Source organism: Citrobacter sp. wls613 (assembly GCF_005281195.1).
Classification (GTDB): Bacteria; Pseudomonadota; Gammaproteobacteria; order Enterobacterales; family Enterobacteriaceae; genus Citrobacter; species Citrobacter gillenii.
The window spans coordinates 24,908-82,578 of sequence record NZ_SZXN01000001.1 but is presented as its reverse complement, the minus strand read 5'-3'; the positions used below and the strand labels follow the sequence as shown (position 1 = coordinate 82,578).

Annotated in this window: 53 protein-coding genes, 1 tRNA gene, 1 other RNA gene and 1 pseudogene; 22 read left to right on the top strand and 34 right to left on the bottom strand. The window is 53.6% G+C overall.

Annotation, left to right across the window (positions count from 1 at the left end; translation table 11 throughout):
• The first annotated feature begins 53 nt into the window (after positions 1-53).
• Positions 54-1,174, top strand: a protein-coding gene (locus FDX01_RS00430; protein WP_085950818.1) for an IS3-like element ISSen4 family transposase whose coding sequence is annotated in 2 segments (ribosomal slippage) — positions 54-312 and positions 312-1,174 — 1,122 coding nt in all. Because the reading frame shifts where the segments join, the coding sequence is not laid out codon by codon here.
• 26 nt (positions 1,175-1,200) lie between these two features.
• Here the strand turns inward: FDX01_RS00430 and FDX01_RS00425 are convergent.
• From FDX01_RS00425 to actS, 3 genes are all read right to left on the bottom strand, one after another.
• Entirely contained in the window at positions 1,201-2,391 is a 1,191-nt protein-coding gene (locus tag FDX01_RS00425) for a tyrosine-type recombinase/integrase (RefSeq protein ID WP_048998164.1), read from the bottom strand.
• Positions 2,392-2,555: 164 nt separating this feature from the next.
• A tRNA-Gly gene (locus FDX01_RS00420) sits at positions 2,556-2,629 on the bottom strand.
• Between the two features lie 79 nt (positions 2,630-2,708).
• Positions 2,709-3,467 carry an amidase activator ActS gene (gene actS, locus FDX01_RS00415; protein ID WP_168246980.1) on the bottom strand — a complete coding sequence of 253 codons (759 nt, stop codon included), beginning with the start codon at positions 3,465-3,467 and terminating at the stop codon, positions 2,709-2,711.
• Between the two features lie 160 nt (positions 3,468-3,627).
• Here actS and idi point away from each other — a divergent pair, with 160 nt between their 5' ends.
• Entirely contained in the window at positions 3,628-4,176 is a 549-nt protein-coding gene (idi, locus tag FDX01_RS00410) for an isopentenyl-diphosphate Delta-isomerase (RefSeq protein WP_117342622.1), read from the top strand.
• A 93-nt stretch (positions 4,177-4,269) separates the two neighbouring features.
• Here the strand turns inward: idi and lysS are convergent, their stop codons facing one another.
• The 5 genes from lysS to xerD form a co-directional block, all read right to left on the bottom strand.
• Positions 4,270-5,787 carry a lysine--tRNA ligase gene (gene lysS, locus FDX01_RS00405; RefSeq protein ID WP_096755805.1) on the bottom strand — a complete coding sequence of 506 codons (1,518 nt, stop codon included), beginning with the start codon at positions 5,785-5,787 and terminating at the stop codon, positions 4,270-4,272.
• A gap of 9 nt (positions 5,788-5,796) precedes the next feature.
• Positions 5,797-6,895, bottom strand: a protein-coding gene (gene prfB / locus FDX01_RS00400; RefSeq protein ID WP_115257544.1) for a peptide chain release factor 2 whose coding sequence is annotated in 2 segments (ribosomal slippage) — positions 5,797-6,819 and positions 6,821-6,895 — 1,098 coding nt in all. Because the reading frame shifts where the segments join, the coding sequence is not laid out codon by codon here.
• A gap of 90 nt (positions 6,896-6,985) precedes the next feature.
• The gene (gene recJ / locus FDX01_RS00395) at positions 6,986-8,719 is read right to left on the bottom strand and encodes a single-stranded-DNA-specific exonuclease RecJ (RefSeq protein ID WP_137399032.1); all 1,734 of its coding nucleotides are present in this window, start codon (positions 8,717-8,719) and stop codon (positions 6,986-6,988) included.
• 5 nt (positions 8,720-8,724) lie between these two features.
• Positions 8,725-9,438, bottom strand: coding sequence for a bifunctional protein-disulfide isomerase/oxidoreductase DsbC (gene dsbC / locus FDX01_RS00390; RefSeq protein WP_096755802.1), 714 nt, complete (start codon positions 9,436-9,438; stop codon positions 8,725-8,727).
• Positions 9,439-9,461: 23 nt separating this feature from the next.
• Positions 9,462-10,358 carry a site-specific tyrosine recombinase XerD gene (xerD, locus tag FDX01_RS00385; protein WP_096755801.1) on the bottom strand — a complete coding sequence of 299 codons (897 nt, stop codon included), beginning with the start codon at positions 10,356-10,358 and terminating at the stop codon, positions 9,462-9,464.
• 112 nt (positions 10,359-10,470) lie between these two features.
• On the opposite strand from xerD, the gene fldB reads away from it, so the two are divergent.
• Positions 10,471-10,992 carry a flavodoxin FldB gene (gene fldB, locus FDX01_RS00380; protein ID WP_096755800.1) on the top strand — a complete coding sequence of 174 codons (522 nt, stop codon included), beginning with the start codon at positions 10,471-10,473 and terminating at the stop codon, positions 10,990-10,992.
• A gap of 45 nt (positions 10,993-11,037) precedes the next feature.
• Here the strand turns inward: fldB and FDX01_RS00375 are convergent, their stop codons facing one another.
• Together FDX01_RS00375 and sdhE are read right to left on the bottom strand one after the other, a co-directional pair.
• The gene (locus tag FDX01_RS00375; RefSeq protein WP_096755799.1) at positions 11,038-11,445 is read right to left on the bottom strand and encodes a protein YgfX; all 408 of its coding nucleotides are present in this window, start codon (positions 11,443-11,445) and stop codon (positions 11,038-11,040) included.
• Positions 11,426-11,692, bottom strand: coding sequence for an FAD assembly factor SdhE (gene sdhE / locus FDX01_RS00370; RefSeq protein ID WP_096755798.1), 267 nt, complete (start codon positions 11,690-11,692; stop codon positions 11,426-11,428). The genes FDX01_RS00375 and sdhE overlap by 20 nt, the downstream gene beginning before the upstream one ends.
• 256 nt (positions 11,693-11,948) lie before the next feature.
• On the opposite strand from sdhE, the gene ygfZ reads away from it, so the two are divergent.
• Positions 11,949-12,929, top strand: coding sequence for a tRNA-modifying protein YgfZ (ygfZ, locus tag FDX01_RS00360; RefSeq protein ID WP_115257540.1), 981 nt, complete (start codon positions 11,949-11,951; stop codon positions 12,927-12,929).
• A 79-nt stretch (positions 12,930-13,008) separates the two neighbouring features.
• On the opposite strand, the gene FDX01_RS00355 is transcribed toward ygfZ, so the two are convergent.
• Both FDX01_RS00355 and yqfB read right to left on the bottom strand, forming a co-directional pair.
• Positions 13,009-13,668 (bottom strand): hemolysin III family protein, encoded by a 660-nt coding sequence (locus FDX01_RS00355; RefSeq protein ID WP_096755796.1) that lies wholly within the window; start codon positions 13,666-13,668, stop codon positions 13,009-13,011.
• 163 nt (positions 13,669-13,831) lie between these two features.
• Entirely contained in the window at positions 13,832-14,143 is a 312-nt protein-coding gene (gene yqfB, locus FDX01_RS00350) for a N(4)-acetylcytidine aminohydrolase (protein WP_096755795.1), read from the bottom strand.
• Positions 14,144-14,195: 52 nt separating this feature from the next.
• Here yqfB and FDX01_RS00345 point away from each other — a divergent pair, with 52 nt between their 5' ends.
• Together FDX01_RS00345 and bglA are read left to right on the top strand one after the other, a co-directional pair.
• Positions 14,196-14,924 (top strand): MurR/RpiR family transcriptional regulator, encoded by a 729-nt coding sequence (locus FDX01_RS00345; RefSeq protein WP_115259901.1) that lies wholly within the window; start codon positions 14,196-14,198, stop codon positions 14,922-14,924.
• A 120-nt stretch (positions 14,925-15,044) separates the two neighbouring features.
• Positions 15,045-16,478 (top strand): 6-phospho-beta-glucosidase BglA, encoded by a 1,434-nt coding sequence (gene bglA / locus FDX01_RS00340; RefSeq protein ID WP_115257538.1) that lies wholly within the window; start codon positions 15,045-15,047, stop codon positions 16,476-16,478.
• Positions 16,479-16,570: 92 nt separating this feature from the next.
• Here bglA and FDX01_RS00335 read toward each other — a convergent pair whose 3' ends face one another.
• From FDX01_RS00335 to FDX01_RS00300, 8 genes are all read right to left on the bottom strand, one after another.
• Complete coding sequence (locus FDX01_RS00335) at positions 16,571-17,314, bottom strand: SDR family oxidoreductase (protein ID WP_117342627.1); 744 nt, start codon at positions 17,312-17,314, stop codon at positions 16,571-16,573.
• Positions 17,315-17,392: 78 nt separating this feature from the next.
• Positions 17,393-20,266: an aminomethyl-transferring glycine dehydrogenase gene (gene gcvP, locus FDX01_RS00330; protein WP_137399031.1), complete on the bottom strand. Its 2,874-nt coding sequence runs from the start codon at positions 20,264-20,266 to the stop codon at positions 17,393-17,395.
• Positions 20,267-20,393: 127 nt separating this feature from the next.
• The gene (gene gcvH, locus FDX01_RS00325) at positions 20,394-20,783 is read right to left on the bottom strand and encodes a glycine cleavage system protein GcvH (protein WP_045447282.1); all 390 of its coding nucleotides are present in this window, start codon (positions 20,781-20,783) and stop codon (positions 20,394-20,396) included.
• Between the two features lie 24 nt (positions 20,784-20,807).
• Positions 20,808-21,902, bottom strand: a complete 1,095-nt coding sequence (gene gcvT / locus FDX01_RS00320; RefSeq protein WP_115257536.1) for a glycine cleavage system aminomethyltransferase GcvT — start codon at positions 21,900-21,902, stop codon at positions 20,808-20,810.
• Positions 21,903-22,353: 451 nt separating this feature from the next.
• Positions 22,354-23,556: an FAD-dependent 2-octaprenylphenol hydroxylase gene (ubiI, locus tag FDX01_RS00315; protein ID WP_096755789.1), complete on the bottom strand. Its 1,203-nt coding sequence runs from the start codon at positions 23,554-23,556 to the stop codon at positions 22,354-22,356.
• Positions 23,557-23,678: 122 nt separating this feature from the next.
• On the bottom strand, positions 23,679-24,857 hold the full coding sequence (gene ubiH, locus FDX01_RS00310; protein ID WP_135911446.1) for a 2-octaprenyl-6-methoxyphenyl hydroxylase: 1,179 nt from the start codon (positions 24,855-24,857) through the stop codon (positions 23,679-23,681).
• Positions 24,854-26,170, bottom strand: coding sequence for a Xaa-Pro aminopeptidase (pepP, locus tag FDX01_RS00305; protein ID WP_117342629.1), 1,317 nt, complete (start codon positions 26,168-26,170; stop codon positions 24,854-24,856). The genes ubiH and pepP overlap by 4 nt, the downstream gene beginning before the upstream one ends.
• Positions 26,171-26,196: 26 nt before the next feature.
• Positions 26,197-26,775, bottom strand: a complete 579-nt coding sequence (locus FDX01_RS00300) for a YecA family protein (protein WP_135911444.1) — start codon at positions 26,773-26,775, stop codon at positions 26,197-26,199.
• 166 nt (positions 26,776-26,941) lie between these two features.
• Here FDX01_RS00300 and zapA point away from each other — a divergent pair, with 166 nt between their 5' ends.
• The 3 genes from zapA to FDX01_RS00285 all read left to right on the top strand — a co-directional run bounded on the left by zapA (position 26,942) and on the right by FDX01_RS00285 (position 28,112).
• Positions 26,942-27,271, top strand: a complete 330-nt coding sequence (gene zapA / locus FDX01_RS00295; protein WP_096755784.1) for a cell division protein ZapA — start codon at positions 26,942-26,944, stop codon at positions 27,269-27,271.
• 41 nt (positions 27,272-27,312) lie between these two features.
• Positions 27,313-27,496: non-coding RNA, 6S RNA (gene ssrS / locus FDX01_RS00290), on the top strand.
• Positions 27,497-27,515: 19 nt separating this feature from the next.
• Complete coding sequence (locus tag FDX01_RS00285) at positions 27,516-28,112, top strand: 5-formyltetrahydrofolate cyclo-ligase (RefSeq protein ID WP_117342630.1); 597 nt, start codon at positions 27,516-27,518, stop codon at positions 28,110-28,112.
• A gap of 96 nt (positions 28,113-28,208) precedes the next feature.
• Here the strand turns inward: FDX01_RS00285 and serA are convergent, their stop codons facing one another.
• Positions 28,209-29,441 carry a phosphoglycerate dehydrogenase gene (gene serA / locus FDX01_RS00280; protein ID WP_096755782.1) on the bottom strand — a complete coding sequence of 411 codons (1,233 nt, stop codon included), beginning with the start codon at positions 29,439-29,441 and terminating at the stop codon, positions 28,209-28,211.
• Between the two features lie 273 nt (positions 29,442-29,714).
• Entirely contained in the window at positions 29,715-30,374 is a 660-nt protein-coding gene (rpiA, locus tag FDX01_RS00275; protein ID WP_136345248.1) for a ribose-5-phosphate isomerase RpiA, read from the bottom strand.
• A 170-nt stretch (positions 30,375-30,544) separates the two neighbouring features.
• Between rpiA and argP the strand changes: the two genes are divergently transcribed.
• From argP to FDX01_RS00250, 5 genes are all read left to right on the top strand, one after another.
• Positions 30,545-31,438, top strand: a complete 894-nt coding sequence (gene argP / locus FDX01_RS00270; protein ID WP_003825477.1) for a DNA-binding transcriptional regulator ArgP — start codon at positions 30,545-30,547, stop codon at positions 31,436-31,438.
• A 232-nt stretch (positions 31,439-31,670) separates the two neighbouring features.
• Positions 31,671-33,815, top strand: coding sequence for a methylmalonyl-CoA mutase (gene scpA / locus FDX01_RS00265; protein WP_137399030.1), 2,145 nt, complete (start codon positions 31,671-31,673; stop codon positions 33,813-33,815).
• Complete coding sequence (meaB, locus tag FDX01_RS00260; RefSeq protein WP_137399029.1) at positions 33,808-34,803, top strand: methylmalonyl Co-A mutase-associated GTPase MeaB; 996 nt, start codon at positions 33,808-33,810, stop codon at positions 34,801-34,803. The genes scpA and meaB overlap by 8 nt, the downstream gene beginning before the upstream one ends.
• Before the next feature lie 10 nt (positions 34,804-34,813).
• Positions 34,814-35,599, top strand: a complete 786-nt coding sequence (gene scpB, locus FDX01_RS00255; protein WP_096755778.1) for a methylmalonyl-CoA decarboxylase — start codon at positions 34,814-34,816, stop codon at positions 35,597-35,599.
• A 24-nt stretch (positions 35,600-35,623) separates the two neighbouring features.
• A complete protein-coding gene (locus tag FDX01_RS00250) occupies positions 35,624-37,090 on the top strand; it encodes an acetyl-CoA hydrolase/transferase family protein (protein WP_117342632.1) in 1,467 nt (488 codons plus the stop codon).
• On the opposite strand, the gene FDX01_RS00245 is transcribed toward FDX01_RS00250, so the two are convergent.
• The 7 genes from FDX01_RS00245 to epd all read right to left on the bottom strand — a co-directional run bounded on the left by FDX01_RS00245 (position 37,087) and on the right by epd (position 44,232).
• Positions 37,087-37,983, bottom strand: a complete 897-nt coding sequence (locus tag FDX01_RS00245; RefSeq protein ID WP_137399028.1) for a LysR family transcriptional regulator — start codon at positions 37,981-37,983, stop codon at positions 37,087-37,089. The two genes, FDX01_RS00250 and FDX01_RS00245, sit on opposite strands and share 4 nt — an antisense overlap.
• 122 nt (positions 37,984-38,105) lie before the next feature.
• A complete protein-coding gene (locus FDX01_RS00240) occupies positions 38,106-38,852 on the bottom strand; it encodes an oxidative stress defense protein (protein WP_137399027.1) in 747 nt (248 codons plus the stop codon).
• A 93-nt stretch (positions 38,853-38,945) separates the two neighbouring features.
• Positions 38,946-39,581, bottom strand: coding sequence for an arginine exporter ArgO (gene argO, locus FDX01_RS00235; RefSeq protein ID WP_096755774.1), 636 nt, complete (start codon positions 39,579-39,581; stop codon positions 38,946-38,948).
• A 190-nt stretch (positions 39,582-39,771) separates the two neighbouring features.
• Positions 39,772-40,632, bottom strand: a complete 861-nt coding sequence (locus FDX01_RS00230) for a small-conductance mechanosensitive channel MscS (RefSeq protein WP_096755773.1) — start codon at positions 40,630-40,632, stop codon at positions 39,772-39,774.
• 191 nt (positions 40,633-40,823) lie between these two features.
• The gene (fbaA, locus tag FDX01_RS00225) at positions 40,824-41,903 is read right to left on the bottom strand and encodes a class II fructose-bisphosphate aldolase (protein ID WP_096755772.1); all 1,080 of its coding nucleotides are present in this window, start codon (positions 41,901-41,903) and stop codon (positions 40,824-40,826) included.
• A gap of 97 nt (positions 41,904-42,000) precedes the next feature.
• Positions 42,001-43,164, bottom strand: a complete 1,164-nt coding sequence (gene pgk / locus FDX01_RS00220; protein WP_096755771.1) for a phosphoglycerate kinase — start codon at positions 43,162-43,164, stop codon at positions 42,001-42,003.
• Between the two features lie 48 nt (positions 43,165-43,212).
• A complete protein-coding gene (epd, locus tag FDX01_RS00215; RefSeq protein ID WP_137399026.1) occupies positions 43,213-44,232 on the bottom strand; it encodes an erythrose-4-phosphate dehydrogenase in 1,020 nt (339 codons plus the stop codon).
• Positions 44,233-44,607: 375 nt separating this feature from the next.
• Here epd and FDX01_RS00210 point away from each other — a divergent pair, with 375 nt between their 5' ends.
• From FDX01_RS00210 to FDX01_RS00190, 5 genes are read left to right on the top strand one after another with little or no spacing between them, the layout of a single operon-like run.
• Positions 44,608-45,033: a PPC domain-containing DNA-binding protein gene (locus FDX01_RS00210; protein WP_115257526.1), complete on the top strand. Its 426-nt coding sequence runs from the start codon at positions 44,608-44,610 to the stop codon at positions 45,031-45,033.
• Positions 45,034-45,057: 24 nt separating this feature from the next.
• The gene (locus tag FDX01_RS00205) at positions 45,058-45,636 is read left to right on the top strand and encodes an ECF transporter S component (RefSeq protein ID WP_135911441.1); all 579 of its coding nucleotides are present in this window, start codon (positions 45,058-45,060) and stop codon (positions 45,634-45,636) included.
• A complete protein-coding gene (locus tag FDX01_RS00200) occupies positions 45,637-46,344 on the top strand; it encodes an energy-coupling factor transporter transmembrane component T (RefSeq protein WP_137399025.1) in 708 nt (235 codons plus the stop codon). It abuts the gene before it with no gap.
• Positions 46,332-47,009, top strand: a complete 678-nt coding sequence (locus FDX01_RS00195) for an energy-coupling factor ABC transporter ATP-binding protein (RefSeq protein ID WP_135911439.1) — start codon at positions 46,332-46,334, stop codon at positions 47,007-47,009. The genes FDX01_RS00200 and FDX01_RS00195 overlap by 13 nt, the downstream gene beginning before the upstream one ends.
• Positions 47,003-47,662 (top strand): ATP-binding cassette domain-containing protein, encoded by a 660-nt coding sequence (locus FDX01_RS00190; RefSeq protein ID WP_137399024.1) that lies wholly within the window; start codon positions 47,003-47,005, stop codon positions 47,660-47,662. The genes FDX01_RS00195 and FDX01_RS00190 overlap by 7 nt, the downstream gene beginning before the upstream one ends.
• Before the next feature lie 53 nt (positions 47,663-47,715).
• Here FDX01_RS00190 and tkt read toward each other — a convergent pair whose 3' ends face one another.
• A complete protein-coding gene (gene tkt, locus FDX01_RS00185; RefSeq protein WP_096755758.1) occupies positions 47,716-49,707 on the bottom strand; it encodes a transketolase in 1,992 nt (663 codons plus the stop codon).
• 279 nt (positions 49,708-49,986) lie between these two features.
• Here tkt and FDX01_RS00180 point away from each other — a divergent pair, with 279 nt between their 5' ends.
• Positions 49,987-50,745 carry a M48 family metallopeptidase gene (locus FDX01_RS00180; RefSeq protein WP_137399023.1) on the top strand — a complete coding sequence of 253 codons (759 nt, stop codon included), beginning with the start codon at positions 49,987-49,989 and terminating at the stop codon, positions 50,743-50,745.
• 110 nt (positions 50,746-50,855) lie between these two features.
• Here the strand turns inward: FDX01_RS00180 and speB are convergent, their stop codons facing one another.
• The 4 genes and pseudogenes from speB to FDX01_RS24080 form a co-directional block, all read right to left on the bottom strand.
• Positions 50,856-51,776 carry an agmatinase gene (speB, locus tag FDX01_RS00175; protein ID WP_096755756.1) on the bottom strand — a complete coding sequence of 307 codons (921 nt, stop codon included), beginning with the start codon at positions 51,774-51,776 and terminating at the stop codon, positions 50,856-50,858.
• Between the two features lie 142 nt (positions 51,777-51,918).
• Positions 51,919-53,895 carry a biosynthetic arginine decarboxylase gene (speA, locus tag FDX01_RS00170; protein WP_096755755.1) on the bottom strand — a complete coding sequence of 659 codons (1,977 nt, stop codon included), beginning with the start codon at positions 53,893-53,895 and terminating at the stop codon, positions 51,919-51,921.
• A gap of 8 nt (positions 53,896-53,903) precedes the next feature.
• Positions 53,904-54,035 carry an acid stress response protein YqgB gene (gene yqgB / locus FDX01_RS00165; RefSeq protein WP_115257520.1) on the bottom strand — a complete coding sequence of 44 codons (132 nt, stop codon included), beginning with the start codon at positions 54,033-54,035 and terminating at the stop codon, positions 53,904-53,906.
• 194 nt (positions 54,036-54,229) lie between these two features.
• Positions 54,230-54,322: pseudogene (locus tag FDX01_RS24080) on the bottom strand (hypothetical protein); the annotation flags it as partial.
• A gap of 419 nt (positions 54,323-54,741) precedes the next feature.
• Here FDX01_RS24080 and metK point away from each other — a divergent pair.
• Together metK and galP are read left to right on the top strand one after the other, a co-directional pair.
• Positions 54,742-55,896: a methionine adenosyltransferase gene (gene metK / locus FDX01_RS00160; RefSeq protein ID WP_115257519.1), complete on the top strand. Its 1,155-nt coding sequence runs from the start codon at positions 54,742-54,744 to the stop codon at positions 55,894-55,896.
• 380 nt (positions 55,897-56,276) lie between these two features.
• The gene (gene galP / locus FDX01_RS00155) at positions 56,277-57,671 is read left to right on the top strand and encodes a galactose/proton symporter (RefSeq protein WP_096755752.1); all 1,395 of its coding nucleotides are present in this window, start codon (positions 56,277-56,279) and stop codon (positions 57,669-57,671) included.

Sequence of the window (57,671 nt, the reverse complement as noted above, 5' to 3'; positions counted from 1 at the left end):
TTAGTACACCCCGATGTTAGTAATGTCTTCATAAGCCACATGAGGACATCCCCATGAAGAAGCGTTTTTCCGACGAACAGATCATCAGTATTCTCCGCGAAGCCGAAGCTGGGGTACCCGCCCGTGAACTCTGCCGCAAGCATGCCATTTCCGATGCCACGTTTTACACCTGGCGTAAGAAGTATGGCGGTATGGAGGTGCCTGAAGTTAAGCGCCTGAAGTCGCTTGAGGAAGAGAACACCAGACTCAAGAAGCTGCTTGCCGAAGCCATGCTGGATAAAGAGGCGCTTCAGGTGGCTCTTGGGCGAAAGTACTGACGACAGACCAGAAGCGGGAAGCCGTGATGTTGATGTGTGATGCGACCGGTCTGTCGCAACGTCGTGCCTGCAGGCTTACAGGTTTATCCCTGTCGACCTGCCGCTATGAGGCTCACCGTCCGGCTGCTGATGCGCATTTATCAGGGCGCATCACTGAGCTGGCACTGGAGCGCAGGCGTTTTGGCTACCGTCGTATTTGGCAGTTGCTGCGCCGTGAAGGGCTTCATGTTAATCATAAGCGCGTGTACCGGCTTTATCACCTCAGTGGCCTGGGCGTAAAACGCAGAAGACGTCGTAAAGGGCTGGCAACAGAACGTCTGCCGCTGCTCCGTCCGGCGGCGCCCAATCTGACCTGGTCGATGGATTTCGTCATGGACGCACTTTCCACCGGTCGCAGGATCAAGTGTCTTACCTGCGTCGATGATTTCACAAAGGAATGCCTGACGGTCACTGTTGCCTTTGGGATTTCAGGCGTTCAGGTCACGCGTATTCTGGACAGCATTGCACTGTTTCGAGGCTATCCGGCGACGATAAGAACTGACCAGGGGCCGGAGTTCACTTGCCGTGCACTGGATCAATGGGCCTTTGAGCATGGTGTTGAGTTGCGCTTAATCCAGCCGGGCAAGCCAACGCAGAACGGATTTATTGAGAGCTTTAACGGACGATTTCGCGATGAATGTTTGAATGAGCACTGGTTCAGCGATATCGTTCATGCCAGGAAAATTATTAATGACTGGCGGCAGGATTATAACGAATGCCGCCCGCACTCCACGCTGAATTATCAGACACCGTCTGAATTTGCAGCGGGCTGGAGAAAGGGTCATTCTGAGAATGAAGATTCCGACGTTACTAACTGAGTGTTGTATCTAATCGTGGGGGCAGGTCAGCCTGACCGTACTGCTGAATTCAAATCAATGATTAGATTGCCATACCACTGCATCATCTCCCTCCTTCCCTCTAGATACTGAGCATGGTTATACGTTCCACGAATTGAGTTCTTATCGACGTGAGCCAGTTGTAGCTCGATCCAAGCTGAGTTAAATCCCTGCTCATGCAAAATAGTACTCATCGTGTGGCGGAATCCATGCCCCGTAACACGCCCGGCATAGCCGATACGCCTGACCAGCACAGTCAATGCCATATCACTCATCGGTTTCTTTGGATTATTACGTCCTGGGAACAGCAACGTTCCCGCTCCCGTCATGGGTTTAAGCTGATTAAGCAAGTCAATTACCTGGCTTGATAACGGAACCAGATGAGGGCGGCGCATTTTCATGCGCTCTGCTGGCACGTTCCAAACCTTCCGCTCAAAATCAAACTCCTGCCACTCCGCTTGCCTCAATTCCCCAGGCCTTACTCCAGTCAAAATAAGTAATTGCATCGCTATTTTAACAAGTACACTACCTGCGTAGGTGTTCAGAGTTTGAAGAAACTCTGGCAATTCATCCTGGGTCAAAAAAGCATAGTGCTCTTTCTCATGGGGAGCTACTGCGCTGGCTAGATCAGGAGCTGGATTGTACTCAGCCCTGCCAGTCACAACGGCATACTTCCAGACCTCTCCACAACGCTGGCGAACCTTACGGACCTTCTCAGTTGCTCCTCGAACTTCTATCTTTGAAAGAACAGCAAGCAACTCCATCGGTTTGATATCTTTGATTGGCCGGTGACCGATATAAGGGAACACATCCTTTTCAAAGGTTCTCAACATTTCTTCGCGGTAGGAGACAGACCAGCGGTCATAGCGACGCTGATACCACTCCCGCGTGATAGCCTCAAAAGAGTTTTCTGCATCTTGTTGACGACTAAGTTTCTCAATTTTCCGTTCAAGAGAAGGATCGTTGCCAGCCGCTAATGTCCTTTTTGCATCCTCACGCTTATTTCTGGCTTCAGCTAAAGAAACATCGGGGTAAACGCCAATAGCGAGCAGCTTCTCTTTACCTAGCGAACGGTATTTGAGACGCCAGTATCTTTTACCGTTGGGATTAACCAGCAGGTAAAGACCACCACCATCAGCGAGTTTGTAGGGCTTATCTTTAGGTTTTGCAGTTTCAACCTGACGAGCTGTCAGCTTCATTGGGGGTACCTCTCAGCAGGGGGTACAATTATACCCCCATCCATACCCCCACATTGAGCTTGACCCTGGGGGAGTACAATTGAGTTCAATAGACTAATAGAATGCTATAACTGCTGATTTATCAAGGGAAAATTGAGTTTGGTAGACTTCAGAAGACTTGAGTTTGGAGCGGGCGAAGGGAATCGAACCCTCGTATAGAGCTTGGGAAGCTCTCGTTCTACCATTGAACTACGCCCGCATTGAAGTGCGTAAGGGATTATAAACCTTACACACTTCCTGGCAAGGGGCTGTTCGACTGACTGGCGATTAATTCACCGTCAGCATTTTGGCTTGCTGCCCTGCGGCGGCAAATAGCGCTGCGGATCGATAGCCGTAGCGCGATAACGGATCTGGAAATGCAGGCGCACCGAAGCCGCATCAGAGCTGCCCATGGTGGCAATTTTCTGCCCGGCTTTCACTGTTTGCCCGTTGTTAACCAACAGCGTATCGTTATGGGCGTAGGCGGTAATGTAATCTTCGCCATGTTTTATCATCACGAGGTTGCCGTAGCCACGCAGCTGATTGCCGACATAGACCACCTTCCCGGCTCCAGCCGCATAAACAGGCGTGCCGCGCGCGGCAGAGATATCAATCCCCTTGTTGCCACCTTCAGCCGTGGAGTATGGCAATATCACCTTCCCACTCGCTGGCCACTGCCAACAGCGTTGCCCTACCGGTGGCCAGGATGACTGTGGCACAGAAGAAGACGGTCTGACTGCTGCCGTTTTGGTGGAGGATTTCGATTTAGATTTTGTTTTCGCCGATGCCGTGCTGGTTTTCGCGCCACCGCTGACCTTAAGCTTTTGCCCAACTTCTATGGTATAGGGGGGAGAAATGTTGTTCAGGCGCGCGATCTCTTTGACGCTGGTCCCTGTCGCACGTGAAATACCATACAGCGTGTCTCCCCGCTTAACGGTATAGGTAGAACCAGAACCGGAATCAGATGAGCTTGAACATCCCGCGACGATCAGGCTGCTCAGCAACATTATTGTGATAACAAAGCGTTTTCTCATCAGGCGTCCCGCACTCAAAACAATTCCTCGCAACATTTTAAGACGCTTTATCATAGCAGTCCGATGCCGGATGCCAAATCATATCGCGGCACGAATCGTCCGTTCAGGCATTTCACACCGACGGATAATCAATCGGCCACAATTAGGCATATAATAGTGATGCTCAAGATTAATGGTGGATGCGATGCGACAGGAACATGTCATTTTGTTGAATGAGCAGGACCAGCCCTGCGGAACACTGGAAAAGTATGCGGCGCATACCGCTACAACTCCCCTACACTCAGCCTTCTCCTGCTGGCTCTTTAACGACCAGGGCCAACTGTTGGTGACCCGGCGTTCGCTACACAAAAAAGCCTGGCCAGGCGTCTGGACTAACTCGGTCTGCGGCCATCCGCAGTCCGGTGAAACTACTGCAGACGCCATCATCCGTCGCGCTCGTTTCGAACTGGGTGTGGAGGTAGCCGAACTCACGCCCGTGTATCCTGATTTTCGTTACCGCGCTGCAGACCCCAGTGGGATTGTGGAAAACGAAGTTTGCCCGGTCTATGCCGCACGAGTTATCAGTGCGCGACGGCCAAACACGGATGAAGTAATGGATGAGCAGTGGAGTGAACTTGAGGATGTCTTACGTGCGCTGGATGCCACACCGTGGGCCTTCAGCCCGTGGATGGTAATGCAGGCCTCTAACGATAAAGCGCGCGAATTATTACGCGAGTTTGCTAACCGTAATTGATTGCCGGATGGCAACACGAAAGCGTTTTATCCGGCCTACAAATCATGCTTATCGTAGGCCGGAAAAGCGTGGCGCGATCCGGCATTTCACATCTTATTTAACCGGACGCATCGCCGGGAACAGGATCACGTCACGGATGGTATGGCTGTTGGTGAACAGCATAACCATACGGTCGATACCAATCCCCAGACCGGCTGTCGGCGGCAGACCGTGTTCCAGAGCGGTAACGTAGTCTTCGTCGTAGAACATCGCTTCGTCATCGCCCGCATCTTTGGCGTTAACCTGATCCTGGAAACGCTGCGCCTGATCTTCTGCATCGTTCAGCTCGCTGAAACCGTTACCGATTTCGCGTCCACCAATGAAGAATTCGAAGCGGTCAGTAATTTCCGGGTTGTCATCGTTACGACGAGCCAACGGAGAAACCTCTGCCGGGTACTCGGTAATGAAGGTCGGCTGAATCAGGTGCGCTTCCGCCACTTCTTCAAAGATCTCCGTCACGATACGACCCAGACCCCAGCTCTTCTCAACCTTGATGCCGATAGATTCAGCAATCGCTTTAGCAGAGTCGAAGTTGTCCAGATCCGCCATGTTGGTTTCCGGACGGTATTTCTGAATGGCTTCACGCATGGTCAGTTTTTCGAACGGTTTACCAAAGTCGAAGACTTCTTCGCCGTAAGGCACTTCGGTGGTTCCCAGAACGTCCTGCGCCAGCGTGCGGAACAGCGATTCGGTCAGTTCGATCAGGTCTTTGTAGTCCGCATAAGCCATATAGAGTTCCATCATGGTGAACTCTGGGTTATGACGAACGGAGATGCCTTCGTTACGGAAGTTACGGTTAATTTCGAACACACGTTCGAAGCCGCCAACCACCAGACGCTTGAGGTACAGTTCCGGCGCAATACGCAGGTACATGTCCAGATCCAGCGCGTTATGATGGGTGATGAACGGGCGTGCAGCGGCACCACCAGGGATCACCTGCATCATCGGGGTTTCCACTTCCATAAAGCCACGGCCAACCATGAACTGACGAATACCCGCCATGATCTGTGAGCGCACTTTAAAGGTGTTGCGAGATTCATCGTTAGAGATGAGATCCAGGTAGCGCTGACGGTAACGCGCTTCCTGATCCTGCAGGCCGTGGAATTTGTCCGGCAGCGGACGCAGCGCTTTAGTCAGCAGACGCAGCTCGGTGCAATGGATGGACAGCTCGCCGGTTTTAGTCTTAAACAACTTACCTTTCGCGCCGAGGATATCGCCCAGATCCCATTTTTTGAACTGCTCGTTGTAAATGCCTTCCGGCAGATCGTCACGCGCAACGTACAGCTGAATGCGGCCACCAACGTCCTGCAGCGTAACGAATGAGGCTTTCCCCATAATGCGGCGGGTCATCATACGACCGGCAACGGATACCTCAATGTTCAGCGCTTCCAGCTCTTCGTTTTCTTTCGCGTCGAAGTCAGCGTGCAGTTGGTCTGAGGTGTGATCGCGACGGAAATCGTTCGGGAACGGGATCCCCTGCTCGCGCAGGTTAGCCAGCTTCTCACGGCGCGTTTTCAGTTCATTGTTAAGGTCGGCTACCGCGTCAGCGCCCTGTGCGTGTTGTTCAGACATGTTGGTTCCTCATAACCCTGCTTTCAAACTTGCTTCGATAAATTGATCCAGGCTGCCATCCAGCACCGCCTGCGTGTTACGGGTTTCAACCCCGGTACGCAGATCTTTGATGCGGGAGTCATCCAGGACATAAGAACGAATCTGGCTACCCCAGCCGATGTCGGACTTGGTGTCTTCCATCGCCTGCTTCTCGGCATTCTTCTTCTGCATTTCCAGTTCATAAAGCTTCGCTTTCATCTGCTTCATGGCCTGGTCTTTGTTCTTGTGCTGGGAACGGTCGTTCTGGCACTGTGTCACAATCCCGGTCGGGATGTGGGTAATACGCACCGCAGATTCTGTACGGTTAACGTGCTGACCACCCGCACCTGAAGCGCGGTAAACATCGATGCGCAGGTCTGCCGGGTTGATTTCGATATCAATGTCATCGTCAACTTCCGGGTAGACAAATGCAGAGCTGAACGACGTATGGCGGCGACCGCCGGAGTCAAACGGACTCTTACGTACCAGGCGGTGTACGCCGGTTTCAGTACGCAGCCAGCCGTAAGCATATTCGCCAGCGATTCTGATGGTCACGGATTTAATACCCGCCACTTCACCTTCAGATTCTTCAATAATTTCAGTCTTAAAGCCGCGTGCTTCAGCCCAACGCAGATACATGCGCATCAGCATGCTGGCCCAGTCCTGCGCTTCGGTGCCGCCAGAACCGGCCTGAATATCGAGATAGCAATCTGCGCTGTCATATTCACCGGAGAACATACGACGGAACTCCAGCTGCGCCAGCTTTTCTTCCAGCGTATCGAGTTCGGCAACGGCTTCGTTAAAGGTTTCTTCGTCGTCGGCTTCTATAGCCAGTTCTAACAGGCCGGAGACATCTTCCAGGCCCTGGCTCATTTGGTCGAGCGTGTCGACAATGGCCTCAAGGGAAGAACGCTCTTTGCCCAGCGCCTGCGCGCGTTCGGGTTCGTTCCAGACATCCGGCTGTTCCAGCTCGGCGTTTACTTCTTCCAGACGCTCTTTCTTGGCATCATAGTCAAAGATACCCCCTAAGAACGTCAGAGCGTTCCGTGAGGTCCTGAATGCGGTTATTTACCGGATTAATTTCAAACATGGTCTGTTTTCTTTTATTGGACGAGTCAAAATGCGGTTATAAGAGCGGGATTGTAACCAATCCACGCTCTTTTTTATAGATATAGTGACGCTAAAGTGGCCAGATATTATCGATAATAATTTGCAATGAGCGGTTGCCGCGAAACTCGTTAATATCTAGCTTATAGGCCAGCGTGACTTCACGAACGCCGTTATCCGGCCAGATAGCGGTATCAACATTAAACGCAATACCGTCCAGCAGCGGTCCGCCGTCGACGGGCTCAACCATCACCTTCAGATGACGCTCGCCAACCAGACGCTGCTGAAGCAGGCGAAAGCGCCCGTCAAACAGCGGCTCCGGGAACATTTGCCCCCAAGGTCCTGCATCACGCAGCATTTGTGCGACGTCCATGGTCATCTCCGCCGCACTTAGCGGGCCATCGGAGACCACTTCGCCCTGCAGTAAGGCAGGATCGAGCCACTCGGTCACCAGCTCACCAAAACGCTGCTGGAAGCACTCAAACTGTGCTTCTTCCAGCGATAATCCTGCCGCCATGGCGTGGCCGCCGAACTTAAGGATCATGCCCGGGTAAAGGGTATCCAGTCGCTCCAGTGCATCTCGCATGTGCAGGCCCTGAATCGAGCGCCCCGACCCTTTAAGGGTGCCGTCTCCAGCTGGTGCGAAGGCGATCACCGGACGGTGAAAACGCTCTTTAATGCGTGACGCCAGGATCCCTACCACGCCCTGATGCCACTCGGGGTGATACATCGCCAGCCCGCCAGGCAGCGTCTCGCTGCTGCGCTCAAGCTTCTCGCACAGGGTCAGCGCTTCCGTCTGCATGCCCTGCTCTATCTCTTTCCGCGTCTGGTTGAGCGCGTCCAGTTCACTGGCAAGCACCCGCGCGTCGCCAATGTTGTCGCACAGCAACAGCGCCACGCCAACTGACATATCATCCAGGCGGCCTGCCGCATTCAGGCGTGGCCCCAGCGCAAAGCCTAAATCGCTGGCAGCCAATTTCTGCGGGTCGCGATTTGAAATCTCAAGCAGCGCTTTAATGCCAGGACGACATTTCCCTGCACGAATACGGCTCAAGCCTTGCCACGTCAGGATGCGGTTATTAGCGTCCAGCGGGACAACATCGGCCACCGTACCTAGCGCAACCAGATCAAGCAGATCTGCGAGGTTTGGCGGGGTGATACCTTGCTCATCAAACCAGCCCTTATCACGAAGAAAAGTACGCAGAGCCAGCATCAGATAAAAAGCCACGCCGACGCCCGCCAGTGATTTCGACGGGAACGTACAGTCGTGCAGGTTAGGATTAATAATCGCCACTGCGCCCGGCAGAGTATCGCCGGGCAGGTGGTGATCGGTAACCACTACCGGGATCCCCAGCGTTCTGGCATGTTCAACGCCGGCATGGGAAGAGATGCCGTTGTCGACGGTGACGATCAGCTGAGCGCCGCGGGCATGTGCCTGATCCACCACCTCCGGGCTCAAACCATAACCGTCTTCAAAACGGTTGGGCACCAGGTAGTCAATGTTGCTACATCCCAATGCTCGCATCGCCAGAATGCTCAGCGCCGTGCTGGTTGCGCCATCGGCGTCAAAATCCCCCACCACGATAATGCGGGTGCCTTCACGAAAAGCGTTATAGAGGATCTCCACCGCCTTTTCGACACCGCTCAATTGCTGCCACGGCAACATGCCTTTGACGCTACGCTCAAGCTCCTGCGCGCTACGCACACCGCGACTGGCGTACAAACGACGCAACAGCGGCGGCAGATCGGCAGGCAGGTCGCTAGTCTCGTCGGCTTCACGACGACGAAGTTGTATCTGTTGTTTCACGCGAATTATTTACCGCTGGTCTGTTTTTGGTGCGCGTCGAGGAACGCTTTCATCTCTTTCGGTCCCTGATAGCCAGGAACAACATAGCCATTGCTCAGAACGATCGCCGGCGTGCCGCTTACACCAAACTGCACACCCAGCGCGTAATGGTCAGCAATATCCACATTACAAGTTGCTGGCTTCACGCTTTTACCCGCCATGGCATCATCAAACGCTTTGTTTTTATCTGACGCACACCAGATGGATTTCATGTCCTGCTCGGCCTGGCTTTCCAGTCCCTGGCGAGGGAAGGCCAGATAACGCACGGTAATTCCCAGTGCGTTGTAGTCTTTCATCTCTTCATGCAGCTTGTGGCAATAGCCGCAGGTGATGTCGGTGAAAATGGTAATAACGTGTTTTTCCTGCGGCGCTTTATAGATGATCATCTCTTTTTCCAGCGCGTTCAGCTGCTTCATCAGCAGTTGATTGGTGACGTTAACCGGACTTGCACCGCTCACGTCATACATCGGTCCCTGAATAATGTGCTTGCCGTCTTCGGTGACGTACAACACGCCGCTGTTGGTCAGTACAGTTTTCATTCCCGCAATCGGAGCAGGTTGAATTTCTGTGCTTTGTACACCCAGCTTCGTTAATGACTGACGAATCGCCGCGTCGTCTGCCTGCACCATGCCTGAAAACGCCGTCGCCAGCAGGGTGAGCATCATAAAACTTTTTTTCATAACCTATCCTTTCCTGTCAGCACTCACGCACGCGGGTGATGCTGTTGATGTAATTGACGCAAGCGCTCCGTTGCGACATGGGTATAAATTTGTGTGGTAGAGAGATCGCTATGACCTAGCAGCATCTGCACCACGCGCAAATCAGCGCCATGGTTAAGCAAATGCGTGGCAAAAGCATGCCGCAGTACGTGCGGCGACAGCTTCTCGCTGTCGATTCCCGCTAACACAGCATAGTGTTTAATTCGATGCCAGAAGGTCTGGCGTGTCATCTGCTGCGCACGCTGGCTGGGAAACAGCACATCAATGGAGACGCCATTGAGCAACCATGGTCGTCCGTGCTCCAGATAGGTTTCCAGCCAATACACAGCCTCTTCACCCAACGGTACCAGCCGCTCTTTATTACCTTTACCAATGACCCGCACAACGCCCTGACGCAGGCTGACATCACTCATCGTCAGCCCCACCAGCTCAGAAACGCGCAAACCGGTGGCATATAAGACTTCGAGCATGGCTTTGTCTCGGAGTTCCAGCGGCTGGTCAATCAGCGGGGTCTGCAGCAGTCGCTCGACCTGCGCCTCACTGAGATCTTTTGGCAAACGCTGTGGTAGCTTAGGTGAAGCCAGCGAAGCGCTGGGATCATCATCGCGGAATTTCTCGCGATAGAGATGTTGAAAAAATCGCCGCATTGCACTTAACAAACGCGCGGAACTGGTGGCTTTATACCCCCCCTCCATTCGCTCGGCCAGCAGTGCTTGCAGGTCATCGCTCTGTACCGTCGTCAGAGAAACACCGCGATGGTGTAGCCATTCAACAAGCATGGTTAGATCGCGACGATACGCACTTAATGTGTTTTCCGCCAGATTGCGTTCCAGCCACAGGGCATCAAGAAATTGCTCGATGCGCGCCAGATCTTGTTCCACTCGCGCCCCTTATTTCATTCTCATTTTTGATGCATTATGCCTCATTGTGCCGTGATTGCGGCGATTCTGATACACTACGCGCAACGCTACAGCAGAATTGAGACGTTTAGTAATGAACATGGGTCTTTTTTACGGTTCCAGCACGTGCTACACCGAGATGGCAGCAGAGAAAATCCGCGATATTCTTGGTCCCGAGCTGGTGACATTACACAACCTCAAGGATGATTCTCCGACCTTAATGGAGCAGTACGACGTGCTCATTTTAGGTATCCCAACCTGGGATTTCGGCGAAATCCAGGAGGACTGGGAAGCCGTCTGGGATCAGTTGGATGACCTCAACCTGGAGGGCAAAATTGTTGCTCTCTACGGCATGGGCGATCAGTTGGGTTACGGTGAATGGTTCCTGGATGCGCTGGGAATGCTGCACGACAAGCTGGTCACGAAAGGGGTGAAGTTTGTCGGTTACTGGCCAACAGAAGGCTACGAATTTACCAGCGATAAACCTGTTATTGCCGATGGGCAACTGTTTGTCGGCCTTGCCCTGGATGAAACCAACCAGTACGATCTTAGCGATGAACGCATCCAGGCATGGTGTGAGCAAATTCTTGGCGAAATGGCCGAACACTGGTCCTGAGCGTCTGCTGACTGACGGTGAAGGTCTGTAACCTTACCGTCAGCGCTATTTCTGCATTGACGGTTGTAATATCAACCGACGCAAATCCCGCCATTCAGCATCATCCATGCTGTCCGCCGCCAGCCACAGATGCTGACGCTTTCCTGTACTTGACCGCAAACGCAACATCATGCCCGTTTTTATCATCCAGGGTGCGCTAACAATCGACCACTCTTGCCCTTGCCAACGCAGGCGGCCATCCATCAATAGTCTAATCTCTCCCTGACAAGCGTTGATACGGCGCTGACTGCGCACGCAATCGAACACCACCAGAGAGAGCAAAATCAACCATAAAGGGGTGTAACTCAGTGGCCATGGCATCAATAAAATAAGCACCGCCACTAGCCCATGAATGAGCAACGAAATCCACTGTGCGCGCCAGGAGACGCGTAAATCAGATTGCCACTGGACCACGTTCCCGATTCCGTGTCTGGATAAGCCGTACCATTTGCTCCAGCTGTGCATCAGCCGGCTTCCCGTGATTCATCAACCAGTTAAATAAATCGGGGTCATCACATTCCAGCAAACGGATAAAAATGCGCTTTTCGTCATCACTTAAGTTGTCATACTCATGTTCGAAAAACGGCATGATCGAAATGTCCAGCTCACGCATACCGCGACGGCATGCCCAATGAATACGTGCTTTGTTGTTAATATCCATGTTCTTCTTCCTGTCTCGCGAAAACGAAGTACCCGGCTATTGTAACGTGTTTTTCACGCTCTTTTACGGGAATATCAGTAAACGGAAGCACGATCGCTAAATAAAACCACATTAAGTCAAAGGGTTCATCAATTATGGATGTCTCCTCGCAAAGCTTAAAATATGGCACAAATAGGATGTTTAAACCGCTTGCAATGGGCCATAGCTCTTTTACCATTAGTCATTATTACTGCGTTAAGCAAATCAGGACATTATTATGGCTTTTACATCTTTTCCTCCTCGTCAGCCTTGTGCGTCAACACGTTTGCCTCTGACGCTGATGACGCTTGATGACTGGGCACTCGCGACCATTACCGGCACCGACAGTGAGAAGTATATTCAGGGCCAGGTTACTGCTGATGTCAGTCAGCTGACCGAACATCAGCATGTGCTGGCTGCCCACTGTGATGCCAAAGGCAAAATGTGGAGCAACCTGCGCCTCTTCCGCCTGGGTGAAGGCTTCGCGTGGCTTGAGCGCCGTAGCCTGCGCGATGCCCAGCTTACCGAACTGAAAAAATATGCCGTCTTCTCAAAAGTGGTGATTGCACCGGACGACGAACGCGTGCTGCTGGGCGTTGCAGGATTCCAGGCGCGTGCCGCGCTGGACAATCTCTTTAGCGAACTGCCAACCCGCGATAAGCAGGTGATTACCGAAGGCTCTTCCACGATATTGTGGTTTGAACACCCGGCCGAACGCTTCCTGCTGATTACCGATGCAGCCACGGCGGAAACGCTGGTAGAAAAACTGCGTGGTGAAGCGGAGTTGAACAACAGCCAACAGTGGCTGGCGCTGGATATCGAAGCCGGTATCGCAGTAATTGATACCGCCAACAGCGGGCAGTTCATTCCACAGGCTACCAACCTGCAGGCCTTGGGTGGGATCAGTTTCAAAAAAGGCTGCTATACCGGTCAGGAAATGGTCGCACGGGCGAAATTCCGCGGCGCTAACAAACGAGCGCTGTGGACACTGGCAGGTTCAGCCAGCCGGGTGCCGGAAGCGGGTGAAGACCTGGAACTGAAAATGGGAGAGAACTGGCGCCGAACCGGCACCGTACTTGCTGCAGTACAACTGGCGGACGGTCAGGTACTGGTGCAGGTGGTGATGAATAACGACATGGAAGCCGACAGCGTATTCCGCGTGCGCGACGACGCGAAAACGCTGCATATAGTACCGCTGCCGTATTCGCTGGAAGAGTAAATCGCCAGGTAGCGACTTCACCTTACCGGGTCGAGGGTTTTGTAGGCCCGGTAAGCGCAGCGCCACCGGGCAATGATGATTACGCCTGCCCCACGTACAGATAGATGGCCAGGAAATGGCACACGCTGCCACCCAGCACGAATCCATGCCAGATTGCATGGTTGTAAGGGATACGTTTGCAGACGTAGAAAATGACGCCCAGTGAATAGACCACGCCACCTACAGCCAGCAGCGTTACGCCCCCAGCAGCCAGTTTAACCGCCAGTTGATACACCACAATCAATGACAGCCAGCCCATGGTCAGATAGGTCACCAGCGACAAAATTTTAAAGCGGTGGGCAATGGTCAATTTGAACAGAATACCGAGCAGCGCCAGGCTCCAGATCACCACCATCAGGCCACGCGCCAACGGTGAGTCCAGCCCCACCAGCAGAAATGGCGTATAGGTTCCGGCAATCAGCAGATAAATAGCGCAATGGTCGAATTTCTTCAGCCAGAGTTTCGCTCGCTGATGGGGTATCGCGTGATACAGGGTTGAAGCCAGGAACAGCAAAATCATGCTGCCGCCGTACAGGCTATAGCTGGTAATGGCCATAGCACTGGCATTGGTATCTACTGCCTGAACCAGCAACAGCACCAGTCCGATAATCCCAAACACCAGCCCAATACCGTGGCTGATGCTGTTGGCGATTTCCTCTGCCAGAGAATACCCCTGCGCAATTAATGGCTTCTGAACCATAGCTTACTCCCAAAAAACGAACACTTTCGTGATTGCGCTTCTAGCGTAACTGAGAATGGTTCCAGTGAACACATGTTAGCTAAAATAAATATCAACCAATAAATAACATATAAAAATCAATTAGTTATATTTTATTTTTCAGCTAACAAGTGTATTCCTTAAATTAAACGCATTTAAAATCAATCACATAAAACTGCGTCTGATTTGGATAGATCTCTGTAATCACGCGTTTAAGCTCATCAAGGGTCATATTTTCCTGCTGAGCATGTTTTTCACTCAGCGTATCCAACGTCACGGTCGAGGTGCCTACCACTTCTATAGTGCAGAAGTAACCGTCATCTTCGAAGCGTCCAACCCGCAGAATGTCTCCGGTTTTGAAGTGGGACTCAGACTCATCGCGAATAGTGATAGTCTTGCGTCCGGCCAGAATGTCATCCTGGAAACGCTGAAAAAAAGTGATGTCATTTGGCTGCATGTTATTATTCCCTGTAGATGAAGTCTGATGAGTGAGTATTGCCATTGTGAGTATGTTCTCCCACGCCGCCATCGCCAGTCTCAACAATCTTGAGATGTTGGTCTACAACTATGTCATCAAGAACCGTGACAAAGTCATGTACATGACCATTCGCGAACTGGCTGATGCCGTAGGGGTTTCAACCACCACCGTTCTGCGCTTTTGCCGCAAACTTAACTGTGAGGGCTACTCTGAGTTTCGCGTACGCTTTAAATTATATTTAGAGCAGAATGAACCGCAACAGGCTAATTTCGGTGCCAGCGAAATAATCAGCTTCTTTAAGGGCGTGAATAACGACGAATTCGACACATTACTCGATCAGGCTGTTGATATTATATTGTCCTCCGAGCGTATTATATTCGTTGGCGCGGGAACATCCGGCGCCTTAGCTAAATATGGTGCGCGATTTTTCTCAAATGTCGGGAAATTCAGCAACCATATTGACGATCCCTATTTCCCGGTGACCAATGATATGGCCCGAAACGCGTTGGCAATTGTCCTATCCGTCTCCGGCGAAACCGAGGAGATCCTGCGTTTCGCCAGCCAGTTTAGCCTCCACAACTGCAAAGTGTTGTCGGTTACCAGCCACGAGCACTCACGCCTGGCGAAACTGGCCGACTTTAACCTCTCCTGGCATGTGCCGCAAACCCGCATTGCGGGGGTCTATGATATAACCACACAAATCCCCGTAATTTATATTCTGGAGTCACTGGGTCGCAAACTGGCGAAAAAATTGGCATAAAAAAACAAACTGTTTTTTTGATGTAACAAATCACATTAAGCCTATTTTGTTATATCGTGACATTTAACTTTCCTTTGTTAGACTCAAAATCAAATGGTATTAATTTGAGACTGAGCGCAAATGAAAAAACTGACTTTACCGAAAGATTTTTTATGGGGTGGCGCGGTTGCGGCGCATCAGGTTGAAGGCGGCTGGAACAAAGGCGGCAAAGGGCCAAGCATTTGTGACGTGCTGACCGGCGGCGCGCACGGTGTTCCACGCGAAATCACCCAGAGCGTCATTCCAGGCAAGTACTATCCAAACCACGAAGCCGTCGATTTTTACAGTCATTACAAAGAAGACATAAAGCTGTTTGCTGAAATGGGCTTCAAATGCTTCCGTACGTCTATTGCCTGGACCCGAATCTTCCCGCGAGGTGACGAAACTCAGCCAAATGAAGAAGGGCTGAAGTTTTACGACGACATGTTCGACGAGCTGCTCAAGTACAACATTGAGCCGGTTATTACCCTCTCCCACTTCGAAATGCCGCTACATCTGGTACAGCAGTACGGTAGCTGGACCAACCGCAAAGTGGTCGATTTCTTCGTTCGTTTTGCCGAAGTGGTCTTTGAGCGCTACAAGCACAAGGTCAAATATTGGATGACCTTTAATGAGATCAACAACCAGCGTAACTGGCGTGCGCCGCTGTTTGGCTATTGCTGTTCCGGCGTGGTGTACACCGAGCATGAGAACCCGGAAGAAACGCTGTATCAGGTGCTGCACCACCAGTTTGTTGCCAGCGCGCTGGCGGTGAAGGCGGCACGGCGCATTAATCCTGAAATGAAAGTCGGCTGCATGCTGGCGATGGTGCCGCTGTACCCCTTCTCCTGTAAACCCGAGGATATGATGTTTGCGCAGGAGTCGATGCGTGAACGCTACGTCTTCACCGACGTCCAGCTACGCGGTTATTACCCCTCTTATGTGCTGAACGAATGGGAGCGTCGTGAATTCAATATCAAAATGGAAGCAGGCGACAAACAGATCCTGCGTGAAGGCACCTGCGACTATCTCGGATTCAGCTACTACATGACCAACGCCGTAAAAGCGGAAGGTGGCAGCGGTGACGCGATTTCCGGCTTCGAAGGCAGCGTCCCCAACCCACACGTTAAAGCCTCCGACTGGGGCTGGCAGATAGATCCCGTCGGCCTGCGCTATGCCTTATGTGAGCTGTACGAACGCTATCAGAAGCCGCTGTTTATCGTTGAAAACGGCTTTGGTGCGTACGACAAAGTAGAAGAAGATGGCAGCATCAACGATGACTATCGCATCGACTATCTACGTGCCCACGTTGAAGAGATGATGAAAGCAGTAACGTACGATGGCGTAGATTTGATGGGCTACACACCGTGGGGCTGCATTGACTGCGTGTCGTTCACAACCGGTCAGTACAGTAAACGCTACGGCTTTATTTACGTGAACAAGCACGACGATGGCACCGGAGATATGTCGCGTTCACGCAAGAAAAGCTTCAACTGGTACAAAGAGGTGATCGCCAGCAACGGCGAAAATCTGTAATTTTTGCCGGATGGCGGCGTAAACGCCTTATCCGGCCTACACGTTAATTTCCCGTAGGCCGATAAGCGATGCGCCATCCGGCAATCAACGCGCTACTTCCCACCCGCCAGCTCCAGAAAACTGCCCGTTACGTAAGACGCCTTCTCACTCAGTAGCCAGGTGATAGCCTGCGCCACTTCTTCCGGTTGTCCGCCACGCTGCATCGGTAACATCGACTTTACGCGATCAACCCGTCCGGGCTCCCCACCAGACGCATGCATATCGGTGTAGATTAGGCCAGGACGCACGCCGTTCACACGGATACCCTGCGCCGCCACCTCCAGCGCTAACCCCGTCGTCAACGTATCTACCGCCCCTTTCGACGCTGCATAGTCGATATATTCGAATGGAGCGCCCAGCCTTGATGCTGCTGACGAGACGTTAACAATCGCCCCGCCCTTACCGCCATGCTTCAACGACATCCGCTTAACCGCTTCCCGACAACACAGGAAATAGCCGGTAACGTTGGTTGCCATTACGCGGTTGATGCGTTCGGCAGTAAAGTTTTCTACCGTGCTCTGCTCGAACAAAATCCCGGCATTGTTCACCAGCGCAGCCAGTGGTTCACCTTCTCGGTCGATCGCCTCAAACATTGCCACAACCTGGCTTTCATCGCTGATATCCGCCCGCAGGGCAAATGCTTTGCCGCCTGCTGACGCAATGTGATTCACCACCTCGGTTGCCGCACGAATATTGTGATGGAAGTTAACCGCAACGGTGTAACCCTCTTCTGCCAGCTGTAGCGCAGTTGCGCGCCCAATACCGCGACTTCCGCCAGTAACAAGTGCGATTCCCATGGATACCTCCAGATATGAAAAAGCCGGGAGGCGGCTTCGCCTTACCCGGCCTATACACTGCTTTACTACGCGGAAAAGTTACTGATATTCGCTCATCGGCACGCAGGAGCAGAACAGATTACGGTCACCGTAAACGTCATCAAGACGTTTCACCGTTGGCCAGTATTTATTTGCCACGCCAGCCGGGAACACCGCGATTTCACGGCTGTAACCGTGATTCCACTCCGCCACCAGCTCGTTCTGGGTGTGCGGCGCGTTAACCAGCGGGTTATCTTCCAGTGGCCACTCGCCTGCTTTCACACGATCGATCTCTGTGCGGATTGCCAGCATCGCATCAATAAAGCGATCTAATTCCACTTTACCTTCAGATTCCGTCGGCTCCACCATCAGCGTACCCGCTACCGGGAACGACATGGTTGGCGCATGGAAACCGTAGTCGATCAGGCGCTTGGCAATATCCAGCTCGCTGATGCCGGTCTCTTCTTTCAGTGGACGAATGTCGAGAATACACTCGTGCGCCACACGGCCATCGCGACCGGTATACAGAACCGGGTAGGCATCTTTCAGACGGCTGGCAATGTAGTTGGCATTAAGAATTGCCACCTGGCTTGCCTGCTTCAGACCTTCAGCGCCCATCATGCGGATGTACATCCAGCTGATTGGCAGAATGGAGGCGCTACCGAACGGTGCGGCAGATACCGCGCCCTGACGGGTGAGCATGCCTTCAATCTGTACCACACTGTGACCCGGCACAAACGGTGCGAGGTGCGATTTAACGCCGATCGGCCCCATACCCGGGCCGCCGCCGCCGTGCGGAATGCAGAAGGTTTTATGCAGGTTGAGGTGTGAAACATCCGCGCCGATAAAGCCTGGCGTGGTGATACCGACCTGAGCGTTCATGTTCGCGCCATCGAGGTAAACCTGGCCGCCAAACTGATGCACGACTTCGCATACTTCACGGATCGTTTCTTCGTACACGCCGTGGGTGGATGGATAGGTCACCATAATGCAGGACAGGTTTTCACCCGCCTGCGCCGCTTTTTCGCGCAGATCGCCAAGATCGATGTTGCCGTTTTTATCACAGGCCACCACGACCACCTGCATTCCCGCCATCTGGGCGGAAGCTGGGTTAGTACCGTGAGCAGAGGCCGGGATCAGGCAGATATCGCGATGACCTTCGTTACGGCTTTCGTGATAGTGACGAATCGCCAGCAGGCCCGCATATTCACCCTGTGCGCCGGAGTTCGGCTGCATGCAGACGGCGTCATAACCGGTCAGTTTTACCAGCCACTCAGAAAGCTGACCAATCATCTGCTGATACCCTTCCGCCTGCTCAGGTGGACAGAACGGGTGCAGTTCAGCAAATTCAGGCCAGGTGATAGGGATCATCTCAGCGGCCGCGTTCAGCTTCATGGTGCAGGAACCCAGTGGGATCATTGCCTGATTCAGCGCCAGATCTTTACGTTCCAGCGAGTGCATGTAGCGCATCATCTCGGTTTCGCTGTGGTAGCGATTGAACACCGGATGACTCAGGATCGCATCATCACGCAGCATGCTGTCCTGAATAGAACGGCTGTCGAGCGCCACGTCTTTATCCAGCGTATCGATGTTCAGGCCGTGGCTGTCGCCCAGCAGAACATTAAACAACTGCACCACATTTTCACGGGTGGTGGTTTCGTCGAGCGTAATGCCTACGGCGTTATGAATATCGCTGCGCAGGTTGATTTCTGCCGCTTCGGCACGCGCCAGCACGGCCGCTTTATCAGCGACTTCGACACACAGGGTGTCAAAGTAGTGCGCATGACGCAGCTTCAACCCTTTCTGTTGCAGACCCGCGGCCAGAATATCGGTCAGGCGGTGGATGCGGTTCGCAATGCGCCTCAGTCCGACTGGACCGTGGTAAACGGCATACAGGCTGGCGATGTTTGCCAGCAGTACCTGCGAGGTACAAATATTGGAGTTCGCTTTCTCACGGCGGATATGCTGCTCGCGAGTCTGCATCGCCATGCGCAGAGCGGTATTACCTGCGGCATCTTTGGAGACGCCGATAATACGGCCTGGCATGGAGCGTTTGAATTCGTCTTTGGCAGCAAAGAATGCCGCGTGCGGGCCGCCGTAACCCATCGGTACGCCAAAGCGCTGAGCGGAGCCGAAAACAATGTCCGCGCCCTGTTTGCCCGGCGCAGTCAGCAGAACCAGCGCCATAAAATCGGCCGCTACGCTGACCACCACTTTACGCGCTTTCAGTTCAGCAATCAGCGCGCTGTAGTCGTGAACTTCACCGGTAGTGCCCACTTGTTGCAGCAGCACCCCGAAGACATCCTGGTGATCCAGCGCTTTTGCTGCGTCGTCAACGATGACATCAAAGCCGAAGGTTTCCGCACGGGTACGGACAACATCCAGCGTTTGCGGATGAACATCAGACGCCACAAAGAAGCGGTTGGCGTTTTTCAGTTTACTGACGCGTTTTGCCATCGCCATGGCTTCGGCAGCCGCGGTGGCTTCATCCAGCAGAGAAGCGGAAGCCATATCCAGACCGGTCAGATCCAACGTCACCTGCTGGAAGTTAAGCAGTGCTTCCAGACGGCCCTGGGAGACTTCTGGTTGATACGGCGTATATGCGGTGTACCAACCCGGGTTTTCCAGCATATTACGCAGGATAACCGGCGGTAACTGCACGGCGGTATAACCCATGCCAATGTAGGACGTGAAGCGCTTGTTACGCCCGGCGATGGCTTTTAACTCTGCCAGCGCAGCGTATTCGGTCGCCGCCTCGCCCACCTGTGGCGGGGTTGCGAGCTGAATGTCTTTCGGCACAATCTGGCCGATCAGCGCGTTTAACGACTCGGCGCCAACCGCATTCAGCATTTCTTGCTGCTGCGCGGCGTCCGGTCCGATGTGGCGTTCAATGAAAGCGCCGCTGTTTTCAAGCTGGCTTAACGTCTGTGTCATGGGCGATGGTTCCTGAAACGTGCAGTGAATCGTGATTGTCTCTAACTCAATTGCCCGGTGGCGCTGACGCTTACCGGGCCTACATAAAACCGTAGGCCGGATAAACGCAGTGCCATCCGGCACAATCTTATTCGTCTTCCAGTAATGCCTCGTACGCAGTGGCATCCAGCAGTGATTCGATCTCGCTTTCGTCGCTGGCTTTGATCTTGAAGATCCAGCCGCCGGTATACGGCTCGCTGTTCACCAGTTCCGGGGAGTCGCTGAGCGCGTCATTCACCGCCACAATCTCACCGCCTACTGGCGCATAGATATCGGAAGCCGCTTTTACGGATTCCGCAACCGCGCAGTCGTCGCCCGCGCTAACAGTGGCACCCACTTCTGGCAGGTCAACGAACACCATGTCACCCAGCAGTTCCTGAGCATGTTCGGTGATCCCTACGGTGTAAGAGCCGTCTGCTTCTTTGCGCAGCCATTCGTGTTCTTTACTGTATTTCAGTTCTGCTGGTACGTTGCTCATCAATCAATCTCCAAAAAGGATGAATCACGCGACGGCTTTGCCGTTACGCACAAAAACAGGTTTAGTCACTTTTACCGGCATTTCACGGTTACGGATCTGCACGATTGCCGTCTCGCCAATACCCGCAGGTACGCGCGCCAGTGCAATGCTGTAGCCCAGCGTCGGAGAGAACGTACCACTGGTGATAATGCCTTCATGCGCATTGCCCGCCGCATCGGTGAAACGCACCGGCAGTTCATTACGCAGTACGCCTTTCTCGGTCATTACCAGGCCAACCAGCTGCTGGTGACCTTTTTCACGCTGCATTTCCAGTGCTTCGCGACCAATGAAGTCGCGGTCAGCCGGTTCCCACGCGATGGTCCAGCCCATGTTGGCGGCCAGCGGAGAAATACCCTCGTCCATTTCCTGGCTGTACAGGTTCATACCGGCTTCCAGACGCAGCGTATCGCGTGCGCCCAGACCACATGGCTGTACGCCTGCGTCGACCAGCGCACGCCAGAAATCCGCGGCTTTTTCATTAGGCAGGGCAATTTCATAGCCCGCTTCGCCGGTATAGCCAGTGGTGGCGATAAACAAATCACCCGCCTGCACGCCAAAGAACGGCTTCATGCCTTCTACCGCATGGCGCTGTTCTTCAGTAAACAGCGTGGCTGCTTTAGCCTGAGCATTCGGTCCCTGCACCGCAATCATCGACAAGTCATCACGAACGGTGATGTCGATAGCGTAAGGTTCAGCGTGTTGGGTTATCCAGGAGAGGTCTTTTTCGCGGGTGGCGGAGTTAACAACGAGGCGGAAGAAATCTTCAGTGAAGTAGTAGACGATCAGGTCATCAATCACACCGCCCGACGCATTGAGCATACCGGAGTAAAGGGCTTTACCGGTTTTCGTTAGCTTCGCGACGTCGTTTGCCAGCAGATAACGCAAGAACTCCCGGGTGCGACTGCCGCGCAGGTCGACGATGGTCATGTGCGACACATCAAACATACCGGCATCGGTGCGAACAGCGTGGTGCTCGTCGAGCTGAGAACCGTAATGCAGAGGCATCATCCAGCCATGGAAATCAACCATGCGCGCGCCGCATAGCGTGTGTTGTTCGTACAAAGGAGTCTGTTGAGCCATCTTTTCCTCGTTGAATAAGCGGGGCTATCAACTCTTTCGCGGTGAAATGTTCACCACGAAACCCAGCACCGCAGCCGCTCCGGGGGCTGCGACGCAAACGTTCTCTTTGTCTTGAACTTACCACTGAAACAGACGCTAAACCATAAGGCAAAATTAACCATCACATTAGCTTATGGCTAAAAATGCCCAGATCGACGACAGAATAAAAAACCAATTAACCGCCATAAAATCAGAGCAACAGATAGATAAAACGAAACAAATCGTCATCAATCCATATTAAATGTGGAAAAAATGTCAAAAATGGCGTTATGAGAAAACAGTAATATTAAAAAAACTAATGCGAAAAGAAGCGTGAAATTAGATTATTTCAAATGAGAGAAGCATCCCGGCGCGCAGGCCGGGAGAGGAAAGTGTGACGGGTCTCAAACTCTTAAAATTGTCCTGACGGACGTTAGCGCAACCACTCAGGAAGATCGTTTAATCCCATCGCCTGACGGATGAGTTGTGGTTTTACGCCTGGCAGGGTATCGGCCAGTTTCAGACCAATATCACGCAGCAGTTTCTTCGCTGGGTTCGCGCCAGCAAACAGTTCACGGAACCCCTGCATACCGGCCAGCATCACCGCTGCACTGTGCTTACGGCTACGCTCGTAGCGACGCAGATAGAGGTACTGACCGATGTCTTTCCCCTGGCGTTGCAGACGTTTTAGCTCATCAATCAGCTCCGCAGCATCCATAAAACCGAGGTTAACCCCCTGTCCTGCCAGCGGATGGATGGTATGTGCCGCATCACCGACCAGCGCCAGGCGGTGCGCGGCAAACTGGCGGGCATAGCGCCCCGTTAGCGGAAACACCTGACGTTCACTCTCAACGCGACATAGTCCCAGCCGATTATCAAAGGCGATATTCAGCGCCTGATTAAACGCGTCAACACTTGCCAGTTGCATGCGCTCTGCTTCCTGCGGCGAGAGTGACCAGACGATAGAGCACAAATGCGGATCGCTGAGCGGTAAGAACGCCAGAATGCCTTCGCCATGGAACGCCTGGCGGGCAACTGCACCGTGCGCGTCCTCGGTACGAATGGTTGCCACCAGCGCATGATGGCGATAATCCCAGAAGGTCAGCGGGATATCCGCTTTGTTACGCAACCAAGAGTTTGCGCCGTCCGCGCCAATGACCAGGCGCGCAGTCAGCATCGAGCCATCCTTCAGGGTCAGAAAAGCTTCGTTCTCCCCCCAGGCCACTTGCTGAAGTTCTGCCGGAGCCATTAGCGTAATATCCGCCGACTGCTGCGCCTTTTGCCACAGCGCGTAGTGGACCACCGAATTTTCAACGATATGTCCTAAATGGCTATAGCCCATGCTTTGGTCATCAAATTCGATGCGCCCAAAGCTGTCTTTGTCCCAGACTTCCATCCCGTGGTAACAGCAAGCCCGACGGGCGACAATGTCTGACCATACGCCAAGACGGGTCAGTAGTTTTTCGCTGGCGGCGTTAATGGCCGACACGCGAAGCTGAGGAGGTGCATCCGCCGCCAGAGGCTGCGGAACATGTTGTTCTAATACGGCAACGCGTAACCCGCTGCCCTGCAAGCCGCAGGCAACCGCCAGTCCCACCATGCCGCCACCAACAATTGCTACATCAACACTTTGCACTGTTTGCTCCTGAAAACGGGACTATCAAATACCGTAGGCCGGATCAGGCGAAGCCGCCATCCGGCATGATTGCCATTGCATTTTCCTGATGGCGCTACGCTTATCAGGCCTACTGGCTATATTTATCGCGCGACCCAGCCCAGGGTCCGCTCCGCCAACGCATCGCGGGCTGGCGTCAATAATTCCATCGCCATAAGACCCACGTTACGTCCAACAACCAGCGGTGCCCAGCGATTGGCAAACAGATACACCAGGCTGTTGGTCACGCCAATCGTTGTTTCGCGATCGGTCTCACGACGCTGCTGATAGCGCGACAGCACCGCATAATCACCCACGTCTTCGGCTGCAAACTGTGCCTGCGTCAACGTTTCGGCAAGGCTCATGACATCGCGCAGGCCGAGATTAAAACCTTGGCCGGCAATAGGATGCAGGGTCTGCGCCGCATTGCCCACCAGCACGGTGCGATGGCTAATCGCCTTCACCGCGGTGGTTAAAGACAGCGGATAGGCGCTACGTTGACCGGCTTGCGTAATGCGCCCAAGCCGCCAGCCAAACGTCGTTTGCAGTTCGCGACAAAACTGTTCGTCAGACCAGGCCATGATCTCATCTCGCTTTTCCAGCGGATGACACCACACCAACGAGCAGCGCCCTTCTGACATCGGTAACATGGCCAGCGGGCCATGCTGCGTGAAACGTTCAAACGCTCGTCCGTTATGCGGGACGGAGGTGGTAACGTTGGCAATCACCGCCAGTTGTTCGTAAGGCTGCTGCTGCCAGTCAACGCCGCAGGCGGTCGCCAGCGCAGAGCGTGTGCCGTCAGCGGCTACCAGTACACGACCGGTAATCACCTCGCCATTCTCCAGCGTGACCTCAACGTGCTGCTGGGTGCGCGACACGCTGGCCACCCGGTCAGGGCAATGTAGCGTGACGCCGCGCGCTTTGCGCAACAGCGCAAACAGACGCAGCCCGACGTCATGCAGTTCCACCACCTGACCCAGCGCAGGAATACGGTATTCCTGTGCATCAAGCGTCACACACCCGGCATGTCCACGGTCGCTGACGTGCACCGTTTTGATCGGGGTTGCGCAATCGGCAATGGCCTGCCAGACGCCAATTCGCGCCAGCTGCTGGCAGGTGCCTGCGGCCAACGCAATCGCCCGAGCGTCAAATCCCGGATGGCGGTCAGTATCCGGCTCGCTCGCTTCAATAAGATGGACCGGCAGCGTCCCATGACTCAGCTCTGAAATAGCCAGCGCCAGAGTCGCTCCAACCATACCACCACCGACAATAATCACGCTCATTTCAGTCGCGCCGCAGCCATCAGGGCTTCAATATCATCCGCCTTTTTCACTACGCTGGCGGTGAGGTTTTCATTACCGTCTTCGGTAATCAGGATGTCATCTTCAATACGAATGCCAATTCCGCGATAAGCCGGTGGTACGTCGGCGTCCGGCGCGATATACAGTCCTGGCTCGACGGTAAGCACCATCCCCGGTTCGAGGATACGCGAGCGATCCTGGCCATAAACGCCAACGTCGTGGACATCCAGCCCCAGCCAATGGCTCAGGCCATGCATAAAGAAAGGACGCTGCGCGTTGTCGGCAATCAGTTGATCGACATCGCCGTGCAGAATACCCAGTTTAACCAGACCGGTAATCATGATGCGCACCACCTCTCCCGTCACCTCCTGGATGGACGTCCCCGGACGATACAAACGCAGGCTGGTTTCCAGTGACTCCAGCACGATGTCATAGATCTCGCGCTGGGCGGGAGTGAACTTCCCGTTAACCGGGAAGGTGCGGGTAATGTCGCCAGCGTAACCTTTGTATTCGCATCCGGCGTCAATCAGAACCAAATCGCCATCGCGCATTTCACTTTCGTTTTCGGTGTAATGCAGGATGCAGCCGTTTACACCGCTGCCGACAATGGTGTTATAGGAAGGATAACGCGCACCATGACGGGTAAACTCATGATGGATCTCCCCTTCCAGCTGATACTCGAACATTCCCGGACGACATTTTTCCATCGCGCGGGTATGCGCCAGCGCGCTGATTTCACCGGCGCGACGCATGATTGCTATCTCTTCCGGCGATTTGAACAGGCGCATCTCGTGCACCATCGGACGCCAGTCGATAATCGCCGCAGGGGCTTTCATATTTTGTCTGGCGCCTTTGCGCAGCTTATCCATCGCCGTAAACACAATCTCATCCGCCCAGGCATATTCGCCCTGGGCGTGGTACACCGTGTCCAGACCGTTAAGCAACTGATGCAGCTGTTGGTTGATTTCGCTGAACGCTAACGCCCGATCAACACCCAGTTTCTCGGGGGCAGCATCTTGTCCCAGACGGCGACCAAACCAGATCTCCGCCGTCAGGTCACGTACCCGGTTGAACAAAACGCTATGGTTATGAGTGTCATTACTTTTAATCAGCACCAGCACGGCTTCAGGTTCGTTAAAACCGGTGAAGTACCAAAAGTCGCTGCTCTGGCGGTACGGATATTCACTGTCCGCACTGCGCGTCGCTTCTGGGGCCGCGAAAATCAGCGCAGCGCTGCCTGGCTGCATGTGCGCCAGTAATGCCTGGCGACGGCGTAAGTATTCTTGCTGAGTCATAACACTCTCCCTGGCGTTCTCGTTACTTAGTGCAGTGTCGGTTTACGTACTTCCGGCGCGGTCGGTTGCTGACGCGTAAACGTGTCATGGCACAACAGCGCAGCAACACGCACGTACTCGATGATCTCTTCAAGCGACATTTCCAGCTCTTCCTGATCTTCGTCTTCGTCATATCCCAACTGGGCGATATTGCGCAGGTCGTCAATCGCTTCGCCGGTTTCGCCGGTCACTTTGTCGAGCTTGGGCTGCGTAACCCCGAGGCCCAGCAAAAAGTGATTGACCCAGCCCGCCAGCGCGTCGGCACGATCGAACACGCTGACGCCGTCGCCTTCAGGCAGATAAAGCTGAAAAAGGAAGCCGTCGTCTTCCAGGGCGTCGCTGGTCGCCGCGTGCATTTTGATCAGTGCCTGAGCCAGCTCATGGCCAAAGGCCAAACCTTCGTTGGTCAGGTCGTGCAACAGCGGCTGCCATGAGCTGTCGTTGTTGCCGCCGCAAATCATCCCGCTGATCAAACCGTGCATTTCGGCCGGGGTTAATCCAGCCCCTTGTTGGTTCAAAAACTGGCTAACATCGGTGTAACCAGGCATTTCGTTCTGTATGGACATAAGCATTCGTCATCAAAGGGAGGATATTCATGTTATGCTACCACTTTGGGCCCTGGTGGACCAGAAAAGGGCTTGTATGTTCATACCAGGGTAGCTATAGTGTCGCCCCTTCGCGGACCCAAGGTCTGGAGACGAAGGCAGCGCAGTCAATCAGCAGGAAGGTGGCATGTCTGCACAACCCGTCGATATCCAAATTTTTGGCCGTTCACTGCGAGTGAATTGCCCGCCTGAACAACAAGATGCGTTGAATCAGGCTGCGGACGATCTGAATCAGCGATTGCAAGATCTGAAAGTTCGCACTAGAGTCACAAATACTGAGCAGCTGGTTTTCATCGCCGCGTTGAACATCAGCTATGAATTAACTCAGGAAAAAGCGAAGACGCGTGACTACGCGGCGAGCATGGAACAACGTATTCGGATGCTACAACAAACCATTGAACAGGCGTTGCTTGATCAGGGTCGCATAACCGAAAAAACGGGCCAAAACTTTGAATAACACTTTTCGGTTTACTGTGGTAGAGTGACCGTGAAGACAAAATTTCTCTGAGATGTTTGCAAGCGGGCCAGTCCCCTGAGCCGATATTTCATACCACAAGAATGTGGCGCTCCACGGTTGGTGAGCATGCTCGGTTCGTCCGAGAAGCCTTAAAACTGTGACGACACATTCACCTTGAACCAAGGGTTCAAGGGTTACAGCCTGCGGCGGCATCTCGGAGATTCCCTTCTACCTGGCAACAGCCATGACACTACTTTCTGAACTTCCTTTATCCCGGCAAGAAATTCGTCAACTGATTCGGCAACGTCGCCGTGCGCTAACGCCTGAGCAACAACGCCATTTCGGTCAGCAGGCCGCGAGCAGAATGCTGAGCTTCCCCCCTGTTGTACTCGCCCACACCGTGGCGGTATTTCTCTCTTTTGATGGCGAACTTGATACTCAACCGCTGATCGAACAACTGTGGCGTGCGGGCAAGCGTGTCTATCTCCCGGTTCTACATCCGTTTAGCCGCGGTAATTTACTGTTTCTGCACTATCATCCGCACAGTGATCTGGTAACTAACCGACTCAAAATCCAGGAGCCGCGACTCGATGTGCGCGACGTTTTGCCGTTATCAAAGCTGGATGTATTGATTACGCCGCTCGTGGCGTTTGATGAAGACGGACAGCGCTTAGGCATGGGCGGTGGTTTTTACGATCGCACGTTACAAAACTGGCAGCAGCATCAGATCCAGCCGGTGGGCTACGCACATGATTGCCAGCGAGTGGAGAAGTTACCGGTCGAAGAGTGGGATATTCCGCTGCCCGCGGTGGTAACACCGTCAAAAGTATGGGAATGGTAGCCTTGAATTGCCAGATGGCGCTACGCTTATCAGACCTACGAATCATCTCGTAGGTCGGTTAAGACGCAGTCGCCACCCGGCACGATGTACCAATAATTAGTACAGCATACGTGCGCGAATCGTTCCCGGAATGGCTTTCATCGCCAGCAGCGCTTTCTCCGCCACATCCTCATCTGCCTCGATATCAATAACCACATACCCCACCTGCGCGGAAGTTTGCAGATACTGCGCGGCAATGTTAACGCCCTGCTCGGCAAAGATTTGGTTCAGCGCGGTCAGCACGCCTGGTCGGTTTTCGTGAATGTGCATCAGACGACGACCACCGTGCAGCGGCAGCGACACTTCCGGAAAGTTAACCGCCGACAGCGTAGAGCCGTTATCAGAATACTTCGTCAGCTTACCTGCCACTTCCAGACCAATGTTTTCCTGCGCTTCCAGCGTTGAACCGCCGATGTGCGGCGTCAGGATCACGTTGTCAAAATCACACAGCGGAGATGTAAACGGATCGCTGTTGCTCGCCGGCTCCGTCGGGAAGACGTCGATTGCTGCGCCGGCCAGATGCTTAGTGGCTAACGCATCGCACAGCGCAGGAATATCAACAACCGTGCCGCGCGCGGCGTTGATCAGCAGCGCACCCGGCTTCATCAGGGCAATCTCTTGTGCGCCCATCATATTCTTGGTGGAGGCATTTTCCGGCACGTGAAGGCTGACCACATCGCTCATATTGAGCAGGTCGGAAAGATGCTGTACCTGGGTGGCGTTACCCAGCGGGAGTTTGTTTTCAATATCATAGAAATAGACGTGCATCCCCAGCGATTCCGCCAGAATGCCCAACTGGGTACCAATGTGGCCGTAACCAATAATCCCCAGTTTTTTGCCACGCGCTTCAAAAGAGCCGGTAGCCAATTTGTTCCACACGCCACGGTGCGCCTTAGCGTTCGCTTCCGGCACGCCGCGCAGCAGCAGCAACAGTTCGCCAATTACCAGTTCGGCAACGGAGCGGGTGTTAGAGAATGGTGCGTTAAACACGGGGATCCCGCGTTTTGCCGCCGCACCCAGATCAACCTGATTGGTGCCAATACAGAAGCAGCCAATCGCGACCAGTTTCTCTGCGGCGTCAATCACATCTTCAGTCAGATGAGTACGGGATCGCAGGCCAATAAAATGGGCATCACGGATGGACTCTTTCAGCTGTTCAGTGTCCAGAGCGCCTTTGTGAAACTCGATGTTGGTGTAACCTGCCGCACGAAGGCTTTCCAGTGCTTTTTGATGCACACCTTCAACCAGCAGAAACTTAATCTTTTCTTTCTCCAGTGATACCTTTGCCATTTCCCCGACCCTGTCTTTTTTTAGTTCAATCTGATGTGTTGTGTGTGGGATTTTCATCCGCCTCTTCAACATATCAAAAAAAAATATTGCGGCAATATGAACGTTTGCGTCGTCGTGCTGAAGAAGTGTCATTCAGCGGGAAATGTCAGAGTAAAATTCTGGTGATAACTTTTTCTTTGGAGGGATCGGCAGGACAATATTGTAAACGTGACACAAGTCACCAAATTTGCCCTGCCAAAATTTTTTTAACGACAGAAGATCCCGGTCGTCAGATCATTTTACGATAGTTTTCACGCCATCTGCTGTGCCGATCAGCGCAACGTCCGCCCCACGGTTGGCAAACAGACCCACGGTCACAACGCCCGGGATTGCGTTGATGGCGTTTTCCATCGCCACAGCGTCAAGGATCTCCAGACCGTGCACGTCAAGGATGACGTTGCCGTTATCAGTAACCACACCCTGACGGTATTCAGGACGACCGCCCAGCTTCACCAACTGACGAGCAACCGCACTACGCGCCATCGGGATCACTTCTACCGGCAGCGGGAAGTTACCCAGAATATCGACTTCTTTGGACGCGTCGGCGATGCAGATAAATTTCTTCGCGACGGAGGCAATGATCTTTTCGCGGGTCAGCGCTGCGCCGCCGCCTTTGATCATTTGCATGTGACCGTTGATTTCGTCCGCGCCATCAACGTACACGCCAAGGCTGTCCACTTCGTTAAGATCGAACACGTGGATACCGAGGCTTTTGAGTTTTTCAGTGGAAGCGTCCGAACTGGACACTGCGCCTTCAATCTGACCTTTCATGGTGCCCAGCGCATCAATAAAGTGTGCGGCTGTTGAACCGGTACCTACGCCCACAATGGTGCCGGGCTGTACATACTGAAGTGCCGCCCATCCTACTGCTTTTTTCAGTTCATCCTGCGTCATGATCGTTTCGCCTGTGGTGTGAATGTGGTGTGGAAATTCACGCGCATTATAGAACATTGCGTAGAAAAATGTCCCCACACCCGCTCGCAGACGGCGGATTTCGTCTGTACCCAACCTAAAATTGTGTCATAGTGCAGAACACGCAAAAATATCAGGAGTACGTCAGAGCAATGAAACGTCCGGACTACAGAACACTACAAGCACTGGATGCGGTTATTCGTGAACGGGGATTTGAGCGCGCTGCGCAAAAGCTATGCATCACACAATCCGCGGTTTCACAACGCATAAAACAGCTTGAGAATATGTTCGGACAACCGCTGCTGGTGCGTACCGTACCGCCTCGCCCAACCGAGCAAGGGCAAAAGTTGCTGGCACTGTTGCGTCAGGTTGAACTGCTGGAAGACGAGTGGCTGGGAGATGAACAAACCGGCTCGACGCCGCTGCTGCTCTCCCTGGCCGTCAACGCCGACAGTCTGGCCACCTGGCTACTCCCGGCGCTGGCCCCTGTGCTGGCAAACTCACCGATTCGTCTGAACCTGCAGGTTGAAGATGAAACACGCACTCAGGAACGCCTGCGCCGCGGTGAAGTGGTGGGCGCGGTGAGTATTCAACATCAGGCGCTACCAAGCTGTCTGGTGGATAAACTCGGCGCGCTGGACTACCTGTTTGTCGGCTCAAAACCTTTTGCCGAGCGCTACTTTCCGAATGGCGTCACCCGTTCTGCCCTGCTAAAAGCGCCGGCGGTTGCGTTTGACCATCTCGACGACATGCATCAGGCTTTTCTGCAACAAAACTTCGATCTGCCACCGGGCAGCGTGCCGTGCCACATCGTTAACTCGTCGGAAGCCTTTGTGCAGCTGGCGCGCCAGGGGACAACCTGCTGCATGATCCCACACCTGCAGATCGAGAAAGAGCTGGAAAGCGGCGAGCTTATCGACTTAACGCCAGGCCTGTTCCAGCGTCGGATGCTCTATTGGCATCGCTTTGCACCGGAAAGCCGCATGATGCGCAACGTCACCGATGCGCTGCTAGCCTACGGACACAATGTGCTGCGTCAGGATTAAAGCATTTATTGCCCCTGAGTGCCGGATGGCGGCGTAACGCCTTATCCGGCCTACAACCTTATACTCTCTTTTCATGCTATTCCCGCCACGTCTTTGAAATCCATCACAAAATAAAACACGCCACGCGGCAAAAAACGACGTCTTATTGGCTATTTTTTGCTGGCGACAAGCCAGCTGAAAAAGCTCACCGTATTCGCAAAGATTCAACTTATTGCGTAATACGGAGCAAAAAATGGCCAATATGCAGGCGTGGCAAACGCTCGCCAACAAAGAACTCAGCCGACGGGAAAAAACCGTCGACTCGCTGGTAAAACAGACGGCAGAAGGGATTGCCATTAAGCCGCTGTACACCGAGGCTGATCTCGACAACCTGGAAGTGACGGGCACCCTCCCCGGCCTGGCGCCTTACGTTCGTGGCCCACGCGCCACCATGTATACCGCGCAGCCGTGGACTATTCGCCAGTACGCCGGGTTCTCTACCGCCAAAGAATCTAACGCGTTTTATCGCCGTAATCTCGCCGCCGGACAAAAAGGGCTTTCCGTCGCCTTTGACCTCGCCACTCATCGCGGCTACGACTCAGATAACCCGCGCGTGGCAGGCGACGTCGGCAAAGCGGGCGTGGCTATAGATACCGTCGAAGATATGAAGGTACTGTTCGACCAGATCCCACTGGATAAGATGTCGGTATCCATGACCATGAACGGCGCGGTACTCCCGGTGATGGCGTTTTATATCGTGGCAGCGCAGGAGCAAGGCGTCGCGCCAGAGCTGCTCACTGGCACGATACAAAACGATATTCTGAAAGAGTACCTATGCCGCAACACCTATATTTACCCGCCCAAGCCCTCTATGCGCATTATCGCTGACATCATTGCCTGGTGTTCTGACAATATGCCGCGCTTTAATACCATCAGCATCAGCGGATATCACGTGGGTGAAGCGGGTGCCAACTGCGTGCAGCAGGTGGCGTTTACCCTGGCCGACGGGATTGAGTACATCAAAGCCGCGCTGTCCGCCGGACTGAAAATTGATGATTTCGCCCCACGACTGTCATTCTTCTTCGGCATTGGCATGGATCTGTTTATGAATGTCGCCATGCTGCGCGCCGCGCGTTATCTGTGGAGCGAGGCGGTCAGCGGTTTTGGCGCCACCAACCCAAAATCCCTGGCGCTACGTACCCACTGTCAGACCTCCGGCTGGAGCCTGACCGAGCAGGATCCGTACAACAACGTGGTGCGCACCACCATCGAGGCGCTGGGTGCAACCCTGGGCGGTACTCAGTCTTTGCACACCAACGCCTTTGATGAAGCGCTCGGCCTGCCAACTGACTTTTCCGCCCGCATCGCGCGCAATACGCAGATCATCATTCAGGAGGAGTCGGAGATCTGCCGCACCGTCGATCCGCTGGCCGGATCGTATTATGTGGAGTCGCTGACCGATCAGATCGTTAAGCAAGCACGGGCGATCATCGAACAGATCGATGAAGCGGGTGGAATGGCGAAAGCGATAGAAGCGGGTTTACCAAAACGGATGATCGAAGAAGCTTCCGCCCGCGAACAATCACTCATCGACCAGGGCCAGCGCGTTATCGTTGGCGTGAACAAATACAAGCTGGATAAAGAAGACGCCACGTCGGTATTGGAAATCGACAACGTCAAGGTGCGCAACGAGCAGATTGCCTCGCTGCAACACATCCGCGCGACCCGTGACGATATTGCGGTGAAAGCCACGCTGAAAGCTTTGACCCACGCAGCGCGGCACAATGAAAACCTGCTCGCCGCCGCAATAGATGCCGCGCGCGTTCGCGCCACGCTGGGTGAAATCTCTGACGCACTGGAGTCCGCTTTTGACCGTTACCTGGTACCAAGCCAGTGTGTTACCGGAGTGATTGCGCAAAGCTACCACCAGTCTGAAAAATCCGCCGACGAGTTTGACGCCATTGTTGCGCAAACTGAAAAATTTCTCGCCGATAACGGCCGCCGCCCGCGCATTCTGGTCGCTAAGATGGGTCAGGACGGTCACGATCGCGGCGCCAAAGTGATCGCCAGCGCCTATTCCGATCTCGGTTTCGATGTTGACCTCAGCCCGATGTTCTCCACGCCGGAAGAGATCGCTCGCCTGGCGGTAGAAAACGATGTACACGTGGTTGGCGCCTCTTCACTGGCGGCGGGTCATAAAACGTTGATCCCCGAACTGGTGGCGGCGCTCAAAAGCTGGGGGCGCGAGGACATTTGCGTGGTAGCCGGCGGCGTCATCCCACCGCAGGATTACGCCTTCCTGCAAGCGCGCGGTGTCGCCGCTATTTATGGTCCCGGTACGCCGATGCTCGACAGCGTACGCGATGTATTAACCCGCATTGGTCAGCACCATGATTAGCAGCGCCACGCTGGCTGATAGCATCCAGCGTCTACGTCTGGGGGAGCGCGCCACGCTCGCCCAGGCCATGACGCTGGTCGAGAGCCAGCATCCGCGTCATCAGCTACTCAGCACACAGCTGCTGGACGCCATTATACCGTTCACCGGTAACGCCCTGCGTCTGGGCATTACCGGCACGCCGGGCGCGGGGAAAAGCACCTTTCTGGAAGCCTTTGGCATGCTACTGATCCGTAAGGGATTGCGGGTGGCGGTGATCGCTGTCGATCCCAGCAGTCCGGTCAGCGGCGGTAGCATTCTGGGCGATAAAACCCGTATGACGGAACTGGCGCGTGCGGATGCCGCGTTTATTCGACCGGTTCCTTCCAGCGGGCATTTGGGCGGTGCCAGCCAGCGCGCCCGGGAATTAATGCTGCTGTGCGAAGCGGCAGGCTTCGACGTAGTGATCGTCGAAACCGTCGGCGTTGGGCAGTCCGAAACAGAAGTCGCCAGCATGGTTGATTGCTTTCTCTCGCTGCAAATAGCCGGCGGCGGTGACGATCTGCAGGGTATCAAAAAAGGCATCATGGAGATGGCGGATCTGGTCATCATCAACAAGGATGACGGGGACAACCGCGCCAACGTCGCCATCACCCGCCATATGTATGATTCCGCCCTGCACATTCTCCGCCGCAAGTATGACGAGTGGCAGCCGCAGGCTCTGGCCTGCAGCGCGCTGGAAAAACGCGGCATTGAAGAAATCTGGCAGGCCATCATCGATTTTAAAACATGCCTTATAGCCAGCGGGCGGCTGGAAAAAGTCCGCCAGCAGCAGGCGGTGGACTGGTTACAGAAACAGGCCGAAGAAGAGGCGCTGCACCTGTTATTTTCCCGCACTGATTTCGATCGCTATTTCCAGCAAACGCTGCGCTCGGTCAGGAACAATGACCTTTCGCCACGTACCGGCCTGCGACACATCAGCGAATTTATCCAACATCATTACTTTGATTAAAGAGAACATTATGTCCTATCAATACGTCAACGTCGTCATCATCCAGAAAGTCGCGGTCATTGAATTCAACTATGCCCGCAAGCTTAACGCCCTGAGCAAAGTGTTTATTGACGATCTTATGCTGGCGCTGAACGATCTCAATCGTCCAGAAATTCGCTGTATTATTCTGCGCGCACCGAGCGGGGCCAAAGTGTTCTCTGCTGGACATGATATTCATGAACTCCCTACCGGACGTCGCGATCCGCTGTCCTATGACGATCCGCTGCGCCAGATCACCCGCATGATCCAAAAGTACCCGAAACCTATTATCTCGATGGTTGAAGGCAGCGTCTGGGGCGGTGCATTCGAGATGATCATGAGTTCCGATCTCATCATCTCTGCCGAGACCTCGACGTTCTCGATGACGCCGGTCAATCTCGGCGTGCCATATAACCTGGTGGGTATTCACAACCTGACCCGTGATGCGGGTTTTCATATCGTCAAAGAGCTGATTTTCACCGCCCTACCGATTACCGCCCAGCGCGCGCTGGCGGTAGGTATTCTCAACCATGTGGTCGCCGTCGACGAGCTGGAAGATTTTACTCTGCAAATGGCGCATCACATCTCAGAAAAAGCGCCGCTGGCGATTGCCGTGATCAAAGAAGAACTGCGCGTGCTGGGCGAAGCGCACACCATGAATTCCGATGAATTTGAACGCATCCAGGGCATGCGCCGCGCGGTTTACGACAGCAATGACTATCAGGAAGGGATGAATGCGTTTTTAGAAAAACGGAAACCGAATTTCGTCGGCCATTAATCGCGGTCAGCTAAAGGAAAAGCCATGAAACGGATGAGCGCCGAACAGGCGGCAGAAATTATTCAGCATGATGATATGGTGGCGTTCAGCGGCTTTACACCTGCGGGTTCACCAAAGGCGTTGCCCGCAGCGATTGCCCGGCAAGCCAGCGAACTGCATCAGGTAGGGCAGCCTTTTCAGATCCGCCTGCTGACCGGCGCGTCAATTAGCGCTGCCGCAGATGACGCGCTCTCTGAGGCGGATGCCGTTTCCTGGCGCGCGCCTTATCAAACCTCATCTGGCCTGCGTCAGAAAATTAATCAAGGCCAGGTGAGGTTTGTCGATCTCCATCTCAGTGAAGTCGCACAGATGGTTAATTACGGCTTCTTTGGCGAGATTGATGTTGCTGTTATAGAGGCCTCAGCCATTGCACCGGACGGCAGGATCTGGCTGACCAGCGGGATCGGCAATGCGCCAACCTGGCTGCTACGGGCGAAAAAAGTCATTATTGAGCTGAATCATTATCACAATCCACGCGTAGCGGAACTGGCCGACATTGTGATACCAGGCGCGCCGCCGCGTCGTAACAGCGTCCCCATTTTTCATACCATGGATCGCATCGGCAGCCAGTGCGTCCAGATAGACCCGAAAAAAATCGTCGCTCTGGTGGAAACGAACCTGCCCGATGCCGGCAGTGCGTCGGATAAAACCAATCCGCTCTGCCAGCAAATTGCCGATAACGTGGTGAGCTTTCTGCTGGCGGAAATGGCGCACAAACGTATTCCACCTGAGTTTCTTCCCTTGCAAAGCGGCGTCGGCAATATTAATAACGCGGTGATGGCGCGACTGGGCGAGAATCCGGAAATTCCCCCCTTTATGATGTACTCCGAGGTACTGCAGGAGTCGGTCGTAAATCTGCTGGAAACGGGCAAGATTACCGGTGCCAGCGCCTCCAGCCTGACGATTTCTGCCGCCTCACTGCAGAAGATTTATGCCAATATGGATTTCTTCGCCAGCCGCATTGTGCTGCGCCCGCAGGAGATCTCCAATAACCCGGAGATCATCCGCCGGCTGGGGGTGATTGCGCTGAATGTCGGCCTGGAGTTTGATATCTATGGCCATGCCAACTCCACGCACGTTGCAGGGGTAAACCTGATGAACGGCATCGGCGGCAGCGGGGATTTTGAGCGCAACGCCTATCTGTCTATTTTTATGGCCCCGTCGATTGCCAAAGACGGGAAAATCTCGACGATCGTCCCGATGTGCAGCCACGTCGATCACAGCGAACACAGCGTCAAAGTGATCGTTACCGAACAAGGGATTGCCGATCTGCGTGGGTTATCGCCGCTGCAACGAGCGCACACCATCATCGACAACTGCGCGCACCCGCTGTACCGCGACTACCTGCATCGCTATCTGGAACAGGCACCCGGCGGGCATATTCATCACGATCTCAGCCACGCATTTGATCTGCACCGCAACCTGCTCGAAACAGGATCAATGCTGGGTTAATCTGCCGTACCGTCACGATCTTCAGCAATATGCTGGAGCATCGTGGCGGTATAACGATGATTTTTCAGCGAATAGAGAAATTCCTGCATGAACATCGGGCTGCCGGGCGCATCAAAATATTTCAGCGTTGCCGGATTCACCAGCCGCCAGGCAAAATGGGGGATCACCGTCAGAAAATGTCCGCGCTCCACCGCACTCACCTTAGCCATAAAGCTATATGGACGATAGATAATGGTTGGATTGACCCCACTGGGCCGCATGTAGGCATCCAGCATGGCTTCAAAATTAGCGCGGTTCTGGAAGCGCATTTGCAGCCAGGGTAATTCCCGCAGCAGATCCTGAGGCTGCTTTTCTTCGTAACGACGGGACACCAGGAACCCCAGGCGCAGGGGAGGCAGTTCGCTCACCGCCAGATTTTCCAGCTCCTGAACGCGCGAAGAAACATGCTGCGGCGAAATAATAAAATCCAGCTGTCGGTCGAACAGATTATCAATCACCCCATTCTCACTGAATTCAACGGCCTGAGCCGTCACGCCTTCATATTTATCACCAAGGCTAATCAACTGGTCGAAAATGATGGTCGGATAGGTATTGTCGATGCCGATAACGATTTCACGCGAACGACGCGAGGAAGTATGGATTTCGTTATCAATGGCGGACAAACGCTGATAGACGGGAAACAGTTTCTGATACAGCTCCTGCCCGGCTTTGTTGAGACTGATGTTGTTATCTTTACGGGTAAACAGCGTATAGCCGATTTGATCTTCCAGTGCAGCAATGCTTTTGCCAAAGGGCGATGCGGTCATGTGGATTTTTTCTGCTGCTCTGGCGATATTATTGGTTTGCGCCAGCAGAATAAAATTACGCATCTTTTTCGAGATAAAAATATCCATAGTCACCTCATAAAATCACTATGGCATATCCTCATGCAGCCCCAAAAAAAGACGCACGACGCGGTCGCATTTTTACAGTTGATCACATAAAAAACCCGGCTGAAAAGCCGGGTCTGAAAAAATTACTGCGTTTTGGCAGGTGTTGCCGCTGGCTGACTTGCCGCAGGCTCTATCTGGAAGACCACATCGACCTGATCGTCAAACTGAATGACCGGCTGCTCGTAGGTTTCCTGCGCCGATGCTGCAGGCGCTGCGTCGGCTTTCATCATCCGTACCATTGGGCTTGGCTGATAATTCGACACGTGGTAGCGCACGCTGTAAACCGGGCCGAGTTTACTGTTAAAGCCCGCCGCCAGTTGTTCAGCCTGATGAATCGCATCATCAATGGCCGCTTTACGCGCTTTATCTTTGTAGGCATCCGGCTGGGCAACACCCAGCGACACTGAACGAATCTCGTTCAGACCCGCTTTCAGCGCGCCATCCAGCAGCGCGTTGAGTTTGTCCAGTTGACGCAGAGTCACCTCAACGGTGCGCACCGCACGATAGCCTTTGAGTACGCTTTTACCATTCTGGTAATCGTAATCCGGCTGGGTACGCAGGTTTGCAGAGCTGATGTCTTTTTTCGCTATCTGGTTTTGTTCCAGGAAGGAAAGGTATTGCGCGACGCGTTCGTCAGCCTGTTTCTTTGCTGAGGCCGCATCCTTTGCCGCCACGTTGACTTCAATTGCCAGCGTCGCAATATCAGGTGTCGCGTCCACGCTTGCCGTTCCGGAAGTCACGATGTGCGGTCCATTCGGCAATTCATTTGCCTGTACTGTAAGTGCACTGAATCCGACTAATGCCGCCAGGGCCATTATTTTGAACTTCACTGTCGTTCCTCCATGTTTCATTATTTACCCCGAAACTCAGGGCGCATGCAGGCAAGCTTAGCGGATCTCAGCCTGTTGTCCATCAGACAACACTTAGTTGAACAGCGCATCTACATGCGCAACGCCTTCTTTTGCCAGTTGAAAAGCAATAAACCACATCACGAGTCCCACCAGCGTATTGATGATTCGTTGTGCTTTGGCGGTGCGTAGACGCGGCGCCAGCCAGGCCGCCAGCAGCGCCAGGCCAAAGAACCACAGGAACGATGCGCTAACAGTACCCAGAGCAAACCAGCGCTTCGGCTCGACGTCCAGTTGACCGCCAAGGCTGCCCAGCACCACGAAGGTATCGAGATAGACATGCGGGTTAAGCCACGTCACCGCCAGCATCGTAGCGATAATTTTCCAGCGCCCCTGCTTCATCACCTCGGCACTGGCCAGCTCCAGATTACTGCTCATCGCCGTTTTTAGCGCGCCGAAACCGTACCAGAGTAAGAACGCCACGCCGCCCCAGGTTACCAGCGCCATCAGCCATGGCGATTGCATCAGCAAGGCGCTGCCGCCAAAGATCCCCGCGCAGATCAGCAGTAAATCGCTGATGGCACAAAGTAAGGCGATCATAATGTGATACTGGCGACGAATACCCTGATTCATCACGAAAGCATTTTGCGGACCGAGCGGAAGTATCATCGCTGCGCCAAGCGCAAGCCCTTGAAAATAATATGATAACACGTTGAATATCCCGAACTGTTTCTCTTAAGCGCAGACTATAACGCGGGATAATCATTAGCGGAAATTGATAATATTAATCAGGTATAAGAGGAATTAATACCCGGAGAGAAAACGCCGGATGGCGGCTGACGCCTTATCCGGCCTACAGCTTTTGTAGGCCCGGTAAGCGGTAGCGCCACCGGGCTCGTGATTATTCTGCCGCGTTTGCTTTCACGCGCTTGAAATTCACATCCATTTGCGGATACGGGAAGCTGATGCCGTGAGCATCAAACTCACGCTTAATGCGTTCCAGTACGTCCCAGTAGACGCTTTGCAGATCGCTACTGTTGCTCCAGACGCGCACCACGAAATTAATCGAGGACGCCCCGAGCTCATTCAGGCGCACCGTCATTTCACGGTCTTTCAGGATACGCTCGTCAGACTGAATGATATCGGTGAGGATTTGTTTAACCTGGTCGATATCAGAGTCATACGCCACCCCGATAATAAATTCGTTGCGACGAACCGGTTCGCGAGAGAAGTTAATGATATTACCGGCAATAATTTTCCCGTTGGGGATCACCACAATTTTGCCGTCTACGGTACGCATGGTGGTAGAGAAAATCTGCACATTGAGCACGGTACCCGCTACGCCGCCAAGATCGACATATTCGCCTGCGCGGAACGGACGGAACATCACCAGCAGAACGCCTGCGGCGAGGTTAGACAGCGAGCCTTGCAACGCCAGACCGACGGCTAAACCGGCGGCACCGAGCACGGCGATAACAGAGGCTGTCTGCACGCCCACGCGGCCCAGCGCAGCAATCAACGTAAAGGCAATAATACCGTAACGCACCAGCGCAGAGAGAAAATCAGCCACGGTCGCATCAATTTGACGCGCCACCATCACACGGTTAATGGTGTTGGACACAACCCGAGCCACAATCATCCCGATGATGACAATAGCGATAGCCGCAACGATGTTGACGGCATAGCTCAACAGCAGCTCCTGGTTACGCACCAGCCAGGTACCCGCACCGTTTATGCTGTCGACAACATTCAAATCTTCCATTCACTATTCCTTTTTTGCTTACCCAAACGGGAGAAAGAAAGCCGCCCCACCGGGACGGGCAATTTGACAAGGGTAAACAATAAACGCCATTTTTGCCAAATAGATCACATAATTCTCTGTCGACTACCGCGAGAAATGACAATAAAAAAGGCCCGCATTTGCGGGCCTGATGTCATGTTGAACGGCGTAAATTACAGAACGTCAACCGCGTTCAGTTCTTTGAAAGCCTGTTCCAGACGGGTGATCATGGTTGCCTGACCAGCACGCAGCCATACGCGCGGATCGTAGTATTTCTTGTTCGGCTGATCTTCGCCTTTCGGGTTACCCAACTGACCCTGCAGGTAAGCTTCGTTTGCTTTGTAGTAGTTCAGAACACCTTCCCAGGTCGCCCATTGGGTATCGGTATCGATGTTCATTTTCACTACGCCGTAGCTTACGGAGTCTTTGATTTCCTGAGCAGTAGAACCGGAACCGCCGTGGAAGACGAAGTTCAGGCTGTTGTGCGGCAGGTTATGTTTCTTAGAAACATAGTCCTGAGAGTCACGCAGGATAGTCGGGGTCAGAACCACGTTACCTGGTTTGTACACGCCGTGTACGTTACCGAAGGATGCTGCGATAGTGAAACGCGGGCTGATTTTGCTCAGCTCGGTGAACGCGTAATCAACGTCTTCTGGCTGGGTGTACAGTGCAGAAGCGTCCATGTGGCTGTTGTCCACGCCGTCTTCTTCGCCACCGGTGCAACCCAGTTCGATTTCCAGAGTCATGTCCATTTTGGACATGCGCGCCAGGTATTTGGAGCAGATTTCGATGTTCTCTTCCAGAGACTCTTCAGACAGGTCGATCATGTGAGAAGAGAACAGCGGTTTGCCGGTTGCTGCGAAGTGTTTTTCACCCGCGTCCAACAGACCGTCGATCCACGGCAGCAGTTTCTTCGCGCAGTGGTCAGTGTGCAGGATAACCGGAACACCGTAATGTTCAGCCATCTGGTGAACGTGATGCGCACCAGAGATAGCACCAAGGATTGCCGCGCCCTGAGGAACGTCAGACTTCACGCCTTTACCCGCGATGAATGCAGCGCCACCGTTGGAGAACTGAACGATTACCGGTGCTTTAACTTTTGCAGCGGTTTCCAGAACGGCGTTGATGGAGTCGGTACCGACGCAGTTAACGGCTGGCAGTGCAAAGTTGTTTTCTTTTGCTACCTGGAAAACTTTCTGTACGTCGTCGCCAGTGATGACGCCCGGTTTTACGAAATCAAAAATTTTAGACATGTTACGTAGTCCTGTATCTGTATCTTCGACCGTTGAAGAAGGTTCGCGAGCGTTTAAGCGCGCTGAAAAACAGGCGGGTCACCCCGCCTGAACTGAATTACTTCTTAGCACGCTCTTCGAGCATGGCTACTGCTGGCAGAACTTTGCCTTCCACGAACTCGAGGAATGCGCCGCCACCAGTGGAGATGTAGGAGATTTTGTCAGCGATGCCGAACAGGTCGATAGCCGCCAGGGTGTCGCCGCCGCCAGCGATAGAGAATGCTTCGCTGTCGGCAATGGCGTTAGCCACGATTTCAGTCCCTTTACGGAAGTTCGGGAATTCAAACACACCAACCGGGCCGTTCCACAGAATGGTTTTTGCATTCTTCAGGATCTCAGCCAGCTGCTGTGCAGATGCGTCACCGATATCCAGGATCTGCTCGTCTTCTTTCACGTCGTTAACAGATTTCAGCGTTGCAGGCGCAGTTTCAGAGAACTCAGTTGCTACGCGAACGTCAGCCGGTACCGGGATGTCGCAGAGAGTCAGCAGGCGCTTGGCTTCATCAACCAGGTCTGCTTCGTACAGGGATTTACCCACGTTGTGGCCTTGCGCAGCAACGAAGGTGTTGGCGATACCACCGCCGACGATCAGCTGGTCAGCAATTTTAGACAGAGAGTCCAGAACGGTCAGTTTGGTAGAAACTTTAGAACCACCAACGATAGCAACCATCGGACGAGCCGGTTCTTTCAGAGCTTTGCCCAGTGCGTCCAGCTCAGCGGCCAGCAGCGGACCCGCGCAAGCAACGTCAGCGAATTTCGCGATACCGTGAGTAGAAGCCTGCGCACGGTGAGCCGTACCGAAAGCATCCATGACGAATACGTCGCACAGTGCAGCGTATTTTTTAGACAGTGCTTCGTCGTCTTTCTTCTCGCCTTTGTTAAAGCGAACGTTTTCCAGAACCACCAGTTCACCGGCTGCAACGTCAACGCCGTCGAGGTAATCTTTTACCAGACGAACCGGGTTAGACAGTTTGTCTTTCAGGTAGTTAACAACCGGCAGCAGAGAGAATTCTTCGTTGTACTCGCCTTCGGTAGGACGACCCAGGTGGGAAGTTACCATCACTTTTGCACCCTGTTTCAGGGCCAGTTCGATGGTCGGCAGAGACGCACGGATACGCGCATCGCTGGTTACTTTCCCTTCTTTAACTGGTACGTTCAGATCCGCACGGATAAAAACACGTTTACCAGCAAGATCCAGATCGGTCATCTTAATTACAGACATGGTGAATCCTCTCGTTGATTCTTAAAGTTTTGCAAGCGCTCACGCGCCTTACCTGAAACCAATAGCAGCCATCGCTAACGTTGTGTCGAGCATGCGGTTAGCAAAGCCCCATTCATTATCGCACCAGACCAATGTTTTGATCAGGTGAGCACCACTTACGCGCGTTTGCGTACCATCAACGATGGCGCTGTGCGGGTCGTGGTTAAAATCTACAGAGACCAACGGTAATTCCGTATAGTCAACTATACCATGAAATGCACCTTGTGCTGCTTTTTGCAGCAACTGGTTGACTTCACTCGCTTTTACTGGTTTTTTCACCGTCACGCTTAAGTCGATCGCCGTCACATTTATGGTCGGTACACGCACCGCTATCGCTTCAAAACGATCGTTAAATTGTGGAAAAATTCGTGTGATCCCCGCCGCCAGTTTGGTATCAACGGGAATAATCGACTGACTGGCTGCTCGCGTACGACGCAGGTCGGGATGATAGGCATCAATAACCTGTTGATCGTGCATCGCGGAGTGGATCGTCGTAACGGTGCCGGACTCGATGCCGTAAGCATCATCCAACAATTTAATAACGGGAATAATGCAATTCGTGGTGCAGGAGGCGTTGGAAACGATCCGGTGTTCAGCGCGCAGCTGATCCTGATTAACGCCAAACACAACGGTTGCGTCGATGTCGTGACTACCAGGATGTGAAAAGAGCACTTTTTTTGCACCTGCGGCAATATGCGCTTCGCCGTGTTCGCGGCTACCGAAGACCCCCGTACAGTCCAGCACGACGTCAACACCCAGTTCGCGCCACGGAAGCGCATCGAGTGTTCGCTCATGCAGAATGCGAATCGCGTCGTCGCCAACAATGAGCTGGTCGCGTTCCTGGCGAACATCCCAAGCAAAACGTCCATGGCTGGTGTCATATTTCAACAAATGCGCCATGCCTTCAGCACTCGCCAATTCGTTGATGGCCACCACGGTGATTTCCGCCCGACGCCCGGATTCATACAAAGCACGAACCACGTTGCGCCCGATGCGACCGAAACCATTAATCGCTACGCGTACGGTCATAGGTCTCCTGCAAGGATTTCTCAGAAACGATGTGGCTGACAGAGTAATGCAGCAAATCGCTCAGGGAAACCTTACCTGTCGCAAACTGCGACTGTTTGATTAATTGTCGAACATTTAATCGACTGAAACGCTTCAGCTAGAATAAGCGAAACAAGGAATAAAAGGAATGATTGTCCAGCAACAGAACACCGTTATCTGACTTACATCACATTTTAACGCTCTACCCCGCTAAATTTATTCCATATTCCTGAATTGCGAATAAGCGTAGCAAGATTATTTCGTTGCCGTGTCACAAATCCTGATTTATATCAGAAAGCACCCTAGCCAGCGTCTATATTATCAGCGCTACGTCCGAGTCTCGGAGTCCCTCAACCTATGGTCACATACTCTCCTCACGCCTCTGCAGCTCGCTTTCATGCGCTGCGTTTACTCCCTGGCCAGGAAGTCTTTTCCCGACTGCACGATTTTATCCAACAGCATCAATTACATGCCGCCTGGATTGCCGGTTGTACCGGAAGTTTAACCCACGTTGCCTTACGCTTCGCGGGTCAGGAAGAAACCACATTGCTCACCGGCACCTGGGAAATTATCTCCCTGAACGGCACGCTGGAACTGACCGGCGAACACCTGCATCTTGCGGTTTCTGACCCACAGGGCGCGATGTTGGGAGGCCACATGATGCCGGGCTGTACCGTGCGAACCACGCTGGAACTGGTGATTGGCGAACTCACAGAGCTGGCGTTTAGCCGCCAACCTTGTGTCGTTTCCGGCTATGACGAACTGGTTATCACATCCCGTTAACGCTTCACTTTAAAGAGGTTTTCTATGGCGCGTCGCCAATTTTCCAGCCAGTCACTGGTACTGATTGTTATTGCCATTGCCATCAATATGGTCGGTGGACAGCTCATCAGCATGGTGAAACTGCCTATTTTTCTCGACTCCATCGGCACCATTATCAGCGCGGTGCTATTAGGCCCGATTGTGGGAATGTTAACGGGATTACTCACCAACCTGCTGTGGGGGTTACTCACCGATCCGATCGCTGCCGCCTTCGCGCCGGTAGCCATGGTTATCGGGCTGGTCGCAGGATGGCTAGCACGAGCAGGATGGTTTCGTACCTTACCGAAAGTGGTGTTCAGCGGCGTGATCATTACCCTGGCCGTCACTGTCGTTGCCGTGCCTATCCGCACCACCTTGTTTGGCGGCGTGACCGGCAGCGGCGCTGATTTATTTGTTGCCTGGATGCACTCGGTTGGCGAGGGTCTGGTTGAGTCGGTGGCTGTCACGGTGATTGGCGCCAATCTGGTAGATAAAATTCTCACCGCCGTGATTGTTTGGGTACTGTTGCGCCAGCTTCCATTGCGCACCACACGTCATTTTCCAACGATGTCTGCTGTGCGCTAAATGCACCCGTTTACCTCGTTAACCCTGTGGGCGCTGGCCGCATGTTCCACATTGCTGCTACCCGCGGGAATACCGCTTACCGTTTACAGCACGGTCGTGTTCCTGTTCTTACTGTGTATGCCAGCCACGCGTCCCCGGGCGAAATATGTCGTCTGGTTGATGGTGCCCCTGGGCGTTGGATTGTGGCTGGTCCACGGTGGCTGGTTGACCGAATGGATAAGCGGACAACCGCGCACGCCACAACGGTGGGCCGATGCCATCACGCTGTGGTTGCGGATCCTGGCAATTGTGTCAACGTCACAGCTGTGGATGCAGTACGTGCCGGTATCGCGGTTTATTCGCGCCCTGTTTGCCTCCCGCCTGCCACCCGGCGTTGCCTACCTGTTTGCAGGCCCGCTGCTGGTTGTTGAGCAACTCAAACGCCAGTTGGCGATTATTCACGAAGCCCAGCGCGCGCGCGGCATGCCGTTGGACGAGCACTGGTATCAACGGCTGCGCGCCACGCCGGCGCTGATCGTGCCACTCACGCATAATGCGCTTAACGATCTGGTGGTTCGCGGGGCGGCACTGGACATGCGGGCCTTTCGTTTGCATCGCAAACGCACAACGTTATGGGCACCGGAGGACAGCACCTTACAACGCATTGCCCGCTACACGATGGTACTCGCCATGCTGGTCGAAACAGGAGTGTGGATATGGTTACGCTAGAGCAGTTTCGCTATCTCCCGACGCACGCTACGCGCCCACCAGCCTGCTTTGACTTCCACTATGCTGAACCCGGAATGGTGGCGATTTTCGGTGATAACGGCAGCGGAAAAAGTACGCTGGCACAGCTGATGGCAGGCTGGTACCCCGATTTTCTTCCCGGAGAGATTGAAGGGAAAGGAAAGTTGCTGGGAAATCCTGTCGGACAACTGTCACTCGTCGAGCAGTCGTGTACCATCCAACTGGTGCAGCAATCGCCTTATCTGCAGCTTTCTGGCTGCACATTCAGCGTGGAGGAAGAAGTGGCATTCGGCCCGGAGAACCTCTGCCTGCAGGAGGCTGAAATTATGCGTCGAATTGACGCCGCACTCACACTGACGGAATGCCAGTCGTTGCGCCATCGCCATCCAGGAACGCTTTCCGGCGGAGAAACACAGCGGGTGGTCATTGCCAGCGCGCTAGCCATGCAACCCAGAATATTGATTCTGGATGAAGCATTCAGTCGTCTGACGGCGCAGGCCACCAGTATGTTGCTGGATCGGTTGCATCAATGGGCGCAGGAACAACAGGCGTTGATTGTGCTTTTCGAACGAGACCACACCCCTTTTATCAGCCATTGTCAGCAGGCATGGCAACTGCGTGACGGAGCGCTATCCCCACAATGCTAACGCTTAACCAGGTGACGTATCGCTGGCCGAATGCCTCTTATAACTGCCTGCACAACATCTCGCTTAATCTTAACGCCGGTGAATGGCTGGCGCTGACGGGCGATAATGGCGCGGGAAAATCCACGCTGCTGCGCATCATGGCGGGCCTTCTGCCCCCCTCATCTGGCACGATAACCTTGAGTGACAGATCGATTGCGCAACTGAAAAACCGCGAAAGAGCTAAGGTGCTCGGCGTATTGTTTCAGGAAGCCGAAAACCAAATTTTTCACAGCAAGGTCGTAGAGGAAGTCGCCTTTGGATTGCGACTGCAAAAGCGTCCCGCCGCGGAGGTTGCGCAACGCACTGCAGCAGCCCTGCAGTTATGTCAGTTAGCGGACGTCGCCGACGCTCATCCGCTGGATCTGCACACCGCACAACGACGTATGGTCGCCGTCGCCAGCCTTGAAGCCATGGCACCAGCCCTTCTCCTGCTTGATGAACCGAGCCGGGATTTTGACGCACACTGGCTGGCGATATTTGAGAACTGGCTCGCGGTATGCCGCGCACGAGGTACTAGCGTGGTCGCGATCAGCCATGACGTTGCATTTACGCAGCGTCATTTTTCTCGCGTAGTGCGCCTTGAAACGGGTCAGCTACGCCAAGAAAAAATCTGACGCACAAAAAAAACGGGCCGCCTGAGCGACCCGTTATACCGTTGTAATCGTAATTACAGCAGTTCTTTGGCTTTCGCAACCACGTTGTCTACGGTGAAGCCAAACTCTTCAAACAGCAGCTCAGCCGGAGCAGACTCACCAAAGGTGGTCATACCGATGATAGCGCCGTTCAGGCCCACGTATTTGAACCAGTAGTCCGCGATACCCGCTTCAATTGCCACGCGAGCAGAGACAGCTTTCGGCAGCACGGATTCGCGATAAGCGGCATCCTGCTTGTCGAATGCATCGGTAGACGGCATGGAGACCACGCGCGCTTTAACGCCTTCCGCCGTCAGTTTGTCCCATGCAGCCACCGCCAGTTCAACTTCAGAACCGGTAGCAATGAAGATCAGCTCAGGCTGGCCAGCGCAATCTTTCAGCACGTAACCACCGCGTGCGATGTTTGCCAGCTGCTCTTCAGTACGTTCCTGCTGTGCCAGGTTCTGACGGGAGAGGATCAGCGCGGTCGGACCGTCCTGACGCTCAACGCCGTATTTCCACGCTACCGCAGATTCAACCTGGTCACATGGACGCCATGTGCTCATGTTCGGGGTCACGCGCAGAGAAGCAACCTGCTCTACCGGCTGGTGAGTCGGGCCATCTTCGCCCAAACCGATGGAATCGTGGGTATAGACCATCACTTGACGCTGTTTCATGAGTGCCGCCATACGCACCGCATTACGGGCATATTCAACGAACATCAGGAAGGTAGAGGTGTACGGCAGGAAACCACCGTGCAGCGCGATACCGTTAGCGATAGCGGTCATACCAAATTCACGAACACCGTAATGGATGTAGTTACCAGCAGCGTCTTCGTTAATGGCTTTAGAACCAGACCAGATAGTCAGGTTAGATGGGGCGAGGTCAGCGGAACCACCGAGGAATTCTGGCAGTAAAGGACCAAACGCTTCAATAGCGTTCTGGGATGCTTTACGGCTGGCGATTTTGGACGGATTGGCCTGCAGTTTAGCAATGAACTCATTCGCTTTCGCATCGAAGTCAGATGGCATTTCACCTTTCATACGACGGGTGAATTCAGCGGCTTCCTGCGGGAAGGCTTTCGCATAAGCAGCGAATTTCTCGTTCCACGCCGCTTCTTTAACCTGACCTGCTTCTTTCGCATCCCACTGTGCGTAGATTTCAGACGGGATTTCAAACGGCGCGTATTTCCAGCCCAGCTGCTCGCGGGTCAGTGCAATTTCTGCGTCGCCCAGCGGTGCACCGTGAGAGTCGTGGGTGCCAGCTTTGTTCGGGGAACCGAAACCGATGATGGTTTTGCACATCAGCAGGGACGGTTTGTCGGTCACTGCGCGGGCTTCTTCTACTGCGCGCTTAATCGCATCAGCATCATGACCATCAACGCCACGCACCACGTGCCAGCCGTAAGCTTCGAAACGCTTCGCGGTGTCATCAGTGAACCAGCCTTCAACGTGACCATCGATAGAAATACCGTTGTCATCGTAGAACGCAATCAGTTTGCCCAGCTTCAGCGTACCAGCCAGAGAACATACCTCGTGAGAGATACCTTCCATCATGCAGCCGTCGCCCATGAAGGCGTAGGTGAAGTGGTCAACAATGTCGTGACCTGGACGGTTAAACTGCGCCGCCAGCGTTTTTTCAGCGATAGCCATACCCACCGCGTTAGCGATGCCCTGACCCAGCGGACCGGTAGTCGTTTCCACACCCGCGGTATAACCCACTTCCGGGTGACCCGGCGTTTTGGAGTGCAGCTGACGGAAGTTCTGCAGCTCAGACATCGGCAGGTCGTAGCCGGAGAGGTGCAGCAAACTATAAATCAGCATTGAGCCGTGACCGTTTGACAACACGAAGCGGTCACGGTCAGCCCAGGACGGGTTATTTGGGTTGTGGTTCAGGAAATCACGCCACAGGACTTCGGCAATGTCAGCCATACCCATCGGGGCACCCGGATGACCGGATTTGGCTTTCTGTACTGCGTCCATGCTCAGCGCACGAATAGCATTGGCAAGCTCTTTACGTGAGGACATTTTGACTCCAGATCGGATAATGAAGGCTGTGCCCGGAACGACTTGACGACAGAGCGTTTTGGGCTACGCCGGAAAAAAGTGCCAACAATGTAACCCAAGCCGCGTGCCATGTACATGGAGCATCCTTTTACCGCTTCAGAAATCTCTGGATCCTGCACGCATGTTGCGCAATCTTCTCGCCCGCTTGTTGTTCTTTTCTTTATACTTAGGTTGAGCGTCGCATTACCTGCAAACGACGCATTTTTTAGAATAATCCTGACTTCGTGCGGAAGAGAAAAAATGAAAATTCGCGCTTTACTGCTTGCTATGAGCATGGCAACGGCATTGACCGGCTGCCAGAATATGGACTCCAACGGACTACTTTCATCTGGCGCAGGTGCTTTCCAGGCCTACAGTCTGAGCGATGCTCAGGTCATCGCGCTGAGCAACCAAGCCTGCCAGGATATGGACAGCAAAGCGACCATTGCTCCTGCCAGCAGTGAATATACCAAACGACTGAGCAAAATCGCCGCTGCGCTAGGCGATAACATCAACGGACAGCCGGTGAATTACAAAGTCTATGTGGCGAAAGACGTCAACGCGTTTGCGATGGCAAATGGCTGCATCCGCGTGTACAGCGGCCTGATGGATATGATGACCGATAACGAAGTTGAGGCGGTTATTGGTCACGAAATGGGCCACGTTGCGCTGGGTCACGTGAAGAAAGGAATGCAAGTTGCGCTGGGAACCAACGCCGTGCGTGCCGCAGCGGCCTCTGCGGGCGGCATCGTCGGCAGCTTGTCGCAGTCTCAGCTTGGCGATCTGGGAGAAAAACTGGTGAACTCGCAGTTCTCCCAACGTCAGGAATCCGAAGCGGATGATTACTCGTATGATTTGTTGCGCAAACGCGGTATTAATCCGGCAGGCTTAGCCACCAGCTTTGAGAAACTGGCAAAACTGGAAGCCGGTCATCAAAGCTCAATGTTTGACGACCATCCAGCCTCCGCCGAACGTGCGCAACATATTCGCGACCGCATGAGCGCAGACGGAATTAAGTAATCTTCAAACAGTGCCGGATGGCTGCGTAAACGCCTATCCGGCCTACAGATTCAACAACAATGTAGGCCGGATTAGCGTCAGCGACATCCGGCAAAATTGTCCGAAATCCGTTATTCGCCTTTCTTCGCCGCCTGGATATACAACATCTCCAGTGCCAGCGTTGCTGCTGCCAGCGCGGTGATCTCAGACTGATCGTAGGCCGGGGCCACTTCGACTACATCCATCCCGACAATATTCAGATCCTTCAGGCCACGCACCAGTTTGATCGCACGATCCGACGTCAGACCGCCGATCACTGGCGTACCCGTACCCGGAGCAAACGCCGGATCCAGGCAGTCGATATCAAAGGTCAGGTAAACCGGCATGTCACCGACAATCTGCTTCACCTGCGCAATGATGTCATCCACGCTGCGATCGTTCACCTGGCAGGCATCCAGTACGGTAAAGCCGTTGTCTTTGTCAAACTCGGTCCGAATACCGATCTGCACGGAATGGTTCGGATCGATCAGGCCTTCGTTCGGCGCGGTATAGAACATGGTGCCGTGGTCAAATTCACAGCCGTTAGCATAGGTGTCGGTGTGGGCATCAAAGTGCACCAGCGCCATTTTACCAAAGTGCTTAGCGTGCGCGCGCAGCAGCGGCAGCGTGACGAAGTGGTCACCGCCGAAGGAGAGCATGCGCTTGCCGGCAGAAAGCAGCTTTTCAGCATGCGCCTGCAATTTTTCACTCATTTCACGCGCATCGCCAAACGCATACACCAGATCGCCGCAGTCCACGACGTTCAGGCGTTCACGCATGTCAAAATTCCACGGGAAGCGGTTGTGCTCCCAGGCCAGATTGGTCGACACCTGACGGATCGCTGCCGGACCATGACGCCCACCCGCACGACCAGACGTCGCCATATCAAACGGTACGCCGGTAATAACCCAGTCGGCATCGCTGTCGTAGGGCTGGAAATTCATCGGCAGACGTAAAAAACCAAAGGCGTTAGAAACCAGGGAGTTGTCGTATTGATGACCTAAGGTGCTCATGTACTGACCTCTTATAAAATCGGTTAAAAAAAATCCCCTCCGCGTCGTTAAACCCGACGAGGAAGGGATTGATTTACGTGACTACGTGTATGGGCGAATTATCGCCGCTAATTTGTCCAGGTTCAAGCGACCCAGAACAACCTTACTCGTCTTCGAGATAGGTATAGCCGTACAGTCCAGCCTCGAACTCTTCGAGGAACTGCTGTTGCAGCGCATCGTCCAGATCGGTCTGTTTAACCTGATCGCGGAAGTGGGTCAGCAACGTTTTTGGATCCAGCTGCACGTACTGCAACATGTCCGCGACGGTATCCCCTTCATCAGACAGCTCAACTTCAACGCTACCATCCGGGAAGACAAATACGTCGACCGCTTCGGTATCGCCGAACAGGTTGTGCATGTTGCCAAGGATTTCCTGGTACGCGCCAACCATAAAGAAGCCCAGCATCGGCGGGTTCTCAGGATCGTACTCCGGCATCGGCATGGTGGTAGCAATACCATCGCCGTCAACATAGTGGTCAATAGCACCGTCAGAGTCGCAGGTAATATCCAGCAGCACCGCACGGCGCTCAGGGACCTGGTTCAGTCCTTCCAGCGGCATGACCGGGAACAGCTGATCGATCCCCCACGCATCCGGCATCGACTGGAACAGTGAGAAGTTGACGTAAATCTTATCCGCCATACGCTCCTGCAGTTCGTCGATGATCGGACGGTGCGCGCGGTTGCTCGGGTCGAGCTGTTTCTGCACGTCATGGCACATGTTCAGATACAGCTGCTCTGCCCACGCGCGCTCCTGCAGGCTGAAGGTTCCGGATGAATAGCCAATGTGAACATCGTGCAAATCCATCTGACTGTCGTGCAGCCATTCACGCAGCGAACGGCGGGTGCCCGGTTCGTGCATCTCCTGCCAGGTTTCCCACATGCTTTGCAGGGCACGCGGCGCATCGTCAGCCGGAGGCGTAGCTTCGGTGTGTTCGCTACGCTCAACGCCGATGATGTTAGACACCAGCACGGTATGGTGCGCGGTTACCGCACGGCCGGACTCGGTAATTACCGTCGGATGCGGCAGGCCGTGTTCTTCACAGGCATCGCCAATCGCCCAGATAATATTGTTGGCGTATTCGTTCAGACCGTAGTTGACCGAACAGTCAGACTGCGAGCGTGTCCCTTCATAGTCCACGCCGAGGCCACCACCCACATCGAAGCACTGGATGTTTACGCCCAGTTTGTGCAGCTCAACGTAGAAACGCGCAGATTCACGTACGCCGGTGGCGATATCGCGAATGTTCGCCATCTGTGAACCGAGATGGAAGTGCAGCAATTGAATGCTGTCCAGACGACCGCGTTCGCGCAGAATTTCCACCAGTTGCAGTACCTGGTTCGCCGCCAGGCCGAACTTGGATTTTTCACCACCGGAGGACTGCCATTTACCAGAACCTTGCGAGGCCAGACGCGCACGCACGCCCAGACGCGGGACCACATTCAGCCGTTCGGCTTCATCCAGCACGATCGCGATTTCAGACATCTTCTCAATGACCAGATAGACCTTGTGGCCCATCTTCTCGCCAATCAGCGCCAGACGAATGTATTCGCGGTCTTTGTAACCATTACAGACAATCACGCTGCGGGTCATGCCCGCATGCGCCAAAACCGCCATCAGTTCGGCCTTAGAACCGGCTTCCAGTCCCAGCGGCTCACCGGAGTGAATCAGCGATTCAATCACACGACGGTGCTGATTAACCTTGATCGGATAAACGAGGAAATAATCACCCTTGTAGCCGTAAGATTCGCGGGCGCGTTTGAATGCGGCGTTAATCGAACGCAGACGGTGTTGCAGGATCTGTGGGAAACAGAACAGCGCAGGCAGACGTTGCCCCTGCGCTTCGCGAGCTTTTACCAGCTCGGCAAGATCAACACGTGCTTCCGGGACGTCAGGGTCCGGACACACGCTAATGTGACCGAGTTCGTTGACGTCATAGTAGTTATTACCCCACCAGGCAATATTGTAGGTACGCAGCATCTTGCTGGCTTCCTGGGAACTCATTGCAACCTCCTGCATGGAGCGTAGTACACCCTGTCCGCCTGCTGACGAAGGCGAACCCATAGAAATGTCGTCAGACATAGCGAACCTCAAATTTTATTAACAAGTGTAAAACAGTTGACTACTATCGCAATCCGAAGAAGCGATAACAACCCATAAACAGGCAGATTTTCCAGCAGATAGTGCTGACGCTCCGACTGTGCGACCGGTTTCTTTATCATTTCATTGTAAACACGTTACCGAACGTAATACTGACAGTTCGGCGAAACCACGAGAAAACTCTTGTTTACCAAGAGCGCCCTTGTTCAGTCCTTAGCGACCGTTACCGGCTCTTGAGTCCTGAGATACGCCGAGATGGGTATACACTTCATCCTTCATGCAGCCTCGACGCAGCATGAATGATTTTATGTATATAACATCGACAGGTATGCAAAGCAGAGATGCAGATTGCGGGGGACATATGCACACCTGAACGGTGTGGCAGATTCAGCAGAATACAACGGTTCATTATCTCGTATCACCTCCACGGTCGCTCCAGACGGAACGAACCCACAAGCCAAAGCTAAAGTGTTAACCCGGCTGGAAGTGGCGACACGATGAAAACGTCGTGTGCTTTTTGTATAAGCCGCGCGCCGCGTTTTATACCGATAAGAGTACGAAAAAGCAAAAGATAAATGCGCGCATTGCCAGCACCGTCAGGAAAAATTTCCAGTTACATTTTCGGTACAATGCGACCGTAGTCAAAAAAAGCTGGAAATCGGGCGAAGAACTGTCCTAAAATAGCCGTCCAGATGTTAATCCATCTATACCGATTAACACTCAGACTGCCAGTGTCCGAAATCTGCAGACTCATGGTAGAATCTTCTACACATGGCTATTCCACTCGACAGTTTGAGCTAACCAAATTCTCCTTAGGTGAAATTAAATATGGCAAAACACCTTTTTACGTCCGAGTCCGTATCAGAAGGGCATCCTGACAAAATCGCTGACCAAATCTCTGATGCCGTGCTGGATGCAATCCTCGAACAGGATCCGAAAGCACGCGTCGCCTGCGAAACCTATGTCAAAACCGGTATGGTTTTAGTTGGCGGTGAAATCACCACCAGCGCATGGGTCGACATCGAAGAGATCACGCGTAATACGGTTCGCGAAATTGGCTATGTGCATTCCGACATGGGCTTTGACGCTAACTCTTGCGCAGTACTGAGCGCTATCGGTAAACAGTCTCCGGATATCAACCAGGGCGTTGACCGTGCCGATCCGCTGGAACAGGGCGCGGGCGATCAGGGTCTGATGTTTGGTTATGCCACCAACGAAACCGACGTGTTGATGCCGGCACCAATCACTTACGCTCACCGTCTGGTACAACGTCAGGCTGAAGTGCGTAAAAACGGCACCCTGTCGTGGCTGCGCCCGGATGCGAAAAGCCAGGTCACCTTCCAGTATGACGATGGCAAAATTGTCGGTATTGATGCGGTGGTTCTGTCTACTCAGCACTCTCAAGATGTTGACCAGAAAACACTGCAAGAAGCAGTGATGGAAGAGATCATCAAGCCGGTACTGCCGACCGAGTGGTTGAGCGCATCGACCAAATTCTTCATCAACCCAACCGGCCGTTTCGTTATCGGTGGCCCAATGGGTGACTGCGGTCTGACCGGTCGTAAGATTATCGTTGATACCTACGGCGGCATGGCGCGTCACGGTGGCGGCGCATTCTCAGGTAAAGATCCGTCTAAAGTTGACCGTTCTGCAGCCTACGCAGCCCGCTATGTTGCGAAAAATATCGTGGCTGCCGGTCTGGCTGACCGCTGTGAGATTCAGGTTTCCTACGCTATTGGCGTGGCAGAACCTACCTCTATCATGGTCGAAACCTTCGGTACCGAGAAAGTGCCAACTGAACAGCTGACCCTGCTGGTGCGTGAGTTCTTCGACCTGCGTCCATACGGCCTGATCCAGATGCTGGATCTGCTGCACCCGATCTATAAAGAAACCGCAGCCTACGGCCACTTTGGTCGCGAACATTTCCCATGGGAAAAAACCGACAAAGCGCAACAGCTGCGCGAAGCTGCCGGACTGAAGTAATTTACTGAATACCCCCGCTTACCAGGACCAGCCTTAAGGCTGGTCTTTTTTTTAGCTGTACCTTAACATCCCTCTCCTCCCTGACTTTCAATGCAAATGAAAGCGATTACATCCAGTCATTATCATAATGAATTGATTTTACATCCCTTAATTTCTGCATTTTCATTATTGTTACATTACTTTTCAGTATCGTCTTAATTCCAGGCAATCACTCATTTTTCATTTTTATGAAATTGCATATTTTTCAAATAATTAACTTATAACAGCCGTGAATGCTAGTGTAAGCGATTACACTAATGTGATATTAATCTCATTTTTTCACCCCGTACTCACCTACCCTTAACATCAACAAAAATAAGTTACCCAACCTGGAGGGCATCATGCCTGGGAATAAAAAACAGGGGCGTTCCAACAAAGCCATGACATTTTTTGTCTGCTTTCTTGCCGCCCTGGCAGGATTACTTTTTGGCCTGGATATCGGCGTGATTGCCGGTGCATTACCGTTCATCACCGACGAGTTTCAAATTACCCCGCACACTCAGGAATGGGTGGTCAGCTCCATGATGTTTGGCGCAGCTGTAGGTGCTGTCGGCAGCGGCTGGCTCTCCTTCAAGCTTGGACGTAAAAAAAGCCTGATGATCGGCGCGATCCTGTTTGTCGCCGGCTCGCTGTTCTCCGCCGCGGCGCCTAACGTAGAAGTACTGCTTCTCTCCCGTATCCTGCTGGGTCTGGCCGTGGGCGTTGCGTCTTACACTGCGCCACTGTATCTATCTGAAATTGCACCGGAAAAAATTCGTGGCAGTATGATTTCCATGTATCAGCTGATGATTACCATCGGGATCCTCGGGGCCTATCTATCCGATACCGCCTTTAGCTATAGCGGTGCATGGCGCTGGATGCTGGGCGTGATCATCATTCCTGCCCTGCTGCTGCTGGTTGGCGTGTTCTTCCTGCCGGACAGCCCGCGCTGGTTCGCCGCTAAACGTCGCTTCGTCGATGCTGAACGCGTGCTGTTACGTCTGCGTGATACCAGTGCAGAAGCGAAACGCGAGCTGGATGAAATTCGTGAAAGCCTGCAGGTAAAACAAAGCGGTTGGGCGCTGTTTAAAGAAAACAGCAACTTCCGCCGCGCGGTATTCCTTGGCGTACTGTTACAGGTGATGCAGCAGTTCACCGGGATGAACGTCATCATGTACTACGCACCAAAAATCTTTGAACTGGCGGGTTATACCAACACCACTGAGCAGATGTGGGGCACCGTTATCGTGGGTTTGACCAACGTGCTGGCGACCTTTATCGCCATTGGCCTGGTTGACCGCTGGGGCCGTAAACCGACGCTGATCCTCGGCTTTATCGTGATGGCTATCGGTATGGGCGTGCTGGGCACAATGATGCACATTGGTATCCACTCCGCTGCCGCCCAGTACTTTGCCGTACTGATGCTGCTGATGTTTATCGTTGGCTTCGCGATGAGTGCCGGTCCGCTGATTTGGGTACTGTGCTCTGAAATCCAGCCGCTGAAAGGCCGCGATTTCGGTATCACCTGCTCTACCGCAACCAACTGGATTGCCAACATGATCGTCGGCGCAACCTTCCTGACGATGCTGAACTCGCTGGGCAGCGCCAACACCTTCTGGGTCTACGGCGGCCTGAACGTCCTGTTCATCTTCCTGACCTTGTGGCTGATTCCGGAAACCAAAAACGTCTCCCTGGAACACATTGAACGTAACCTGATGAAAGGCCGTAAACTGCGCGAAATTGGCGCACACGACTAA

Coding starts and splice junctions, on each gene's coding strand:
- FDX01_RS00300 (WP_135911444.1), bottom strand. CDS start 26,775: ATGTCCATACAGAACGAAATGCCTGGTTACACCGATGTTAGCCAGTTT.
- ygfZ (WP_115257540.1), top strand. CDS start 11,949: ATGGCTTTTACATCTTTTCCTCCTCGTCAGCCTTGTGCGTCAACACGT.
- epd (WP_137399026.1), bottom strand. CDS start 44,232: ATGACCGTACGCGTAGCGATTAATGGTTTCGGTCGCATCGGGCGCAAC.
- bglA (WP_115257538.1), top strand. CDS start 15,045: ATGAAAAAACTGACTTTACCGAAAGATTTTTTATGGGGTGGCGCGGTT.
- fbaA (WP_096755772.1), bottom strand. CDS start 41,903: ATGTCTAAAATTTTTGATTTCGTAAAACCGGGCGTCATCACTGGCGAC.
- dsbC (WP_096755802.1), bottom strand. CDS start 9,438: ATGAAAAAAAGTTTTATGATGCTCACCCTGCTGGCGACGGCGTTTTCA.
- FDX01_RS00180 (WP_137399023.1), top strand. CDS start 49,987: ATGAAAATTCGCGCTTTACTGCTTGCTATGAGCATGGCAACGGCATTG.
- FDX01_RS00195 (WP_135911439.1), top strand. CDS start 46,332: ATGGTTACGCTAGAGCAGTTTCGCTATCTCCCGACGCACGCTACGCGC.
- scpB (WP_096755778.1), top strand. CDS start 34,814: ATGTCCTATCAATACGTCAACGTCGTCATCATCCAGAAAGTCGCGGTC.
- FDX01_RS00210 (WP_115257526.1), top strand. CDS start 44,608: ATGGTCACATACTCTCCTCACGCCTCTGCAGCTCGCTTTCATGCGCTG.
- tkt (WP_096755758.1), bottom strand. CDS start 49,707: ATGTCCTCACGTAAAGAGCTTGCCAATGCTATTCGTGCGCTGAGCATG.
- pgk (WP_096755771.1), bottom strand. CDS start 43,164: ATGTCTGTAATTAAGATGACCGATCTGGATCTTGCTGGTAAACGTGTT.
- gcvH (WP_045447282.1), bottom strand. CDS start 20,783: ATGAGCAACGTACCAGCAGAACTGAAATACAGTAAAGAACACGAATGG.
- rpiA (WP_136345248.1), bottom strand. CDS start 30,374: ATGACGCAGGATGAACTGAAAAAAGCAGTAGGATGGGCGGCACTTCAG.
- FDX01_RS00250 (WP_117342632.1), top strand. CDS start 35,624: ATGAAACGGATGAGCGCCGAACAGGCGGCAGAAATTATTCAGCATGAT.
- speA (WP_096755755.1), bottom strand. CDS start 53,895: ATGTCTGACGACATTTCTATGGGTTCGCCTTCGTCAGCAGGCGGACAG.
- FDX01_RS00230 (WP_096755773.1), bottom strand. CDS start 40,632: ATGGAAGATTTGAATGTTGTCGACAGCATAAACGGTGCGGGTACCTGG.
- scpA (WP_137399030.1), top strand. CDS start 31,671: ATGGCCAATATGCAGGCGTGGCAAACGCTCGCCAACAAAGAACTCAGC.
- fldB (WP_096755800.1), top strand. CDS start 10,471: ATGAACATGGGTCTTTTTTACGGTTCCAGCACGTGCTACACCGAGATG.
- yqfB (WP_096755795.1), bottom strand. CDS start 14,143: ATGCAGCCAAATGACATCACTTTTTTTCAGCGTTTCCAGGATGACATT.
- speB (WP_096755756.1), bottom strand. CDS start 51,776: ATGAGCACCTTAGGTCATCAATACGACAACTCCCTGGTTTCTAACGCC.
- yqgB (WP_115257520.1), bottom strand. CDS start 54,035: ATGATAAAGAAACCGGTCGCACAGTCGGAGCGTCAGCACTATCTGCTG.
- meaB (WP_137399029.1), top strand. CDS start 33,808: ATGATTAGCAGCGCCACGCTGGCTGATAGCATCCAGCGTCTACGTCTG.
- FDX01_RS00285 (WP_117342630.1), top strand. CDS start 27,516: ATGACACTACTTTCTGAACTTCCTTTATCCCGGCAAGAAATTCGTCAA.
- sdhE (WP_096755798.1), bottom strand. CDS start 11,692: ATGGATATTAACAACAAAGCACGTATTCATTGGGCATGCCGTCGCGGT.
- ubiH (WP_135911446.1), bottom strand. CDS start 24,857: ATGAGCGTGATTATTGTCGGTGGTGGTATGGTTGGAGCGACTCTGGCG.
- gcvT (WP_115257536.1), bottom strand. CDS start 21,902: ATGGCTCAACAGACTCCTTTGTACGAACAACACACGCTATGCGGCGCG.
- FDX01_RS00245 (WP_137399028.1), bottom strand. CDS start 37,983: ATGGATATTTTTATCTCGAAAAAGATGCGTAATTTTATTCTGCTGGCG.
- FDX01_RS00335 (WP_117342627.1), bottom strand. CDS start 17,314: ATGGGAATCGCACTTGTTACTGGCGGAAGTCGCGGTATTGGGCGCGCA.
- idi (WP_117342622.1), top strand. CDS start 3,628: ATGCGACAGGAACATGTCATTTTGTTGAATGAGCAGGACCAGCCCTGC.
- galP (WP_096755752.1), top strand. CDS start 56,277: ATGCCTGGGAATAAAAAACAGGGGCGTTCCAACAAAGCCATGACATTT.
- serA (WP_096755782.1), bottom strand. CDS start 29,441: ATGGCAAAGGTATCACTGGAGAAAGAAAAGATTAAGTTTCTGCTGGTT.
- FDX01_RS00425 (WP_048998164.1), bottom strand. CDS start 2,391: ATGAAGCTGACAGCTCGTCAGGTTGAAACTGCAAAACCTAAAGATAAG.
- pepP (WP_117342629.1), bottom strand. CDS start 26,170: ATGACTCAGCAAGAATACTTACGCCGTCGCCAGGCATTACTGGCGCAC.
- FDX01_RS00345 (WP_115259901.1), top strand. CDS start 14,196: ATGTTCTCCCACGCCGCCATCGCCAGTCTCAACAATCTTGAGATGTTG.
- FDX01_RS00190 (WP_137399024.1), top strand. CDS start 47,003: ATGCTAACGCTTAACCAGGTGACGTATCGCTGGCCGAATGCCTCTTAT.
- zapA (WP_096755784.1), top strand. CDS start 26,942: ATGTCTGCACAACCCGTCGATATCCAAATTTTTGGCCGTTCACTGCGA.
- gcvP (WP_137399031.1), bottom strand. CDS start 20,266: ATGACACAGACGTTAAGCCAGCTTGAAAACAGCGGCGCTTTCATTGAA.
- lysS (WP_096755805.1), bottom strand. CDS start 5,787: ATGTCTGAACAACACGCACAGGGCGCTGACGCGGTAGCCGACCTTAAC.
- FDX01_RS00205 (WP_135911441.1), top strand. CDS start 45,058: ATGGCGCGTCGCCAATTTTCCAGCCAGTCACTGGTACTGATTGTTATT.
- metK (WP_115257519.1), top strand. CDS start 54,742: ATGGCAAAACACCTTTTTACGTCCGAGTCCGTATCAGAAGGGCATCCT.
- FDX01_RS00355 (WP_096755796.1), bottom strand. CDS start 13,668: ATGGTTCAGAAGCCATTAATTGCGCAGGGGTATTCTCTGGCAGAGGAA.
- argP (WP_003825477.1), top strand. CDS start 30,545: ATGAAACGTCCGGACTACAGAACACTACAAGCACTGGATGCGGTTATT.
- FDX01_RS00200 (WP_137399025.1), top strand. CDS start 45,637: ATGCACCCGTTTACCTCGTTAACCCTGTGGGCGCTGGCCGCATGTTCC.